A 56375-nucleotide genomic window follows, 5' to 3' on the forward strand; every position below is an offset into this window, starting at 1 on the left:
CTTCCGGGTGTACGCGAGGATTCCCATGGACACTCTGGCGGGGCTGTCGCGGCTCCCCGACGCCGGCGGGCACCACCCGGTGGCCGACGCGCAGCCACAGGGGCGGGCGTGAACACGCAGGATCGGTGGGTGGAGCAGGTGGAGCAGGCAACACGTCCGGTACGGGTGCTGCTTGTCGACGACCAGCCGCTGCTGCGGACCGGGTTCCGGATGGTGCTGGGCGCCGAGGACGACGTCGACGTGGTCGGCGAGGCCGGCGACGGCGCCGAGGGGGTCGAGCTGTCCCGCCGGCTGCTGCCCGACGTGGTGCTGATGGACATCCGGATGCCGCGGATGGACGGGGTGGCCGCGACCCGGGCGATCGTGCAGGCCAAGCTGCCGGTCCGGGTGCTGATCCTGACCACCTTCGACCTGGACGAGTACGTGGTGGGTGCGCTGCGCGCCGGGGCCAGCGGCTTCCTCGCCAAGGACGTACCGGCGGAGGATCTGGTCACCGCGATCCACACCGTGGCGGCCGGCGAGGCGGTGGTCGCGCCGCGCATCCTGCGCCGGCTGCTGGACCAGTTCGGTACCTTCCTGCCCGATCCGGACGCGGCTCCCCCGGCGCGCATCGACGTGCTGACCGAGCGGGAGCGCGAGGTGTTGGTGTGGGTGGCCCGCGGGCTGTCCAACGCGGAGATCGCCCGGCAGCTGTCGGTGTCGGAGACCACGGTCAAGACGCATGTCGGGCATCTGCTGACGAAACTGGACCTGCGCGACCGCGTGCAGGCGGTCGTCCTCGCGTACGAGACGGGTCTGGTCCGGCCCGGCAGCTGACGCCACCCCCGCCCGGGCGAGGCGGGTCTCCTGCCTGAGGAGGAGTCGGGGTCGTTCCCCGATTCGGTCTACGGGTCGCGCCGGATGAGACGCCGGGGCCCGCTTCCCCCGGTGGATGGAGTCGACGACAGTCCCCACGTACGACGCATCCCGCCGTCACGGCCCGTAGCGTCGAGGGCAGGTTGGCGGGGTCGGCCCGCCGAATCGGTGATGGGGGAGGATCGTGGCGACATCGGTCACCACGGCGACGGGCGTCGCGGCCCGAGCGGTGGACGTGTGGAAGCTGTACGGCACCGGCGAGGCCCAGATCGCGGCGCTGCGCAACATCAACGTCGAGTTCGAGCGGGGGCGCTACACCGCGATCATGGGGCCGTCCGGTTCCGGCAAGTCGACGCTGATGCACTGCCTCGCCGGCCTGGACTCGACCAGCCGGGGCGCGGTGTACATCGGCGAGACCGAGGTGACGCGGCTCGGCGACAAGGGGCTGACCGAGCTGCGGCGCGACAAGGTCGGCTTCATCTTCCAGCAGTTCAACCTGCTGCCGACGCTCACGGCGCAGGAGAACATCCTGCTGCCGCTGTCGATCGCCGGCCGCAAGCCGGACCAGGGCTGGTTCGACACGATCGTGGACACGGTCGGCCTGCGGGACCGGCTGGGGCACCGGCCGACGCAGATGTCCGGCGGCCAGCAGCAGCGGGTGGCGTGCGCGCGGGCGCTGGTGTCGCGGCCCGAGGTGGTGTTCGCCGACGAGCCGACCGGAAACCTGGACTCCCGGTCCGGCCAGGAGGTGCTGGGGTTCCTGCGCGACTCGGTGCGCCAGTTCGGCCAGACCATCGTGATGGTCACGCACGACCCGAACGCCGCCTCGTACGCCGACCGGGTGGTGTTCCTCGCCGACGGCGCCATCGTGGACGAGCTGCACGACCCGAACGCGGACGCGGTGCTGGAGAAGATGAAGAACCTGGACAAGGTCGGCGAGCACCCGCGGGGTGACGCCTGATGTTCCGGGCGGTGCTCAAGAGCCTGCTCGCCCGCAAGATCCGACTCGTGCTGTCGGGCCTCGCGGTCGTGCTGGGCGTGATGTTCGTGGCCGGCTCGCTGGTGCTGACCACCTCGCTGGGCGACTCGTTCAGCAACCTGTTCGCCACCGCGTACCAGAACACCGACGTGCAGGTGGCGCCGAAGCCGGCACCGGGGCAGAACGCCGACTCCGGGCCGTCGGCGGCGCGCGGCGCGACCGTACCCGAGTCGGTGGTGCGCACCGTGCGCGGCATCGACGGGGTCAGGGCCGCGCACGGCGAGGTGATGACCAACGGCACCGTACCGCTGGGCTCGGACGGCAAGGCGATCCCGTCGACCACCGGCCAGCAGTACGGCGGGAACTGGAGCGGGTCCGACAGCGTGGTGCAGCTGCGCTCCGGGCACGGGCCGCGGGCGCCGGACGAGGTCGTGATCAACGCCGGGCTGGCCAAGACCGGCGACTTCGCCGTCGGCGACCCGATCAGGGCGATCATCAACGGCAAGACCCACACGTTCCGGGTGGCCGGCATCTACGGCTACTCGGGCAACCGGGACTCGCTCGGCGGCGAGACGAGCATCCAGTTCACCACCGCCACCGCGCAGCGGCTGCTGCTCGGCCGTACCGGGGTGTACAGCGACGTGACCGTCACCGCGGCCTCGGGCGTGTCGCAGCAGACCCTCGCCGATCGGATCGGCAGCCGGCTCGGCGACGGCTACAAGGTGCAGACCGGAGCGGAGCTGACGAAGAAGACCACGGACTCGTTGAAGGAAGGGCTGAAGTTCCTCAACTACATCCTGCTCGGCTTCGCCGGTGTCGCGCTGTTCGTCGGGGCGTTCCTGATTCTCAACACGTTCTCGATCATCGTCGCGCAGCGCACCCGGGAGCTCGCCCTGATGCGGGCGCTGGGGGCCAGCCGGCGGCAGATGATCGGCTCGGTGTTGCTGGAGGCGGTGGTCATCGGCATCCTCGCCGGCGCCCTGGGCCTGCTCGCCGGCATCGGCGTCGGCGCCGCCCTCGGGTACGTGTTCACCCACGTCGGCGGCGGCAACCTGCAGCTGTCGATCGGGGTACCGGCCAGTGCGGTCGTCGCGTCGTTCGCGGTGGGCATCGTGATCACGGTGGTGGCGGCGCTGTTCCCGTCGCTGCGGGCGTCCCGGATCCCGCCGGTCGCGGCGATGCGGGACGCGGCGACGCCGGACCGGCCGCTGACCCGGATCAGCATCGCCGGTGGCGTGGTGTTCGTCGGCGGCGCGGTGGTGCTCGGGTTCGGCCTGTTCGGTTCGCTGTCGGGGACCGCGACGCTGTGGGCGATCCTGGCCGGCGTGCTGATCGCGTTCATCGGGGTGGCGCTGCTGACCCCGCTGATCGCCCGGCCGGTGGTCGGCGCGATCGGCCGGCTCATGTCGTTCAGTACGGCCGGCAAGCTGGGCCGGCGCAACTCGGCGCGCAACCCGCGGCGTACCGCGGTCACCGCGGCGGCGCTGATGGTCGGCATCGCGCTGATCACCGGTGTGTCCACGGTGCTGTCGTCGGTGCAGACCAGCATCGACAGGCTGGCCAACGAGCAGATCAAGGCCGATCTGATCGTCTCCGGTCAGCAGACCTCCGAGGTACCGCCGAGCTTCGACACGGCGCTGCTGGGCCGGATGCGCGGCATCTCCGGGGTGTCCTCGGTCGCCGGCATCTACCGCACCAGCGCGCAGGTCGACGGCAGGAACACCGCGGTGGCCGCCACCGACGACGTGCCGGCGCTGGAAAAGTCGCTGAGCATCCAGCGCTCCGCCGGCTCGATCTCGGGGCTGGGCGACCACCAGGCGCTGGTGGACAGCAAGACCGCCAAGTCCGACCACCTGAAGGTCGGCGACACGGTACGGGTGAAGCTGCCGCGCGGCGGCGGCACCTACACGGTGTCCGGGATCTACTCGTCCCGCGAGGGCGGCATGTCCGGCTGGCTGTTGCCACACGCCGCGGTGGCCGGGTTCGGCCTCACCAACCCGACCTCGGCGTACGTCACGGTGTCCGGCTCCGGTTCCACCGCGTCGGTGAAGAAGCAGGTCGACGCGCTGCTCGCGGACAACCCGCTGATCACCGTGGCCGACCGCAGCGACTACGTGCACCAGCAGACGTCGACGTTCGACACGGTGCAGACGATGATCCAGATCCTGCTGACGCTCGCGATCATCATCGCCGCGCTGGGCGTGGTCAACACGCTGGCGCTGTCGGTGATCGAGCGGACCCGGGAGCTGGGACTGTTGCGGGCCATCGGGATGAAGCGCCGGCAGGTGATGAGCATGATCACCGTCGAGTCGGTCACCATCTCGGTGTTCGGCGCGGTACTGGGGCTCGCGGTCGGCGCCGGGCTGGGCGCGGCGGTCGTCCGCGCCCTGCACGACCAGGGGATCACCCAGCTCAGCTTCTCCTGGGGGCTGATGGTGGCGTACCTGATCCTCGCGGCCGTGATCGGGGTGCTGGCGGCGATCCTGCCGTCGATCCGCGCCGCCCGGCTCAACGTGCTCAACGCCATCGCCTACGAGTAACGACATCACGGTGGGGCGCCGCCGACCGCATGCCGGTCGGCGGCGTCCCACCGGGTGATGCCGGCGCCGCACGGCGGCCATCGCAGCCCGACGGCCGGGGCGGCGGTGGCCGGCGTCGCCTCGCGGCGGTGGCCGGCGTCGCGCGGGCGATACTCGGGGGATGCCGTTTCCCGACGAGACCGCGCCGGTGGCCGTGACCGACTACCGTCCTGAGTGGGCGGACGAGTTCGCGCAGCTGGCGGCGGTGCTGCGCGACGCGATGGGGGCACAGGCGCGCGCGGTCGACCACGTCGGCTCGACCTCGGTACCCGGCCTCGCCGCGAAGGACTGCATCGACGTGCAGATCCGGGTTCCGGCGATCGACGAGCCGCGGCAGGTCGCGCTGCTCGCCGCGATCGGTTTCCGCTGCCGCCCCGAACCGTGGAACCGGGCGGAGATGTCCGGCGGGCGGCTCTGCCGCAAACTCGTGTTCGCTCCGCCGGTCGGTGGTCGACGGTGCAACGTGCACCTGCGTGCCGAGCACGCCCCGAACGCACGCTTCGCGCTGCTGTTCCGCGACTACCTGCGCGCCGACGACGAGGCCCGGCGGCACTGGGCGGCGTTCAAACGCAGGCTCGCGGACAGCGTGCCGGACCTGAACGACTACGGGCAGATCAAGGTGCCGGCGACGGGGATCCTCATGCAGGCAGCCGAACGCTGGGCCGCCGACACCGGTTGGCGCCCCTCCCCCACGGCCTGACGTCGAGTGCCCGCCCGCGAACGGAATCGGGCTGCTACGGTCGCGCGGTGAGCGGGAACGGGCGGCGCCGGCTCGGCGTCATGTACGACCGGGATCGCGCGCCGGAGGGCCTGCCGGCGTTCGCCCGGGCGCTGGAGGAACTGCCGGTCGACGACCTGTGGGTGGTCGAGGACCTGGGCTGGGCCGGCGGCGCCACCTCCGCGGCGATCGCGCTGGGTGCCACCGAACGGCTGCACGTCGGATACGGCATCGCGCCGGCACCGCTGCGCAACCCGGTGCTGCTGGCGATGGAGCTGGCCACCCTGGCCCGGGTGTACCCGGGGCGGCTGACCGCCGGCATCGGCCACGGCGTACCGGGGTGGATGGACCGGGTCGGCGCCGGCACGCCGCACAAGCTGGCGCTGCTGGGCGAGACCATCACCGCGGTCCGCACCCTGCTGCGTGGCGAGGCGCTGACCCTGCACGGCACGGTGATCCACGTCGACGGGGTCACCCTGGTGCATCCGCCGTCCGTGGTGCCGCCGGTGGTCGCCGGCGTCGTCGGGCCGCGCTCGCTGGCGCTGGCCGGCCGGGTCGCCGACGGCACGATCCTGCCCGAAGGCATCGGCCCGCACGGGGTGGCCGCCTCCCGCGCCCGGATCGACGCACCCGGCCCGCACCAGCTGACCGTCTTCACCTACCTGGCGCCCGACCCCGACTCCTTCGCGTTCCGCGCGCTGGTCACCGAGCAGGCGAGCTGGCTCGGCGTGCCGGAACCCGAGCTCTTCGCCGCGGCCGGCTCGCCCGACGTCGCCGCCGATCGGGTCCGCGCACTGTGGGACGCCGGCGTCGACACCGTCGCCGTACGCCCGCTGTCCGCCGACCCGCTCGCCGAGATCGACGCCCTCACCGCCGCCCTGGCCCGCTGACGCGGTCACGGTTGCCGTCTCGGCTCGCCGGCGGCGGCCCGGCAGCCGGTGGAACCGGCGGGCCGGCACCGGCGATCGGCCTCGACCTGCCCCGCGGCCAGCGGAAGTGCCTCGGAACGCCGCGCCGTACCGGCAGTCCCGGTGCGGGGACCGGTGCAGCGCAGTGCGCTGGCCGGCGGCACCGAGAGGTGGTTCGGCGCTCGGATCACAGGGCGGATCCGCCGGTGGCGTCGAGGACCTGCCCGGTCACCCAGCGCGCGTCGTCGCCGACGACGAACGCGACCACGTCGGCGATGTCGTCCGGCTGACCGACCCGGCCGAACGCCGAGAAGTCCGCCGCCCACCGGGCGCGCTCCGGGTCGGCCAGCCAGGGGTTCACGTCGGTCTCGACGATGCCGGGCGACACCGCGTTCACGGTGATGCCGCGAGGCCCGAGCTGCTTGGCAAGGTTGTGGCTGAACGCTTCCACGGCACCCTTCGTCGCCGCGTACCCGATGATGTCGGGCAGCGCGATCCGGGTCACCCCGGACGAGATGTTGACGATCCGACCGCCGTCCCGCAGCCGCGACAGCGCCTGCTGGACCAGGAACATCGGCGCCTTCACGTTGACCGCGAACAGCGTGTCGAAGCCCGCCGGGGTCAGCCCGGCAAGGTCGTCGCTGGTGCCGATCGCCGCGTTGTTGACGAGGATGTCGAGGCCGCCACGCGGGTCGTACTCGGTGATCGCGGTGTCGAAGCCGGCGAGCAGCGTGTCGACGTCACCGGGCACGCCCAGTTCGGCGCGGACGCCGAACGCGACGCCGCCGCGCTCCCGGATCCCGGTCACCACCTCGTGGGCGGCCGTCACACCGCGGTGGTAGTGCACGGCGACGACCGCACCGTCCGCCGCGAGCCGCTCCGCGATGGCTCGCCCGATGCCCCGGCTCGCCCCGGTGACCAACGCGGTCTTCCCGTCCAGTGCGCCCATGGCCGCCCACTCCAATTCTGTAGTGATCACTATGGATGAGTACCGTAGCAGATTTTTTAGCGATCGCTATAGAGTGGATGGATGGCAACGACGCGAGGACGGCCACGCAGCTTCGACCGTGACAGGGCGATCGGGGCAGCCAAGCAGTTGTTCTGGGAGCACGGGTACGAGGCGACCTCCATCGCCGCGCTCACCACGGCGATGGGCATCAAGCCGCCCAGCTTGTACGCCGCCTTCGGCGACAAGCGCGGGTTGTTCGAGGAGGTCGTCGCGGCCTACGGGGCGCACGAGGGCGCGGTCCTGCAGCGCGCGCTCGACTCCGCCGTACCGGTGCGCCCCGCGTTCGGCGCGATGCTGCACGCGCTGGCCGACGCCTACACGACACCCGGCCAACCGCGCGGTTGCCTCGTCATCAACGCCGCGAACTCCTGCGGCCCGGACAACCCGGAGGTGGCCGAGAACCTGCGCCGCCAGCGGTCAGCCAACCTCGACGTGTTCACCGCCCGCTTCGCCGCCGCGGTGCGCCGCGGCGAGCTGCCCGAGGACACCGATCCCGGCGCCCTCGCCGGCTACTTCGCCGCCGTCGTCCAGGGCATGTCACAGCAAGCTCGGGACGGCGCGAGCACCGCCGACCTGCACGCCATCGCTGACCTCGCCCTCACCACCCTCCCCGCCGAGCCGACCCGCTGACCGGCCACCACGATCGACGACCCGGGCGAGCGGCCGGTGCCGCCCTGCCGGCCGGCACGCGGCCGACGAGCCGCGACGCGGACTCGGCAGCCTCGTGCCCGCCCTCGGCACCAGCCCAGCGCGGGCGGCACGACCGCGGTCAGCGCGGGTCGGTGGTAAGGATGGCGCCGACGGCGGTGCGCTGGTAGCGGACGTGGCGGCCGGCACGGTGCGCGGTGACCAGACCGGCGTCGCGCAGTATGGCAAGGTGCGCGGAGACCGACGAGACGGCCAGGCGCAGCCGCTCGGCGAGCGCCGTGGTGGTGGCCGGTTCGGTCAGGGCGGCGAGCACGGCGGCACGGTTCGGACCGAGCAGCCGGGCCAGCGCCGCCGGGGCGGCCGGCCCCGGCCGCCACAGTCCGTCGATGCCGCGGGCCGGGTAGATCACGGTCGGCTGCCACGGCGGGGCGAAGCCGCCGATCGGCTCCGGCCAGCAGAACACGCTCGGCATCAGCAGCAGGCCGCGGCCGGCGAGTTCCTGCCGGCGCGGCGTGCCGTCCGCGGTCAGTACGGTCAGCGTGTCGTCGGCGAACCGCAGCCGGGGATGCAGGTCGGCGAACAGCGCCCGCAGCCCGCCGACCGCGAGGCGCCGCGCCCGGTAGGCGATGTCGGCCTCCAGCAGGGTACGGATCCGGGGCCAGTCCGGGGCGACCAGCGCGTGCCACGCCTGCTCGGTGACCACCGCCAGACGCCGGACCGCGGCGGCCGGGTCGGCGAGCAGCCGCCGCCCGGCCGCGCTCTCCTCGGCGCCCGGCGTGCTGTCCAGCGATCGCCGCAGTTCGGAGCGCGCCAGCTCCACGTCGGTGCGCGCGAGCCGGTCGAGCTCGTCGGCGAACGACGCCACCGTCGTGTACGGGGTCGTCGGCGGCGGGCCGAGGAAGTCCGGCGTGTAGCCGGGATCGGGCATCAGCAGCGACAGCTCGGTGAGGTCGAGGCCGCGGGCCGCGTCCCGGGCCCGCCGCAACCAGGGCAGATGGTAGGCGTGCCGCCGGGCGCGGCGCAGCGTCCGGACGGCCTCGTGCGTCTCGCACAGGGGTGACAGCGCGAACCGGCACCGCGCCAGGTCGTCCGCACCGAACCGGATCCGCAACGGCACGGCGGCTCCCCCCATCTTTCGGCTCCAGCCGAAACAGTAGGTCGCGTCGCCGGCGCCGGGCACGCTGCCCGCCATGTCGTCCGCGCGCAGTGCCGGCTACCGCTCCGTCTTCGCGGTACCGGAGTTCCGAGCGGTGTTCGCCGCGCACGTGCTGTCCATGCTCGGCGAGGTGCTCGCCGAGATCGCCCTGTCGGTCCTGGTGTACCGGCTGACCGGGTCACCGCTGCTCAGCGCGCTGAGCCTGGCCCTCGGACTCCTCCCGTACGCGCTCTGCGGCACCCTGCTGTCCTCGGTCGCCGACCGCTTCCCCACCCGCCGGGTACTGGTCGGCTGCGACCTGCTGTGCGCCGCGGGCGCCGCCGGCCTGGTCGTACCGGGCATGCCGGTCGCCGCGCTGCTGGTAATGCGCTGCCTGCTCGCCGCGGTGGCGCCGGTGTTCACCGGTACCCGGGCGGCGACGCTGACCGACATCCTCGGCACCGGCGACCGGTACGTGCTGGGCCGGTCGGTAATCCGGCTGGTGTCGCAGTCGGCGCAGCTGGCCGGGTTCGGGATCGGCGGGGTGCTGCTGCTCGCGGTGTCGCCGCGCGGGGTCCTCGCGGTCACCACGGCGACCTTCCTCGCCTCCGCACTCGTGCTGCGGCTCGGCACTCGGGCCCGGGCGGCGCGGACGACGGCGGGGCCGCTGCTGGGTTCCTCGCTGGGCGCGGTGCGGTGGCTGCTCGCCGACCGGCGGATCCGCTCGCTGCTGCTTCTCGCCTGGGTACCGCCGATGTTCGTGGTGGTCGGCGAGGCGCTGCTGACCCCGCTCGCCGCCGCCGCGCACGCCTCGTCCGGCTGGCTCGGCCTGCTGATGTGCGGGATGCCGGTCGGCGCGGTGCTGGGCGAGACGCTCGCCGGCTCGCTGCTCGGGGCGCGCGGCCGGGCCCGGTTGATGGCGCCGGCCGCGCTGTGGGCGGCCGTGCCGTCGCTGGCGTACGCGTTCGATCCGCCGCTGTGGGTCTGCCTCGCCTGCCAGGTGGCCACCGGGCTGGCCATCACCTACAGCCTCGGGCTGGACCGCCGGTTCCTCGCCGCGGTACCGGAGTCGTTGCGCGGCAGCGCGCTGACCCTGCTCACCGCCGGCCAGATGACCGCGCAGGGCCTCGCCATGACCGTGGCCGGCGCGGCCGCCGACGTGGTGCCGGTACCGACCGTGATCGCGGCCGGCGGAGTGCTCGGCGTGCTGCTCCTGCCGTTCGTGCTGTGGCAGGTGCACCTTGCCGACCGGGCCGGCACCGGCACACCGGTGCCGCTGGCCGGCCAGGCCTGACGCCGCTCAGCGGGTGGTGGCGAGGCGGCGCAGGTAGTCGACGTCGACCTCGGTGAGGCTGTCGACCAGGGTGACGCCGGCGATGCCGGACAGGTCGACCTCGCTGGGCACGCCGAGGACCACGCAGCCGGCGCCGCGGGCGCTCGCCAGGCCGGTCGGCGAGTCCTCGATCGCCACACAGTGCGCCGGGTCGGCGCCGAGCAGCTGCGCGGCGTGCCGGTACGGCGCCGGGTCCGGCTTGGTCTCGGGGATGTCGTCGCCGCAGACCACCGCGGTGAAGAAGTCGCGGCCGATGGTGGTGAGCGCCTTCTCCACCAGGCGGCGTCGGGTCGCGGTGACCAGCGCCGCCGGTACGCCCGCGTCCCGCACCGCGGTGAGCAGGTCGCGCGCGCCCGGCTTCCAGACCAGGCCCTCCGCGAACAGCTCCCCCATCCGGTCCTCGAGCCAGCCGACGCTGCCGGTGGTGTCGTCCAGCGGCAGGCCGAGGTCCTCGTGCAGGATCACCATCGACCGGCTCATGTTGGTACCGACCATGTCGGCGCGGGCCCGGTCGGACAGCCGGCCGCCGAGCTTGTCGGCCAGTTCGTACAGGGCGATGGTCCACACCTTCTCGCTGTCGACGAGGGTCCCGTCCATGTCGAACAGCACGGCGGCGAGGTCGGTGGTCGTCTGCATGGTGTCGATCCTGCCGGTCGCGGTCGGGCACCGGCGCCCTCCGCCGCGTCCGGGTGGCGCGGCTCACCCCGAACCCAGCGTCCTAGGTAACTGCGCCGCTATTGAAGCCGGGCCGGCGCCGATCGACGTCGCCGGATCAGGTCAGTTGTCGAGGTACAGGCAGAAAGGGTGACCGGCCGGGTCGAGCAGCACGCGCACCGACTCCTGCGGCTGGAAGTCGGCCAGCCGCGCGCCGGAACGTTGCGCCGCCTCCACCGCGACCGGCAGGTCGGACACCTCGAAGTCGAGGTGCAGCATCATCTGCTGGGCGTCGCCGGCGGGCGGCCACACCGGCGGGCGGTACTCCGGCGAGGTCTGGCAGGCCAGGTAGGCCACCCCGTCCGGCGGGCCGACGGTCGCGAACTCCGGCTCCGACGAGGCGACCCGCCAGCCGAGCAGGTCGGCGTAGAAGCGGGCCAACGCCGGGCCGTCCGGCGCGTCGAGCACCACACCCCAGTAGTCGTGCCTGCCCTCCCGCGGCCCGCTGCTCTCCACGCGTCCATCCATCGGGCCATGCGAGGCGGCGTCCCGGGCGAAACCCGGTTGGCGCCCGGCCGGGGGCGTGTTGTGCTGCTGCGATGGACTGGGTGCGCGACTTCTACTCGACCACCGGGCGCTGGTGGGGCCCCGCCATCTCCGGCGTCGGCGACCGGGAACGTGGCCGCGCCGAACTGCTGGCGCAGGTCTGCGGCGCGGGGCCGTACCGGATCCTCGAACTCGGCGCCGGGTTCGGCAACACCGCCGCGGCCCTCGCCGAGCGCGGGCACGAGGTGACCGCGGTGGAGATCAGCGACCGGGCCGAGCAGGCGCAACGGTACGCCGGGCCGCGGCTTCGCGTGCTGCGCGACGACTTCTACACCGTCGAACTGCCCGGCGGCTACGACGTGGTGTGCTACTTCAACGGCTTCGGGATCGGTACCGACGCCGACCAGCGCCGGCTGCTGCGCCGCATCGCCGGCGAATGGCTGCGTCCGGGCGGTACCGCGCTGGTCGACGTGATGAACCCGTTCGTCTGGGCGGGCTGGGCCGGCGACCGGGAACGCCGGGAAGCGGATCCTTCCCGCGGCTACGCGTACACGTTGGAGGAACGCACCGACTTCGACCCGGTGCACAGCCGCTACACCGACACGTGGTGGCAGGCCGACCGGCCGGACGAGGCGATCACCCAGGTCGGCCGGTGCTACAGCCCGGCCGACCTGATCCTGCTGTTGGAGGGCACCGGCCTGGCGCTCGGACAGCTGCGCGTCGACGGCGAGGTGCTGGACCGGCACGCCGACCATGCCGGTCACCCGGCGCTGCTGCGCCGGGCGCACGAGTACCTGGCGGTGCTGCAGCACGGCGGTGGCGCCCCGTGACGGCGCGCCACCGGGCGGTCAGCGGGCGTTGAAGTAGCTGGCCTCGGGGTGGTGGACCACCAGCGCGTCGGTCGACTGCTCCGGGCTGAGCTGGTACTCCTCGGACAGCGAGACGTTGATCCGATCCGGGTCGAGCAGCGAGACCACCTTCGCCCGCTCCTCCAGATCGGGGCAGGCCGAGTAGCCGAACGCGTACCGGCAGCCGCGGAAGTCGGTCTTCAGGATGCCGGCGAGATCGCCCGGGTCGGCGTCGGCGACCGTGGCGCCGCCGGGCAGCACCAGCTCGGTGCGGATCCGGCGGTGCCAGTACTCGGCGAGCGCCTCGGCCAGCTGCACCGACAGCCCGTGCACCTCCAGGTAGTCGCGGTAGGCGTTGTCGGCGAACAGCTTCGCGGTGTAGTCGCTGATCGCCGGACCCACCGTGACCAGCTGGAACGCCACCACGTCCAGCTCGCCGGAGTCCTTCGGGCGGAAGTAGTCGGCGATGCACAGCCGCCGCTCCCGGCGCTGCCGGGGCAGGGTGAACCGGGCCCGCTCGGAGTGCCCGTTCTCGTCCAGCACGACGAGGTCGTTGCCCTCCGAGTAGCACGGGAAGTACCCGTACACCACGGCGGCCTCGATGAGCTTGTCGGTGGCGAGCCGCTCCAGCCAGTACCGCAGCCGGGGGCGGCCCTCGGACTCGGCCAGCTCCTCGTACGACGGGCCGTCACCGCCGCGGGTGGGCTTGAGACCCCACTGGCCGAGGAAGGTGGCCCGCTCGTCCAGCATCGCCGCGTAGTCGCCGAGCGGGATGCCCTTGGCCACCCGGGTGCCGAAGAACGGCGGCCGCGGCACGTCCACGTCGGTCGCGACATCCGAGCGCACCGACGCGTCGTACAGGTCGGGGGCGGTGTCGGCGACCATCGCCTGCTGCCGGGCCCGGCGCTCGCGCCGCTTGGCCAGCTGCGCCTCCCGCTCCGGGTCGATGACCGGCGCACCACCGCGGCGGGCCGCCATCACCTTGTCCATCAACGACAGGCCCTCGAAGGCGTCCTTGGCGTAGTGCACGTCGCCCTCGAACTGGCCGCGCAGGTCGTCCTCGACGTACGCCCGGGTCAGCGCGGCGCCGCCGAGCATCACCGGGAACCGGGAGTGCATCCCGCGGGCCATCATCTCGGCCAGGTTGTCCTTCATCACCACGGTCGACTTGACCAGCAGGCCGGACATCCCGATCACGTCGGCCTGGTGCTGCTCGGCCGCCTCCAGGATCGCCGCGATCGGCTGCTTGATGCCGATGTTGACGACCGTGTAGCCGTTGTTGGACAGGATGATGTCGACCAGGTTCTTGCCGATGTCGTGCACGTCGCCCTTGACGGTGGCCAGCACGATGGTGCCCTTGCCGGAGTCGTCGGTGGCCTCCATGTGCGGCTCCAGGTAGGCCACCGCGGCCTTCATCACCTCGGCCGACTGGAGCACGAACGGCAGCTGCATCTGGCCGGACCCGAACAGGTCGCCGACCACCTTCATCCCGTCCAGCAGGATGTCGTTGACGATGTCGAGCGCCTTGTACCCCTCGGCCAGCGCGGTGGCGAGGTCGTCGTCCAGGCCGTTGCGCTCGCCGTCGATGATGCGCCGCTTGAGCCGCTCGACCAGCGGCAGCGCGGCGAGCTCCTCCGCCCGGCTGGCCCGCGCGGACGCCGCGTCGACGCCCTCGAACATCTCGATCAGCTTCTGCAGCGGGTCGTAACCCTCCCGGCGCCGGTCGTACACCAGGTCGAGGGCGACCTCGCGCTGGTCGTCCGGGATCTTCGACATCGGCAGGATCTTGCTCGCATGCACGATCGCCGAGGACAGCCCGGCCTGCACGCACTCGTGCAAGAACACCGAGTTGAGCACCTGGCGGGCCGCCGGGTTCAGGCCGAACGACACGTTCGACACGCCGAGGGTGAAGTTGACCTCCGGGTACCGCTCGTGGATGCGCCGGATCGCCTCGATGGTCTCCAGCGCGTCGCGCCGGGTCTCCTCCTGCCCGGTGGACACCGGGAAGGTCAGGCAGTCGACCAGGATGTCCGCGGTGGACAGGCCCCAGTTGCCGGTCAGGTCCTCGATCAGGCGGACCGCGACGCGCTCCTTCCACTCCGCGGTACGCGCCTGGCCCTCCTCGTCGATGGTCAGCGCGACGACCGCGGCGCCGTGCTCGCGGATGATCGGCATGGCCCGGGCGAACCGGGACTCCGGCCCGTCGCCGTCCTCGTAGTTGACCGAGTTGACCACGCACCGGCCGCCGAGCGTCTCCAGCCCGGCCTCGATCACCGCCGGCTCGGTCGAGTCGAGCATGATCGGCAGCGTGCTCGCGGTGGCGAACCGGCCGGCGATCTCGCGCATGTCCACGCTGCCGTCCCGGCCGACGTAGTCGATGCACAGGTCGAGCAGGTGCGAACCGGACCGGGCCTGGTCCCGGGCGATCTCCACGCAGCCGGCGAAGTCGCCGGCGAGCATCTTGTCCCGGAACACCTTCGAGCCGTTGGCGTTGGTGCGCTCGGCGATCATCAGCACGCCGGCGTCCTGCCGGAACGGCACGTGGTGGTACATCGAGGAGACGCCGGGCTCGGTGCTCGGCGTCCGCGGCGTCGGGGTGAGGCCGTCGACCCGCTCGGCCACCCGGGCGAGGTGCTCCGGGGTGGTGCCGCAGCAGCCGCCGACCAGCGACGCGCCGTAGTCGGAGACGAACTCGTGCAGCGCCTCGGCCAGCTCGTCCGGGGTCAGCGGGTAGCGCGCGCCGTCCGGGGTCAGCTCCGGCAGGCCGGCGTTGGGCATCACCGACAGCCGCACCCGGGCATGCTGGGACAGGTAGCGCAGGTGCTCGGCCATCTCGGCCGGGCCGGTCGCGCAGTTGAGGCCGATGAAGTCGACGCCCAGCGGCTCCAGCGCGGTCAGCGCCGCGCCGATCTCGCTGCCGACCAGCATGGTGCCGGTCGTCTCGACCGTGACGTGGCAGATCAGCGGCACCGTGACGCCGGCCGCGGCCATCGCACGCTTGGCCCCGATCACCGCGGACTTGGCCTGCAGCAGGTCCTGGCAGGTCTCCACGATCAGCGCGTCCGCGCCGCCGGTGATCAGGCCGGAGGCGGCCTGCTGGTACGAGTCGCGCAGGGTGGCGAACGGCGCGTGGCCCAGCGTGGGCAGCTTGGTGCCGGGCCCCATCGAGCCGAGCACGAACCGGGGTCGGTCGGGGCTGGACCAGCCGTCGGCGACATCGCGCGCCAGCCGGGCGCCGGCCTCGGCGAGCTCCGCGGTGCGCTCGACGATGCCGTACTCGCCGAGGTTGCCGAAGTTCGCGCCGAACGTGTTCGTCTCGACGCAGTCGGAGCCGGCCGCGAAGTACGCGTCGTGGATGCCGCGCACCACCTCGGGCCTGGTCACGTTGAGGATCTCGTTGCAGCCCTCGTGGCCCTGGAAGTCGTCCAGGGTGGGGTCGGCGGCCTGCAGCATGGTGCCCATCCCGCCGTCGGCGAGCAGCACCCGGTCACGGACGATGTCCAACAGCTTCGCGTTTGCCACCCGCCAAGGCTAGCCGCGCGCCGGCCACCTCGCTCGACCGGCACTCCCCGGCCGCCACTGGGTGGACGCCGGCGCGACACCCGCCGGACACCTACATCGTTCCGTTGCGTGAATAATCCGTTTCGTCCCGATATCGGCGTGTCGTCGGAGCGCCCGCCGGCCGTGTCGGTGGCTCGACGTAGGCTGGCCGCGTGACCGAGTTCGACGGACTTCCCGTGCTGCGCTCCCCCGTGTTGATCGCCTCGTTCGAGGGCTGGAACGATGCCGCCGACGCCGCGACCGCGGTGGTCGACCACCTGCGCACGGCGTGGCAGGCGCGCCCGATCGACCAGATCGACCCGGAGAGCTACTACGACTTCCAGGTCACCCGGCCGACGGTGACGATGTCCGAAACCGGCCCGGACGTGATCGAGTGGCCGACCAGCCGGTTCTACCTGTGCCACCTGCCCGAGGCCGAGCACGACGTGGTGCTGCTGCGCGGCATCGAGCCGAACATGCGGTGGAAGAGCTTCTGCGACGACATCCTCGACGTCTGCCACCGGCTGGAGATCGACCAGGTGGTGCTGCTCGGCGCGCTGCTCGCCGACGTGCCGTTCAGCCAGCCGCTGCCGATCACCGGCAGCACCCAGGACCCGGAGCTGATGCGCCGGCTCGCGCTCGCCCCCACCAAGTACGAGGGGCCGACCGGCGTGGTCGGGGTGCTGCACGAGGCGGCCGAGCACGCCGAGCTGGACGTGATCTCGTTCTGGGCGCACGTGCCGCACTACGTCAGCCAGCCGCCGTGCCCGAAGGCCACCCTCGCGCTGCTGCACCGGGTCGAGGAGGTGCTCGACCTGCCGGTGCCGACCGGCAACCTGGAGGCCGACGCCGCCGACTGGGAGGAGCAGGTGCGCGAGCTGGTCGCCTCCGACTCCGAGATCGCCGAGTACGTGCAGTCGCTGGAGCAGCGCGACGACGAGCCGGGGCTGGAGCCGCTGTCCGGCGACGAGATCGCCAAGGAGTTCGAGAAGTACCTGCGACGGCGCGGCGGCGGGCCGGCCGCCCGCTGAACCGTCCTCGCCCCCCGCCCCGGCGTCGATCCGTCGACGCCGGGGCGTTGCGCGTCCGGCGGCCGTCCCGGTGGCTGTGCCGGCGCGGCCACGTCGCTGGTCGGTCCGCGCCGGCACGCCGGTAGCGGAGGCGGACGCTGCCACGTCGGTCGTCGGTCGTCGGGTCCGGCGACACGGCTCCGATCGCCGGGCCTGGCGACACGGCTCCGGTCGTCGGGCCCGACGACGCGCCTCCGGTCGCCGGGGCCTGGCGACGCTGCGGCGGGGCGCGACGATCGGGCGGTGACCCGTGGCGCGGCGGGTACGCCATCCTAGGAAGCTAGGGCTTATGCTGACCCGCAAGCGACGCGAGGAGGCGAGCCGTGACGATCAACCCCGGTACGGCGGAGGCACCCAGCCGGCAGATCGCCGAACACCTGCGGGCGGCGATCCGGTCCGGTTCGCTGCAGCCCGGCGACCGGCTGCCGTCGATCCCGTCGCTGTCGGCCAGCTACGGGGTGGCCCGGCAGACCGTGCAGCGCGCGTTCGACCAGCTGCGGGTCGAGGGGCTGGTGCTCACCAAGCCCGGCTCCGGCACGTTCGTGCGCGGCAGCCGGCGGCAGATGCACCGGCTGTCCCGCTCCCGGTACGGGCGGGCCCGCGGCTACCACCGCGACATGCCGGTGCGGTACCGGCAGCGGCTCATCTCGGCCGGTACCGAGGCCTGCCCCGACGACGTGGCGCGGGCGTTCGGCGTCGAGGTCGGCACCCCGCTCGTGTTGCGCCGGCACGTGCTCTACCTGGGCGACCAGCCGGCGGAGGTCGGGGCGAGCTGGCTGCGGCCGACCGACGTCGCCGGCAGCGGGCTGGACACCCTGGACGCGCCGCGCGGCCCGCTCTACCTGGCGGTCGAGGAAGCCACCGGGCGGCGCTACACGAAGGCGAGCGACCACATCACCGCCCGGCAGCCGACCCGTACCGAGGCCGAGCTGCTGCAGATCCGGCCGGACACGCCGGTGCTCGCGCTGCTGCACGTGGCCCGGGACGAGCACGGCGACGTGCTGGAGGTCAGCCAGGCCACCTGGCCGGGGCCGGGCACCATGCTGGTCGACGAGTACCCGGTGCCGCAGGGCCCGGAGCGGCCCGACCCGCGCGAGGACGACGGCGGCTTCGACATCGTCCTGGCCTGACGCACCGCCCGCCCGTACCGGCCGGTCGCGATCGTCGGCGCCAGACCCCCGCCGCACCGCCCGCCCGTACCGGCCGGTCCCGACCGGTCACGATCGTCGGCGCCGGGAGCCGCCGCGGCGACCGCCCGTACCGGTGGGTACCGGGCGTCCGCGCGAGGGCCCGGCCGGGCGACGGCGTCCCGAACGCGCGGGCCACGGTCGGGTACGGGGGCGCCGCCGGCGCGGGACCGATTCTGGTTGTGGTGCCGCCGGGGCGTCCCTATGGTCGGGCGGTGCTTGCCGTCAGCCGGAGCGTCCCCACGCCCGACGCGGTCGCCCGCCTGGTGGCCGACGCGTACCGGATCGCCGTGACCGACTGCGTGCTGCTGCGGTCGCTGGTCAACGACGTCTACCTGGTGCACGCCGACTCCGGCCGCGCGGTGCTCAAGCTGTACGCGGCCGATCACCGCACACCGGCCGAGGTGGCGTGGGAGGCGCGGCTCGCCGAACACCTCGCCGACGCCGGCGCCGGCGTGCCGCGACCCCGGCGTACCGCCGCCGGCGACCCGGTCGGTACCGCCAGCGCGCCGGAGGGCGACCGCGCGTACCTGCTGTGGGAGTACGTCCCGGGGGTCGCGCCGGCGCCGGAGGCCGCGCTGTACCGCCGGTTCGGCGCGCTGGTGGCCGGCTGGCACGCGGCGGCCGATCGGTTCGCCGGGCCCGCCCGGTACGACCGGCGCGGCCACGACGACACCACCCGCGCGGTACTCGCCGCGTTGGCCGACCGGCCGGCGGACCGGGCCCTGGTCGCCTCGCTCGGGTCCGCCGCCGGCACCGCGCTGCGGCGGTACGGGCCGGCGCTCGACCACGGCATCTGCCACGGCGACGTCACCCTGGACAACCTGCTGGCCGGCCCGGACGGCCTGTACCTGCACGACCTCGACCTCGCCGGCCACCGGCCGCGCGCCAGCGACCTCACCGGCGTCGCGGGGACCCGGTACTTCGACGACTTCGCCGCCGGCTACCGGCAGGTGCGGCCGCTTCGCGACGCCGATCTCGCCGCCCTTCCCTGGTGCCGGGTGGTGGCACTGGTGGCGAACCTGCACTTCCACCTCGTCGCCAAGCCGCGGCTGTGCGGTACCGACTCGGTTCGCGAGGGCTGGGCGGACCGGACGCTCGCCGAGCTGCGCCGCCTCGCCGCCGAGCTGCGCTGAGGGCCCCTGCCGCGCGGCTGCGCAGACCTCGGCGCGCGGCGGTCGGGGCGGCGGCACCGGCGCCGGGCGAGCGCGCGGCCGGCACCATGGTCGACGGCGGAGCCCTCCGCCGCGTCGAGCCGGCCCGAGCAGAAACGAGACCCCGCATGAGCAGCAGTACCCACGTCGTCCTCGGTGGCAACGGCGTCGTCGGCCGCGAGACGGCCCGCGCGTTGCTCGACCGCGGGCTGGACACCGCGTCCGTCGGCCGCCGACCGGCCGCCGTCGACGGCGTGCGGTCGATCCGCGCCGACCTGCTCGACGCCGACGCCGTCAAGAGTGCCGTCGCCGGCGCCGACGTCGCCTACCTCACCGCCGGGCTGCCGTACTCCGCGCGGATCTGGGCCGAGCAGTGGCCGGTGATCGTGGGCAACGCCGTCGCCGCGGCACTCGCGCACGGCACCCACCTGGTGTACTTCGACAACGTCTACGCCTACGGCCGGGTCGACGGCCCGATGACCGAGCAGACGCCGGTCCGCCCCACCAGCCGCAAGGGCCGGGTACGGGCCGCAGCCATCGACCTGCTCGACCGGGCCGCGGCCGAGCAGGGGCTGGTGCACACCGTGGGGCGCAGCGCCGACTTCTACGGCATCGGCGCGACCACCAGCGTGTTCAACACCTACGCGCTGGACCGGATCGCCGCGGGCCGGCCCGGCAGCTGGCTGTTCGACGGCGACCAGCCGCACTCGATGACCTACACCCCCGACATCGGCGCCGCCCTCGCGATCCTCGGCACCGACCCCGCGGCCCGCGGCCGGACCTGGCACCTGCCGACCGCGCCCGCACTGACCGGCCGGCGGTACCTGGAGCTCGCCGGCGGGTCCGGCCGCACCATGGGAACCGGCACGATCCGGCTCGGCGCGCTGTTCAACAGCGGTGCCCGGGAGACGCTGGAGATGGGCTACCAGTACACCGCGCCGTACCTGTTCGACTCGACCGCGTTCGAGACGACGTTCGGGCTGGCGCCGACCTCCTCGGCCGACGGCATCGCCGCCTCGCTCGCCGCCGCCCGGGCGAACCGGTGACCAGCGCCGCCGACGGCCGGCACGGAGAGGCAGGCGCCGCCCGGCGCACGGCGGCCACCCCCGGTGGGACTCAGCGGCGGCGGCCGTCGGTGGGCGTGGCGCCGTCGGCGGGGCTCAGAGGCGGTGGCCGTCGGTGGGCGGGGCGCCGTCGGCGGGGCTCAGAGGCGGACGCCGAGCAGGGCGTCGGCGGCGTCCGCGACCAGCGCCGGCGCCGCGGTGTCGGTACCCTCGCCACGACACCAGTCGTCGACCGCGGCGAGCGCGCCCGGGGTGTCCAGGTCGTCGGCCACCCGCTCGCGCAGCCGCGCCACCAGCGCGGCGCCGTCCGGGCCGGCCGGCCGCGCCACCCCGGCCCGCCAGGCGGCGAGCCGCTCGCGGGCGGCGTCGAGCTGCTGCTCGGTCCACTCCCGGTCGGCCCGGTAGTGCCCGGACAGCAGGCTGAGCCGGATCGCCGCCGGCTCCTCGCCGCGGGCCAGCAACGTCGAGACCAGCACCAGGTTGCCCTTGGACTTGGACATCTTCTCGCCCTGCCAGCCGATCATCCCGGCGTGCACGTAGTGCTCGGCGAACGGCCACGCCTCGGTCAGCGTCTCCGCGTGCGCGGCGGACATCTCGTGGTGCGGGAAGATCAGGTCGTTGCCGCCGCCCTGCACGTCGATCCGGTTGCCCAGCCGCTGCAGCGCGATCACCGCGCACTCGATGTGCCAGCCCGGCCGGCCGGCGCCGAGCTCGGACTCCCAGCTCGGCTCGCCGTCCCGGGCGGTGCGCCACAGCAGCGGGTCGAGCGGGTCGCGCTTGCCCGGCCGCTCCGGGTCACCGCCGCGCTCCGCGGACAGCGCGAGCATCGTCTCCCGGTCGTAGTTCGACTCGTACCCGAAGCGCTTCGCCGCGGCCACGTCGAAGTAGACGTCGCCGGTCCCGTCGTCGATCCGGTACGCGGCGTCGTCGGCGAGCAGCCGGCCGACCAGCTCGGCGATGCGCGGGATCGACTCGACCGCACCGACGTAGTGGTCCGGCGGCAGCACCCGCAGCGCGGCCATGTCGGTGCGGAACAGCTCGGTCTCCCGCTCCGCCAGCGCCACCCAGTCGATGCCGTCCCGCTCGGCCCGCTCCAGCAGCGGGTCGTCCACGTCGGTGACGTTCTGCACGTACCGCACCGGATGGCCGTCGTCCCGCCAGGCGCGGTTGATCAGGTCGAACGCGATCATCGTGGCGGCGTGACCCAGATGGGTCGCGTCGTACGGCGTGATGCCGCACACGTAGATCCGGCCCGCGTCGGTCGGCACGGCCGGGCGCACCGACCGGCTCGCCGTGTCGTACAGCCGCAGTTGGGTTCCGGAGCCGGGAAGACGGGGCAGCTCGGGCGCCGACCAGGTATCCATACCCGCCAGCGTAACGACAGCCACCGATGCCTACCCGGTACCGGGTGGGGGTGAGCGTCGGCACACTCCGGACGGTTCGGCGGCGTCGATGGGAAACAATCTTGCCGAACGCAGGGAGGGTGGTACACCGATGGCCGAGATCGCCGAGCTGGCACGCTTCGTGGCGCTGCCGCCGGAGCGGACCGACTGGCTGACCGAACTGGCCGCGGCGACCGGCCCGGACCTGCCGCTGCCGGACGAGGCGGCGGCCCGGCGGCTGCTCACGCTGCTGGACATCCCGGCCGGCGACCACGCCGAGGCGCTCGCCGCCGCGCCGCATCCGGACCGCGACCCGCAGCTGTGGTGGCTGCTGCAGCACGGTCGGCGGCTGCTCGGCCAGCGGCTCGGCGACCAGAGCCCGCTCGCGAGCTGGCCGGAGCTGCCGGAACGGCTCGGCGCGGCCGGTCGCTGGTTCTACCTGTGGACGTTCCTCGCCGCCACGCCGCGCCTGCTGGCCTACCACGAACGGCACGGGGTCGATGCCAGCGTGACCGCGGCGACGCTGGCCGACCTCGGCTCGAAGGCGGTACTGCGCCGGCGCACCCGGGGCGCCGCCGGGCTGGACAAGCAGGACTGGTTCACGCTGCACTACCGCGGCCTGCTGTACGCGCTGGGTCGGTTGCAGTTCAACGTGTCCCGGATCCGCGACGAGGCCGTCACGCTCGCCCCCGGCACGCCCTGCCTGGGTACCCACATCCCGGAGACCGGGCCGATGACGCCGGCCGACTGCGACGCGTCGTTCGCCGCGGCACCCGACTTCTTCGCCGCGCACTTCGGCACCCGGTACCCGGTCGCCACCTGCACCTCGTGGCTGCTGGACGACCAGCTCGCCGACTACCTGCCGGCCGGCTCGAACATCCTGCGCTTCCAGCGCCGGTTCCGGCTGGTCGACGACGGGTTCGCGGACGGGCTGAACGGCGACGCGAACGTGCTGGAGTTCGTGTTCCGCCGGATCGGCGCCGACCTCGACGAGCTGCCTCGGGACACCACCCTGCAGCGCGCGGTCGTCGACCACCTGCGGGCCGGCCGGCACTGGCGAGTCCGCACCGGATACCTGCACCTCGAGGCGAGCTGAACCCGGACGGCAAGCGGACCCGTCAGGCGAGGGACCGATCGAACCTTTGCACGAAGCGGGAGGTGAACAGGTCCGCTCCCTTGCGCTGGATCACGGTCGCGAGGGGCGCCGCCGCTGCGCCACCGTCGGGGGTCGGCAGCTGGCCCACGCCACCACTGGTGCCCAGCGGAAGCAGGATCCGGGGCACCGACCCCGGCTGGTACGAGGAACGGGGCCGGCCACCCGCCAGCTGTGCCCGGATGTTCTCGACGACGACCAGGGCCTGCGTCTGCGCGTGGGAGGCCATTTTGGCGTCGGCAAGGTCTGCGATGTCGCCGACAGCGTAGGCGTGGTCGTGGCCGACCACGTTGAGGTGCTCGTCGACCGGCACGGCTGCCCCGTCGGTGAGCTGGACCAGGTTGCCGTCGGCGAGGTAGCTGGTGTTGAGGTGCACGCCGAAGCTGCGAAACCAGATGTCCGCGGTGATCTTCTCGCCGCCGACGGTGGACACGACGAAGGTGCCCGCCGTACCGTCCGCGGTGGGCGGCAGGCTCGTCAGGTACGTCCCGGTTCGTAGGTCGATCCCCAGCTCGTCGAGCTGGCGCCGCAGTGCCCGGCGTACCTCGGGGAGGAAGCCGGGCAGCACCTCGGCTGCCTGGTCGAGGATCACCAGACGTTTGTGCGCCCAGACCTCGCGGACCTCCCCCGCCAGCTCCAACCCGACCGGGCCCGCGCCGAGGATCAGCACGCGCTCGGCCCGGGCGAGTTGGTCGTGGGTGGCACGCAGCTCGCTCAGTGCCTGCGCAGCGCTCGTGGCCATCCGCCGGGGCCGCGCCGGATACGGGTAGCTCGATCCCGTCGCCAGAACCAGGTAGTCGGCGTCGATCCGGCCGCCGCCAGCCAGCATGACGCCTGCCGGATCGACCGACGATGCCCGGTCCCGGATGACCTGGCCGTGTTCGAGCAGCGTCCGGTACGGAAAGAACACCTGGGGCGCCCAGTCGGGTCGGGCCAGTGCCCGCAACGAGCCCGCCACGTTGACGAACGCGTCCCGAGGATCGACGAGCACCACCCGTGCTTCATGATCGAGTTCTGTGGCGATCAGTGTCCCGGCGTACCCGCCTCCGACGACTGCAACAACCTTTCGCATTTCCGTCACTTTCCCCTCCACCCCGACTCAAAGTTGACGTGACAACTCTAGGATCGAAGAGTTGATTCGTCAACTTGGGGTCGGTAGCATCGCGGCATGGCCCGATCGACACCGCTGTCCCCCGCCGAATGGCAGTTCTGGGACACCTGGATGACCGCACAACGCCTGCTGTCCGGGGAGGTCGACCGCACCCTGCAGCGCGACTTCGGGATTTCGAAGGCCGAGTTCAGCGTCCTCGTGTCGGTGCACCGAGCCTCGGACGATCAGCTGCGGGTGACCGAGCTCGCCGACTCACTCGGCTGGGAGAAGAGCCGGGTCGCCCACCAACTGACCCGGATGGAGCAGCGCGGGCTGCTCGCTCGCACCGAGTCCGGCGCTGCCGGCCGCCGGACCGGCATCACGCTGACACAGGCGGGCCGGGACGTGGTGCAACGCGCGATCGATGGCCATTCCGACACCATCCGTCGCCTCGGCCTCGACCCGCTCACGCCCGACCAGGCCGCAGCAATCCGCGCCTGGAGCCAGCAGCTGATCGACCGTCTCGACCCGCCCCGCCGGTCCACACCGCCGCCGGCCGAGCCGGAGCCGGATCGGTTTCGCCCCGCGGGTCCCACCGGCGCACGGTGAGCCGGCGATCGACTCCGGCTCGACCACCGTCGCTCAGACCGGGGGCCAGGGCAGGGCGGGCCAGTCCTCGCCGGGCAGCGGGAACCGGCCGGCGGCCAGCAGCTGATCGACCCGGACCCGGGTGGCCCGCACCTCGATGCGGGTCAGGTGCTCGGCCAACTCGTCGCCGAGCTCGGCGGTCAGCGCGTCGCGCAGCTCGCGCAGGGTGTCGGTGACGCCGGCGGGCAGCGGCTCGCCGGCCCAGCCCCACAGCACGGTGCGCAGCTTGTCCTCGGCGTGGAAACACACGCCGTGGTCCACGCCGTACAGCCGGCCGTCGGTACCGGGGAGCACGTGCCCGCCCTTGCGGTCGGCGTTGTTCACCACCACGTCGAACACCGCCATCCGGGCCAGCCGGTCGTCCGGCGCGTGCGCCAGCACGTACGGCTCGCCGGCCTCGCCGCGGGCCGCCGCGATCGGCCGCCACCCGTCCGGCACCGCGTCGGCCGGGACGAACCCGACCGGGTCGGCCTCGTCGTCGGTGTCGATCCACAGCTGGCAGGCGCCCGGGCCGAACGGGCCGTCCCGCAGCACCGTCGGCGGCACCACCCCCCAGCCGGTCGCCGCCGACACGAGGTAGGCGCCGACCTCGCGACCGGCGAGCGTGCCGTCCGGGAAGTCCCACAGCGGACGCTCGCCGCGCACCGGCTTGTACACGCACCGGGCGCGCACGTCGTCGAGCGTGATCACCGCCCGCATGCTGGCGTTGGAGGAGCCGGGCAGCAACCCCTCCGGCTCGATCGAACCGTGCCGCAGCAGCCGCTGCGCCGCCGCGTCGTCCAGCCTCGGAGTACGGACCGGGTCGGCCACCGGATCGCTCACCGGCACCGCCGCCGGCCCGGCGCGGTGGCGCGCCGGCATCGTTCCGGTGCGGGAGCGCACCGTGCCATCCCGACCTCCCCAGTCAGCTCGCCCGCGTGCTGCCATTGTGCCGCGCGGCGGTCGGGCGAACCACGGGCGCGGACGGGGTCACTCGCCGCTCGGAACCATCCGGTGGTAGCCGTTCTGCCGCGGGCACAGGTGCCCGTCCGGGTCGAGCGGCAGGCCGCACAGCGGGCACGGCGGCCGTCCGGCGGACACCACCCGGCGGGCCCGTTCGATGAACGCCCGCACCTGCCGCGGGCCGAGCCGCACCCGCAGCAGGTCACGGGTCTCGTCGTCGAGATCCGAGCCGGCCGGCTCGTCGTCCTCCTCGGTCGGCAGCTCGCCTTCCGCGCCGGCGGCGACCGCCTCGATCAGCACCGTGTTGTCGTCGGAGTCCCAGGCGAGGCCGAGCGTGCCGACCCGGAACTCCTCGTCGAGCGGGGTGTCCAGCGGCTCGTTGTCGGTGGGCAGCGGATCGGGCGAGTCGGGAATGTCGGCGTCGAACCGACGGGCCGCCTCGGCCAGCAACTCCTCCAGCTTGTCGGCGAGCAGCGTGACCTGGATCTTCTCCAGGGCGACGCTGATCACCCGGCCGCCCCCGCGGGCCTGCAGGAAGAACGTCCGGTCACCGGGCTCGCCGACCGTGCCGGCGACGAACCGCTCCGGTGGCTCGAAGTCATAGACCTGGCGTGACATCCTTCGACCCTATCCGCCCGGTGCCGCGACCGCCCGCGCGCGCCCACCGGCGTGCCGCACCCGGCCCACCCCGTACCGGCCGGCGAGGTCATGGTCAGACCGCGCCGCCGCCGACCGTCGCGTCGGAACTCGGCTTGCGCCGCCGCCGCTTCTTCGTCACCAGCCCGGACAGGTCACTGCCGAGATCGTTGAGGTGCACCACGAACGGCCGCAGCGGCGTGTACCGGATCACCGTCACCGAGCACGGCGAGGCGGTGATCCGCTGGAACTGGTCGAGGTGCAGGCCGAGCGCGTCGGCGGCGATGGCCTTGATCACATCGCCGTGGCTGCAGGCGAGCCAGAGCGCGTCCGGCCCGTACTCGGCGGTGATCCGGCCGTCCCACTCGCGCACCGCGGCGACCGCGCGGGCCGAGGTCGCCGCGAGCGGCTCACCGCCGGGGAACACCGCCGCGGACGGGTGGGCCTGGACGACCTTCCACATCGGCTCCTTGGCCAGCTGCTTGAGCGGCCGGCCCTCCCAGTCGCCGTACCGGCATTCGCCGATCCGGTCGTCGGTGACCGGGGCCAGGTCGGTGCGGTCGCCCAGCACCACGTCCAGCGTCTCGCGGCAGCGCTGCAGCGGACTGCTGAGCACCGCCCGCCAGGGCAGCGCGCCGAGCCGGGCGGCCGCCGCGGCGGCCTGCGAGCGACCGGTGTCGTCCAGGCCGACGCCCGGGGTCCAGCCGGCCAGCACCCCGTCGGCGTTGGCGGTGGTGCGACCGTGCCGCAGCAGTACCAGGATCGCCATGGCGCAACCCTAACCGCCGTCCTCGACCGCCCCCACGGCGTGCTCGACCACGGCGTCCCGCGCCAGGCCACCGGGTCGCGGACCCACCCCGGGCCGCGGGGTTCGGGCCGCGGGGCTCGGTACGGGCCCCGACGTCAGGCGCCCACGCCGGCGCGGTCCAGCGCCTCGGCCAGTACCCGCAGGGTGCGGATCGCGTGGTCCAGGATCTGCGCCGGCTCGGTGACCCCGGCCGGCGGGTACGGTGCGACCGTCAGGGTGGTGACCCCGGCCTCGGCGTACGCGACGAGCCGGTCGGCGATGCGCTCCGGGGTGCCGAGCAGCGAGGTGCGGTCGATGAACTCGAACGGCACCGCGGCCATCGCCTCGCGGTGCTTCTTCGCCAGGAACAGGTCCTGGACCTGCGCCGCGGCCTGCTCGTAGCCCATCCGTACCGCGAGGCGGTTGTAGAAGTTCTGCTCGCGCGAGCCCATCCCGCCGACGTAGAGAGCGGCGTACCCGCGGATCGGCTCGGCGCAGGCCTGCTCGTCGTCGCCGACCACGACCGGAACCGTGGGCACCACGTCGAAGCCGTCGAGGGTCCTGCCGATCCTGGCGCGGCCGGCCTCGACGTGCCTGAGCTGCTCGGCGGCGAACTCCGGGGCGAGGAACACGGCCAGCCACCCGTCCACCAGTTCGCCGGCGAGCTCCAGGTTGCGGGGACCGACGGCGGCGAGGTACATCGGGATCTCGCGGGTCGGGTGCACGGTCAGCCGCAGCGCCTTGCCCGGCCCGTCCGGCAGCGGCAGCTGGTAGAACTGCCCGTCGTAGGCGACCGGCTTGCGGTGCAGCGCCAGCCGGACGATGTCGACGTACTCCCGGGTGCGGGCCAGCGGCTTGGCGAACCGGACGCCGTGCCAGCCCTCGGAGACCTGCGGGCCGGAGACGCCGAGGCCGAGCCGGAACCGGCCGTTCGAGATGCCGTCGATGGTGGCGGCGGTCATCGCGGTCATCGCCGGGGAGCGGGCCGGGATCTGCATGATCGCGCTGCCCAGGTCGATGCGCTCGGTCTGGCCGGCGAGCCAGGCGAGCATCGTCGGCGAGTCCGACCCGTACGCCTCGGCCGCCCAGAGCACCGAGTAGCCCAGCCGGTCGGCCTCCTGCGCCAGGGCCAGGTGGGCGCGCGGGTCGTTGCCGGCACCCCAGTACCCGAGGTTGAGTCCGAGCCGCATCCCCATCCGTGCCTCCGATCACCGACATGCCCGACATTACCGACAGGCCGCGCGAGCGTACGCCGGCCGGCGGCTCCTGAGCGTGCAGGGTACTGGCGAGCGCGCGGCGGGTCGCCGCCGGTGGGTGGATGCGCGCCGGTACCGTCCGCTGCATGGAGCAGCGCGCGCTCGGCCGCACCGGCCTGCGGGTGTCCCGGGTGGGGCTGGGCACCATGACCTGGGGACGCGACACCGACCCGGACGACGCCGCGGCCCAGCTCAAGTCGTTCGTCGACGCCGGCGGCACGCTGATCGACACCGCCGACGTGTACGCCGACGGGGACGCCGAGCAGATCGTCGGCAACCTGCTCGACGCCCTGGTCCCCCGCTCCGAGCTGGTCATCGCGACCAAGGCCGGGCTGCGGCCGAGCACCAACCGGCGGCGCGACTCCAGCCGGGTGCACCTGCTGCGCACCCTGGACGCCTCGCTGGCCCGGCTCGGCACCGACTACGTCGACCTGTGGCAGCTGCACGGCTACGACCCGCTCACGCCGATGGAGGAGACGCTCGCGACGCTGGACCACGCGGTGTCCTCCGGCCGGGTCCGCTACGTGGGCATCTCCAACTTCTCCGGCTGGCAGACGGCGAAGTCGGCCACCTGGCAGCGGGCCTGGCCGGGGCGTACCCCGCTGGTGTCCGCGCAGGTGGAGTACTCGCTGGTGGAGCGCAGTGCCGAGCGCGAGGTGGTGCCGGCCTGCCAGGACCTCGGCATCGGCATCCTGCCCTGGTCTCCGCTCGGCCGCGGCGTGCTGACCGGCAAGTACCGGCACGGCACCCCGGCCGACTCGCGGGCCGCCTCGCCCCAGTTCGACCGGTTCGTGGAGCGCTACCTGGACGACACGTCGGCCGGCATCGTCGAGGCGGTCGCCACCGCCGCCGACGGGCTCGGCGTGTCCCCCCTCGCGGTGTCCCTCGCCTGGGTACGCGACCAGCCCGGTGTCGTCGCCCCGATCGTCGGCGCCCGTACCGTCGGGCAGCTGCTCGGCTCGCTGCAGGCCGAGGCGCTCACCCTGCCGCCGGAGATCCAGTACGCGCTGGACGACGTCTCCTCCCCCGCCCTGGGCGGCATCGGGCCGGGGTGAGCACCAGATGACGCTGGACTGGCGATCCGGTGACGCCATTGGGCAGGATCGGGGGGTGCCATCCGACTACGAGTACGTTCCGCTCCGGATCCCGCCGGACGTGGACCGGCTCACCGCGGCCGTCCGACTCGCCATCCAGGCCGAGTTCGGCGGCTGGGAGCTGGCCACCGTCCGGCTGTTCCGCGACGGCAGTCGCCAGGTGATGCTGCGCCGGCGGCGCAGACAGGCCGAGCCCCCGCTGCCCGGCCTCTCCTACTGAAGCGGCCACCGTCCAGCGGCGACCCGCGACGGGGCCGCCGCCGGCTCAGCGTGGTTCGGGTGATTCCTCCACGTACTCGTCGAACCGGAACAGCGGCAGCTCGGCCGCGTCGGCCACGAACGGGTCGTCCTCGTCCTCGTCGTCGGATTCCGCCGCACCGGGCGGCAGCTGACTGACCGTGACCACGCCGCGCAGCGGCTCCAGTTCCGGCACGTCCAGCGAACCGAGCGCGCCGTCGCCGGACTGCATCAGCTCCGCCACCGCCGCCCCGACGGTGTCGATCGGCTCGGCCGTGCTCTCCGCGTGCGGCGCCGCCCGGCGGATCGTCTCCGCGGCGCGCAGCAGCGCGGCCACGCTGGGTACGGTGAAGTCGCGGCGCTGCCGGACCGAGATGGTGACCTGCTGGTCGGTCTCGGCGTCGGGCGCCGGCGCCCACTGTCGGTCCGCCTCGGTCGGGTCGATCGGCTCCAGGTCCCACGGCGTGACCTCACCGAACGTGTCGAGCAGCAGTTCGTCGTAGCCGAACGAGGCGTTGTTGAGCGCCACGTAGCTGCGCCACACCGCCTCGTCGTCCGAGCGCCCGCCGGCGGCGCGGACCGCGGCGAGATGCGCCCGCGCGGCCTCGACCACCTGGTCCAGCGCGGCTTCGAGATCGGGGTCGGTCATCGACTCCTCCGATGGGTGCGGTCGGCGGCGGCCCGGCCGGCCGCCGCCGCGGGCTCAGCAGTGGGCGAAGAAGCGGTCCAGGACCCGGACGCCGAACCGCAGCGCGTCGACCGGGACCCGCTCGTCGACACCGTGGAACAGGCCGGTGAAGTCCAGGTCGGCGGGCAGCTTCAGCGGCGCGAACCCGAAGTGCCGGATGCCCAGCCGGCCCAGCGCCTTGCCGTCGGTCCCACCGAACATCATGTACGGCACCGGCCGGGCGCCGGCGTCGTGGTGCCGCAGCGACTCGGCCATCGCGTCCACCAGCGGCCCGTTGAAGTCGGTCTCCAGCGCCGGCTGGTGCTGCTCGTAGGCGATCTCGACGTCGGCGCCGGCCAGCCGCTGAATCTCGGCGAGGAAGCCGTCCTCGTGCCCGGGCAGCGCCCGGCCGTCGACGGTCGCGTGCGCCTCGCCGGGCACCACGTTCGTCTTGTACCCGGCCGACAGCATCGTCGGGTTGGCGGTGTTGCGCACGGTGGCACCGATCGCCCGGGCCATCGGCCCGAGCTTGGCGATCACCTGCTCCGGCCGCTCCGGATCCAGCTCCACCCCGTACGCGTCGGACACCTCGTCGAGGAACCGGCGCACCGTCGGGGTCAGCTCCACCGGGAACTCGTGCGCGCTGATCCGGGCCACCGCCCGGCACATCGCGGCGACCGCGTTGTCGTGGTGCACCATCGAGCCGTGCCCGGGCGCGCCGCGGGCCGTCAGCCGCATCCAGTTGAGGCCCTTCTCGGCCGTCTGGATCAGGTAGAGCCGCAGGTCGTCGGAGACCGAGACCGAGTAGCCGCCGACCTCGCCGATCGCCTCGGTGACGCCCTCGAACAGTTCGGCGTGGTGCTCGATCACGTGGTGCGCGCCGTAGGTGGAGCCGGCCTCCTCGTCGGCGAAGAACGCCAGCACCAGGTCGCGCGGCGGCACCGAACCGGTACGCCGCCACTGGCGGACCAGCGCCAGCACCATCGCGTCGAAGTCCTTCATGTCGACCGCGCCGCGGCCCCACACGTACCCGTCGCGCACCTCGCCGGAGAACGGGTGCACCTGCCACTCGGCCGGGTCGGCCGGCACCACGTCGAGGTGGCCGTGCACCAGGAGCGGCGACCGGGACGGGTCGGCACCGGGGATGCGGGCCACCAGCGACGCGCGGCCCGGCGCGCTCTCGGTCAGGAACGAGTCGATGCCCACCTCGGCCAGCTGCGCCGCCACGTACTCGGCCGCCGCCCGCTCGCCGACGCTGGTGTCGTTGTCGCCGGTGTTGGTGCTGTCGATGCGCAGCAACTCCTGGCAGATCCGCACCACCTCGTCGGTCGCGGCGGGCGGGTTCGGCCCGGAATCGGTCGTGGTCATGCGCCCACCCGGCCGGTGTCTCGCTCGTTCATCCGCCCTTCATACCAGCACTGGTGGAACGGGCGGGGACACGGCCCGGCCCGGTCCTGCGGCCGGCCGCGCGGCCGTGGTGCGGGTCATGCCGGCGCCACCGCCGACGACGGCCCGGTGGCCGCGGGACGGCCGTATCGTTGCTGGTGGCGTATCGGCGCGGGGCGCGCCGGCGGCGGGGAGGGCCAGGGAGATGATCGATCGCCGAGCGGCGAAACCGGTGCTGCTGACCGTGGACGACGATCCGGGCGTGTCCCGGGCGGTGGCCCGCGACCTGCGCCGGCGGTACGGCGAGGACTTCCGGGTGGTCCGGGCCGATTCCGGCCGGGACGCGCTCGACGCGTTGCGGGAGCTCAAGCTGCGCGGCGAGCCGGTCGCCGCGATGCTCGCCGACTACCGGATGCCGGAAATGACCGGCATCGACTTCCTGGAGCAGGCGATGGACCTGTTCCCCCGGGCGCGCCGGGCGCTGCTAACCGCGTACGCGGACACCGACGCGGCGATCCAGGCGATCAACGTGGTCGACGTCGACCACTACCTGCTCAAGCCGTGGGACCCGCCGGAGGAGAAGCTGTACCCGGTGGTCGACGCGCTGATCGAGATGTGGCGGGCCACCGGCGAGACGCCGGTCGACGAGGTCAAGGTCGTCGGGCACCGGTGGTCGGCGCCGTCGTTCGCCGCGCGCGAGTTCCTCGCCCGCAACACCGTGCCGTACCGGTGGTTCAGCGTGGACGAACCGGAGGGCCAGCGGCTGCTGTCCGCGGCCGGCGCCACCGCCGACGACATCCCGGTGGTGATCACCCCGGACGGCGGCGTGCTGCGGGCCCCCGGCGAGGTCGAGCTCGCCGGGGCGGTCGGGCTGTCCACCGCACCGTCCGCCGACTTCTACGACCTGGTCGTGATCGGCGCCGGGCCGGCCGGGCTCGGTGCGGCGGTCTACGGCGCCTCCGAGGGGCTGCGTACCGTGCTGGTCGAGCGGGAGGCGACCGGCGGGCAGGCCGGGCAGAGCTCCCGGATCGAGAACTACCTCGGCTTCCCGGACGGCGTCTCCGGCTCCCAGCTGACCGACCGGGCCCGCCGCCAGGCGGTCAAGTTCGGCACCGAGGTGCTCGCCGCCCGTGACGTGGTGGCGCTGGAGGCACGCGGCTCGGCCCGGGTGGTCCGGTTCGGCGACGGTACCGAGGTCGCCGCGCACGCGGTCATCCTCGCCACCGGCGTCGCCTACCGCACGCTCGACGCGGACGGCTCCGAGCGGCTCACCGGCCGCGGCGTCTACTACGGCTCGGCGAACACCGAGGCCCCGTCCTGTGCCGGCCAACCGGTGTACGTCGTGGGCGGCGCCAACTCCGCCGGCCAGGCCGCGGTGTTCTTCTCCCGGCACGCCCGCTCGGTGACGATCCTGGTCCGCGGCGAGTCGTTGAAGCGCTCGATGTCGCACTACCTGATCGAACAGATCGAGGCGATCGAGTCCATCACCGTGCGGCCCAACACCGTCGTCGACGAGGTGGTCGGCGACGACCACCTGGTCCGGCTGCGGCTGCGCGACCGGCTCACCGACACCGTCGACGAGGTCGACTCCAACCACCTGTTCGTGTTCATCGGCGCCCGGCCGCACACCGACTGGCTCGACGGCGTCGTGGAACGCGACCCGCTGGGCTTCGTCCGTACCGGGCCCGACCTGGTGGTCAGCGGGGAACGGCCGGCCGGCTGGACGCTGGACCGGGACCCCTACTACCTGGAGTCGAGCCTGCCGGGCGTGTTCGTCGCCGGCGACGTGCGGTCCGAGTCGGTGAAGCGGGTCGCCGCCGCCGTCGGTGAGGGCGCGATGGCCGTCACCCTGGTGCACCGGTACCTGGAGGACCAGTGACCGGGCGGCGAGACAGGACGCCGATGAGCGAGCGCCAGCGAGCGCGACAGCATCGTGCCTCGTGGTGCCTCATGGCCGTTCCGACGAAGGAGGAACGGCCATGAGCATCGATCGGTCCCAGCTGGCGGGGATGGCGCTGTTCGAGCACCTCACCGACGAACAGACGGAGTGGATCGCCGAGCACGCCGACGAGGTGGCGGTGCCGGCCGGCGAGATGCTGCTGCGCGAGGGTGAGCCCGCCCGCTGCTTCTACGTGCTGCGCTCCGGCACCCTGTCGCTGTTTCGCACCGTGCGCGGCGACGAGGTGGAGCTCAACCGCACCGATCACGTCGGGGCGTACTGCGGTGCGGTGCGGTTCTACTTCGGCGACCAGATCGAGCAGTCGTACGACTCGGCCGTACGCGCGGTGACCGACTGCGTGTTCTACGCGCTGCCGGCGGACGAGTTCAACGCCGCGTTCGGCCGGTGGTTCCCGATGGCGGTGCACCTGCTGCAGGGCATGTTCGCCGGCAAGCGCAACACCGAGACGCTGGTGACCCAGCGGGAACGGCTGCTCGCGCTGGGCAAGCTGACCGCCGGGCTCACCCACGAGCTGAACAACCCGGCCGCCGCCGCGGTACGGGCCACCGACGCGCTGCGCGAGCGGGTCGCCGGGATGCGGCACAAGCTGTCCCTGCTCGCCGCCGGTGACCTGCACGTCCAGCAGCTCAAGCACCTCACCGGGGTGCAGGAGGAGTTCGTCGCCCGCGTCGCGAAGGCGCCGGCGCTGACCGCGCTGGAGACCAGCGACCGCGAGGACGCGATCACCGACTGGCTGGACGAGCACGACGTCGCCCGCGGCTGGGAGATGGCGCCGGTGCTGACCGCGGCCGGCATCACCGTGGACGACCTGGACCTGCTGGCGGCCAGTACCGAGCCGGAGTTCCTGGAGCCGGCGCTGCGCTGGCTCGGGTACTCGGTGGAGACCGAGACGCTGATGAACGAGATCCAGCAGGCGGTCGTCCGCATCTCGGCGCTGGTCGGCTCGGCCAAGCAGTACTCCCAGCTCGACCGGGCGCCGCACCGCGACGTCGACCTGACCGAGGGGCTCGACTCGACGCTGGTGATGCTGGCGGTCAAGCTCGGCGAGCACGTCACCGTGGTCAAGGAGTACGACCCGACGCTGCCGCCGGTGCCCGCCTACGCCGCCGAGCTCAACCAGGTGTGGACCAACATCATCGACAACGCGGTCGACGCGATGGACGGCGCCGGCACCCTGACCATCCGGACCCGGCGGGAGGGCGACCGCGCGGTCGTCGAGATCGGCGACACCGGGCCGGGCATCCCGGCGGCGCTGCAGCAGCAGATCTTCGAGCCGTTCTTCACCACCAAGCCGATCGGCCAGGGCACCGGCCTCGGGCTGGACGTCAGCTGGCGGATCGTGGTCAAGCGGCACGGCGGCGACCTGCGGGTGACCTCCACACCCGGCGACACCCGGTTCCGGATCAGCCTCCCGCTGTCCGCACCGACCGGTCAGCCCTGAACCGACCAGTCAGCACTGAACCGACCGGTCAGCACTGAACCGACCGGCCGGCACTGGTCGGCGCACGCCGACGCTGCGGAGGTCGGCCGGCCGGGACGGCTACTGCTCCTGCGGCAGCACGACGAGCCGCCGGCCCCGCAGGTCGGTGCGCTGCCAGGCGGCCCCGACATCGCGCAGCGGCACCGTCGCCAGCCCGACGGTCAGTTCCCCGGCCCGGACCCAGGACAGCACCTGCTCGTACACCGCGGGGAAGCTCTCGGCGTCGAGCCCGGTGGCCGCGCCGACGATCTCCAGCCCGGAGGTGCGCAGGCTGGCGGCGGGCACGGTGGTCTCGGCACCGGCGACCTCGCCGATCTGGACCAGCCGGGTCCGCCGGCCGAGCGCGAACGTGTCCGGGACCAGCGCGCGCAGCAACACGTCGGTGGGCCGGCCCCACAGGTAGTCCGCGATCACGTGGTAGCCGTCGCCCGCCGCGTCCCGGTACGCCCGCAGCAGGTCGTCGTCGGGCACCGCGGTGTTGATCACCGTGTCGGCGCCGAGCTCGCGCAACTCGCGGAGCTGGTCGTCGTCGCGCCCGGTGACCACGACGCGGCCGGCACCGAGCAGCCGGGCGATCTTGACGGTGAGCCGGCCGGCCACCCCGGTCCCGCCCTGGACGAGCACGGTCTGGCCGGGTTCGAGCTCACCGGCCGCGCGGATCGACATCGCGGTGACGGCCGAGCTGAGCACCGACAGCACGGTCGGGTCGATCCCGGCCGGAATCGGACGGGTCAGCCCCGGGTCGACCGCGCACAGCTCGGCGAGCGCGCCGTACGGCGGGCGGACGTTGCCGAAGGTCACCAGCGTGCCGTCCGGCAGCTCACCGACGCCGTCGAACGTCGGGATCATCGGTAGTGCGGCGAGGTAGCGGGCGGCGGTGTAGTGCTCGCCGGCCACGATCGCCCGGTCGACGTTCTCGACCGCGACCGCCCGGACCCGGAGCAGGACCTCGCCGTCCTGCGGCACCGGGTCCGGGAAGTCCTCGTACCGGGGGACGCCGCCGACCTCGTGCACCACCGCGGCCTTCATCGCAGCTCCTGGCCGAAGAGGGCGGCGATGCTCCGCTGCCAGGCCACGAGCACCCGGGGCGGCCGGGCCGGCGAGTGGTGGTGCGTGCGGCGCTCGGTGGTCGTGCTGTGCCCGCGACCGTGGCGGGTCGCGCCCTGGTGCCCGGCCGCCCGCTCGCGGTGCGCGGGAACGCCGGGGACGCGATGGGTCGCCCCGTGCAGGGTGCCGAGCAGGGTCCGTCCGTCGGGCATGGTGGCCACTCCCCTTCACTGTCTCTATCGGTGATAGACGGACTCTATCACCGATAGAGAGCGGTTCTCAATCACTGATAGAGTGGCCGCGGGGTGAGGCCGGTGGCGTTGGACAGGCGGCAGATCGTGGCCGAGGCCGTCGCGCTGCTCGACGCGGACGGGCTAGACGGCGTGACGCTGCGCAAGCTCGCGGCCCGGCTCGGCGTGCAGCAGCCCACCCTCTACTGGTACCTGCCGAACAAGGCGGCGCTGATCACCGCGGTCGCCGACGCCGTCCTCGAGCAGCAGTTCGCCGAGCTGACGCCGCCGCCACCGGAAGAGTGCTGGCAGGAGTGGCTGGCCGGGCTGGCGCAACGGCTGCGCCAGGCGCTGCTGGCCCATCCGGACGGTGCCCGACTCGTCTCGATCTCGCAGCTCTCCCTGCGGATGGCCGCGATCTCCGAGCTCGCGATCAGCACCCTGGTGGCCCGGGACGTGCCGCTGCGCCAGGCCCGGCTGATCGTGCTGACCGTGGAGCACTTCACGGTCGGTCACGTGCTGGAGGAACAGACCGGGCGGCCGGCGGCGACCTCCGCGCCGGACTTCGACCTCGAGGCGTTCACCCGGACCCACCCGACGGTCGTCGCCGGAATCACCGAGTACTTCCAGGACGATCGCACCGCCGACGACCTGTTCCGCGACTGCCTGGACGTGATCATCCGCGGCGCCGCGACGACCGCCGGCCACACCCGCTGACCGAGCGCCGCGCGCCACCGGAAGGTTCCACGGTTCGAACGCATGGCCACCCCGGACCGTGGGTACTTCCAGGAGAGCGTCTCGGCGGTGCACCCGACCGGCGACGGCCGGCACCGCCCCGACCGGTCGACGACACCGTGGACGGGCGTCATGGAGTTGAGCATCAGCATCGCGGTCGGTGTGGTCAGCATCGTGCTCGGCGTGGTCATCCGGATCCTGGTACCGCGCCCCCGGGTGGCGGAGTGCGCGGTCACCGCGTTCGTCGCGCTGGTCGGCGGCGAACTCGGCGTGCTGATCGGCGCGCAGACCGGAATCAGCCAGTACCAGTGGATCGTCGGCATCGTGCTCGGTGCCGTGTCCGCGGGAGTCACGGCGATCCTGTTGTCGCTGCGGCGCACTCCGTATCCGCCGCACCACGCGCCGCCGCACCCGATGGAGGGGCACGAGTACCACCACGGGCGGCCGGGCACCTGATCCTCGGCGAGCCCGGCGGCGGACCTGGCGGCAGGCTCGGCGCGGCATGATCGCGGCCGGCCGGATGGGTGGATTCGGGTCGCGATCATCACCCCATCGAGCCGGGCGGCGGGGCCGCCGGGCCGGTGTATGGTGCCCGGGACGGCCGCCGAGGTGGCCGTCACCCGCACTCGTGACACGGGGTGCCCCACGGCCGGGGCTGAGATCACACCCGTCGAACCTGATCTAGTTTGTACTAGCGAAGGGATGTCGCGCATGTCGCGCACGCCTGCCGACCTGCTCCGTGCCAGCCGCGACGCGCTGGCCACCGTCCGGACCTCAGCACCGTTGGTGCAGTGCATCACCAACTCCGTGGTCGTCAACACCACCGCGAACGCGTTGCTCGCGCTCGGCGCCGCACCGGCGATGGTCGACATCCCCGAGGAGGCCGGCGGGTTCGCCGCCGCCGCCTCGGGCCTGCTGGTCAACCTCGGTACGCCGGGGGCCGAGCACCGGGCCGCGATGCGCGCCGCGGTGGCCGGTGCCACCGACGCGGGCACCCCGTGGGTGCTGGACCCGGTCGCCGTGGGCACCCTGCCGGTACGCACCGAGCTGGCCGCCACGCTGTGCGCCGCCGGCCCGGACGTGGTGCGGGGCAACGCATCCGAGATCCTCGCGGTCGCCGGCGCGGGCACTGGCGGGCGCGGCGTCGACGCCACCGACGATGCCGAGTCGGCCGCCGCGACCGCAGCCGCACTGGCACGGCGGACCGGTGGGGTGGTCGCCGTCTCCGGACCGGTGGACGTGATCACCGACGGCCGCGACACCGTCCGGGTGCGCAACGGGCACCCGCACCTGACCCGGATGACCGGTGGCGGTTGCGCACTGGGCGCGGTCATCGCCGCCTTCGCCGCGACCGGGCCGGACCGGTTGGCGAGCACGGTGGCCGCGGTGCTGACCTACACGGTGGCCGCCGAGCTCGCCGCCGACCACGCGAACGGACCGGGCAGCTTCGCACCCGCGTTCCTGGACGCGCTGTCCACCGTGGACGGTGCGGCGCTCGAGTCGCGGGCGGTACTGGCATGAGCGACGCGACGCCTCCCGACCTGTCGATCTACCTCATCGCCGACGTGCCGAGCTGTCTCTCCGCCGGCCGGACGGTCGAGGAGACCGTGGCCGCCGCCGCTCGCGGCGGCGTGAGTGCGGTGCAGTTGCGGGACAAGCACGCCCGCGGTGGGGAGCTGCTCGACACCGTGGCCCGGGTGGCGCGGGCGCTGCCACCGCACGTCCCGCTGATCGTCAACGACCGGGTCGACGTCTACCTCGCCGCGCGGCTGGCCGGCATCCGGGTCGCCGGTGTCCACATCGGACAGTCCGACCTGCCGGTGCCCGCCACCCGGACGCTGATCGGCCCGGACGCGCTGCTGGGACTCAGCGCGTCCACCGCCGACCAGCTCGCCGCGGCGAACCGCGCACCGGTGGACTACGTCGGCATCGGCGCGCTGCACGCCACCGGCACCAAGCAGGACGCGCCACCGCCGTTGGGCACCGACGGGTTCCGCCGGCTGGTCCCGCGGTGCCGGCGGCCGGTGGTGGCGATCGGCGGCATCTCGGTCGACGATCTGCCGGCGCTGCGCGCCGCCGGCGCGGCGGGGGCGGCCGTCGCCGCCGCGGTCTGCCGCGCGACGGACCCGCGCGCCGCGGCGAGCCGGCTGGCCGCGGCCTGGCGGGAGGCGGCATGATCCCGCGGGTGCTGTCGATCGCCGGCACCGACCCCACCGGCGGCGCCGGCATCCAGGCCGATCTGAAGAGCATCGCCGCGACCGGCGGGTACGGCATGGCGGTGGTGACCGCGCTGGTCGCGCAGAACACCAGGGGTGTGCGTGGCGTGCACGTCCCGCCGGCCGGTTTCCTGGCCGACCAGCTGGCCGCGGTCAGCGACGACGTCGAGATCGACGCGGTCAAGATCGGGATGCTCGCCGACGCCACCGTCGCCGGGGTCGTGTCGGACTGGCTGCGCCGCTGCCGGCCGCCGGTCGTGGTGCTGGACCCGGTGATGGTGGCCACCAGCGGCGACCGGTTGCTCGATCCCGACGCCGAGCGGGCGCTGCGGGAGCTGATCGGGCACGCCGACCTGATCACCCCGAACATCCCCGAGCTGGCCGTACTCGCCGGTGCTTCGCCGGCGAGCGACTGGGCCGGCGCCGTGGCGCAGGCCCTGGCCGTGTCCCGCCGGTACCGGGTGCTCGTCCTCGCCAAGGGCGGGCACCTGGCCGGCGGCCCGGTGCGCGACGCGCTGGTCGACGCCGCCGGCGGACAGGCCGTCGTGGAGTTCCGGGGTGAGCGGCTGGAGACCCACAACACGCACGGCACCGGCTGTTCGCTGTCCTCGGCGGTGGCGACGCTGCGGGTACGGCTCGGCGACTGGGCACCGGCCGTCGCGGCGGCCCGGGACTGGCTGGCCGAGTCGATCGCCGCCGGCGCCGAACTCGGCGTCGGCGGCGGCAACGGTCCGGTGCACCACCTCGCCGGGCTCTGGTCCCGCGGCGGCCTGCGCACCCGGCCCCGCCCGGCCAGGTTGGCCGAGCGCTGGTGGCAGCAGGTTGCCGAGCTGCGGCGCGACATCGAGGCACTGCCTTTCGTACGGGGGCTCGCCGAGGGCGACCTCGACCGAGCCGCGTTCGAGTGGTACCTGGCCCAGGACTCCTGCTACTTGCGGGACTACTCGCGCGCGCTGGCCGCGGCGAGCACGCTGGCGACCGAGCCGTCGGCGCAGCGGTTCTGGGCGGACTGCGCGCAGGGCGCGCTGGTCGAGGAACAGCGGCTGCACCGCGCGCTGCTGGGTGACCGACCGCGGCCGCCGGCCGCACCGAGCACGACGCGCTACGTCGACCACCTACTCGCCACCGCGGCACGCGGCGACTACCGGGTGTTGATCGCGGCGCTGTTGCCGTGTTTCTGGCTCTACCAGAATCTCGGCAGCCGACTGGCCGCCCGGAGCGATGCCGCCCATCCCTACCGGGCGTGGCTGGACGCCTACGGCGACGCCGAGTTCGCGGCCCAGAACGAGCGGGCCATCGATCTCGTCACCACCGCGGCGGTCGAGGCCGACGAGCCGACCAGGGACCGGATGTGGCGGGCGTTCCGCGCCTCCTGCGAGCACGAGGCGGCGTTCTTCGCCGCCCCGCTGGCCGCCCGGCCGGCCGGCTGAGTCGCCCCGGGCGGCCCTGAGCCGCTCGGGCGGCCCGCCGGGCCCGGTCGGGCGCCGGCTCACCGCCGCTCGTGCACGCCGCGGGCGGTGCGCAGCAACTCGGCCACGCCGTACCGCTCGGGGTCGATCCGGACCGAGACCGCGACACCCGGCCGGACCAGCCAGAACACCCGGTCGTCGGTGCGCAGGCCGGGGTGGTGGCCGATCGTCACCCGGGTCAGCCGCCAGTCGGGGCCCTGCTCCAGGTAGTCGGTCAGGTAGCCGCGCAGCGCGGCCAGGCTGGTCAGCCGGTCACCGCGCAGCGTCTCGACGGTGAGGTCGACCCGCCAGCCGTCGCCGTGCCGGCTCTCCCAGTCACGGGAACAGAAGGCGACCTCGTCCCACTCGTACGCGAAGTCCGACGGGGTCCCGAGGCCCGCCGGCAGGTGGGTCAGGCGGAAGCCGTCGAGCACCGGCGCCGGATGCGCGGCGACCGGGCGGGACGGCGCGGCCGCGGTGTCCCGGACGCCGGACCCGGCCGGTCCGGCGTGCGCCGGCAGGGCCGGGGCGACCGCGCACACCGCGCCGACGGCCAGGCCGGCGATCGACAGGCGCCGGGCGCGGCGGGAGAGCTGCAGCGACATGACTGCTCCGTTTCGTTCGTGGCGGGACCCGCACGGCGGGTCGGACGGCATCCATCGTCGATCCCGGACGGCTGGGATCGGCTGTGCCGCAACGGATCTGTGCACAACCGGCACCCCTGTGGACAACCTTGCCGATTCCCGCGAGGCGTGCTATGCGCCCGCCCGCGGCGCGACGAAGTTGGTGGAAAATTACGAGATTCCGGTTAACAAGGGCAGCGAGCTACATCCACCGCGAGATACCGTGAGAGCCCCATTTCGGCTCAGCGACAAGGGGTTCCGTCATGGCATTCCGGAGAAGACTCGTGGCGCTCGCCGCCACCGGAGCGGTGCTGCTGGCCGGCGCGGCCCTCACCGCCACCACGTCCACCGTCGCCTCCGCGGCGAGTGGCCCCACCACGTTGCCGACCAGCCAGTTCACGCTGACCTCCGACTACCACCAGTACGACACCCTCGACTCGGCGCTGGTGAGCAAGCTCGGCACCGCGTCGGTCGACACGGTGATGAAGAACGCCAACCACACCCGCACCGGCATCACCGACTCGCTGGGCATCGCCGGCTACCAGACCGGGTTCAAGTTCGACTCCGGCGACAACTCCGACTGCACCAACTACCCGCAGGGCATCACCACCAGCCGGGACGCCGTCGGCACCGCGAACAGCGGCAACTACGACGGCCACCAGCTGATCGCGGTGAGCTGGTACACCAAGGCGGGTTGCGACGGGGCGCAGTCGCGCAGCCGGATCACGCTGGTCGACTGGGACGCCACCTGGCCCAACACGTACCGCAAGATCCTGCTGGTGGAGCCGACCGGCACGGCCACCACGCCGAACTTCAAGGACATCCCGATCCACGCCGGCGGCGTCTCGTGGTACGGCGACTACCTCTACGTCGCCGACACCGGGCACGGCATGCGGGTTTTCAACATGAAGAAGATCCTCAAGACCGACACCAGCGGCAGCTCCAGCGCCATCGGCCGGCAGTCCGACGGCACCTACCACGCGCACAACTACGCCTACGTGCTTCCGCAGGTCGGCACGATCACCTCGCACACCACCTCGGGCACCTCCGTGGTGTGGTCGACGATCTCGCTGGACCGGGTGAGCTCCTCGATCGTGATGACCGAGTACACCTGCGCCAGCTGCACGAACTACCCGCAGCGGGCGCCGCGGGCGCTGCGGTTCCCGTTCGCGTCCGGCGCCACCACCTTCGCCGCGACCACCACGGCGAGCGAGGCGCTGCAACTGCCCTGGTACAACCTGAACGGGGTCGGCTCGCACAACGGACGCTGGTGGTTCAACTCCTCGGGTGCGAAGAAGCTGTACTACTGGACCCCGTCGACCGGCTCGCACACGTACAGCTGGGTCGGTGGCGGCGAGAGCCTCAGCTACTGGGAGGACGCGTCCGGCCCGGACCTGCTGTGGTCGCTGCAGGAGCCCAGCGGCCACCGCAACGTCTTCGCGGTCACCCAGTCCACCTACGGGCCCTGACCGGGCCCCCCGGACGGGGCCCTGACCAGGGTCCCCGGACGCCGGGGGACCTCGTGATCGGGCCGGACCGGCAGACCGGTCCGGCCCGGTGTTTCACTGGAGGTCCAGTCGTCGTGAGGGGGCCGATGTCGGACAGCGAGCCGGACGCCGGGCAGATCGTCACCGCGGAACGCATCGTCGCCGGGGACGGGACCGAGCCGGAGGCGTTCGTCGTGGTCGGCGAGTGGATCCGGCAGACCGGTCCGGTCGCGGCGCTGCGGGCGGCGTGGCCGGGCGCCACGCTGGTCGACCTCGGCGCGGTCACCCTGGTACCGGGGTTCAACGACGCGCACAGCCATCCGACCGTGTGCGCCGAGCAGCTGCTGCAGCTCGACCTCTCCCCGCAGCGGGTACCGGACCGGGCGTCGATGCTGGCCGCGCTCGCGCAGCGGGCCGCCGGCACCCCGCCCGGCGAGTGGATCGTGGGCTGCGGGGTCGACCCGGCGCGCAGCCTCGGCGGCGTGCCGCTGACCGCCGACGAGCTGGACACCGCGTGCCCGCACCAGCCCGTGCTGGTGGTCGACGTGACGCTGCACGCCGGTGTGCTGAACAGCGCCGGCCTAGCGCTCGCCGGGTACCGGGGGGTCGACGACGCGCCGGGCGGCGGCGAGCTGGGGCACGACGCGGCGGGGCGGTTGACCGGGGTGCTGGTCGACCAGGCGCTCTACGACGTGGCGTTCCCGGCGTTCACCCGACGGGCCACGATCGTGCCGCGGCCGGACCGGGCGGCGGCGCAGCGGGCGTTCGTGCGGTTCGCCGGCCGGCTGCACGCGGCCGGCATCACCTCGGTGGGCGATGCGATGGTCGGCCCCGAGTCGTGGGCGACGCTGGCCGGGCTGGCCGCGGCCGGCGAGCTGCCGCTGCGGGTCAACGCGCTGGTCGGCTACGAGCACTGGGAGTCGTTCCGGGCGCTGGAGCTGCCGGCACCGGTACCGACCGACCGGCTGCGGGTCGGCGGGGTGAAGGCGTTCGCGGACGGCGCGGTCAACGGCGGCGTCGCCTGGACCAAGCAGCCGGTACCGGCGGCGGAGGCGCCGGGCCAGCCGCGGATGTCGCCCGCCCAGCTGCGGCAGGTGGTCGCCGACGTGCACGAGCACGACGGCACGATCGCGGTGCACGCCAACGGCGACCGGGCGATCGCCGAGGTCCTGGCGGCGATCGACGCGGCGCAGCAGCGCCGACCGCGGCCACAGGTACGGCATCGCGTCGAGCACGTCGCGATCGTCGACGACGAGATCGTCGCGGCGATGCGGGCGCTGCGGGTGGTCGCTGTGCCGTTCGGGCAGTACCCGGCGGCGCACGGGGACAAGCTGCGCCGGTTCTACGACGCCGACCGGATCGAGCGGATGTTCGCGCACCGCACGCTGCTCGCCGCGGGCGTCCCGGTGGCCGGCTCCTCCGACCACCCGTGCGGGCCGTACGAGCCGCTGTTCGCGCTGCAGAGCCTGGTCACCCGGCGGGACCGCAACGGCGCACCGTTCGGCGACCGCCAGGCGATCACGGCCACCCAGGCGCTCGCCGTCTACACCACCGGCTCGGCGTACGCGTCCGGTGAGGAGGCGACCAAGGGCCGGATCGCGGCCGGACAGATCGCCGACTTCGTCGCGCTCGCCGACGATCCCCGCACCGTGGCGGCGGACCGGATCGCCGGCATCGAGGTGGTCGGTACCTGGCTCGGCGGTACCCGGGTCCACCCGGCGCCGGCCGGCCCGGGAGGGGTCCCGCCCGCGGGCGGGTAGACCTGTGCCGGCCGGGGCCGCCCAGGACGGCGCCGGTCGCGGCACGCACCCGACACCACCGCGGGGCCCGCGAGGCGAAGGGACAGCCATGGCCGACGAGTTCATCCCGCACTACCTGCCGTCGAGCACGCCGAGCCTGGCCCGGGGCGTACCGCCGGCGCCGGCCGGGACGCTGTTCGTACTGTCCGAGCAGGGCGGGTACGCGATGCCGCCGCGCCGGTTCACGCTGCTGTTCGGCCGCGGCAGCGAGGACGGCGACGTGCACGTCCCGGTCGGTACCGACGACCCCTACATCAGCCGCTGCCACGGCCGGCTGATGTGCGACGGCGAACGGTGGTGGCTGCGCAACGCCGGCCGGCTGCCGATCCGGCTACCCGCCGACGCGCTGCTGCTGTCCGGTCAGGAGATGCCGGTGGCGCCGGGATACCTGCCGCTGCTGATCGGCCGCGGCAAGCGGTCGCACCTGGTGGAGCTGCGGCTGGTGGGCCGCGGGCCGGCCGACACCCGCGGCGCGCCGGGCGCCTCGACCCGGGCCGATCCGAACGCCTACCCGCTGGACGACACCGAACGGGTGCTGCTCGCCTCGCTCGCCCAGCGGTACCTGCGGGGCGAGCCGCACGCGGCGCCGGTGGCCTGGAAGCAGGTGGTCGACGACCTGAACATGCTGGCGCTGCCGCGCGGCAACGGGCAGCCGTGGAACGAACGGGCGGTCGCGAACGCGGTGGCCCGCATCCGGGCCAGCATCCCGGACCTGCCGTCGCCGGACGAGCTGGGCGTACCGCTGGGCAACGCGGTCAACGCGACCCTGATCCAGGCGTTGCTGCGTTCGGCCACCCTGACCCCGGCCGATCTCGCCCGGCTGGACGGCCCGGACGGTTGATCGCCGGAGCCGGGCCGGCCGGGCCCGGACGGGCGGTCGACAGCGCGGGTCAGCGGGGGCCGGCGTCGAACCGCCACCAGTCCAGCAGCACGTCCGGGCTGGTGGCCCCGAACGACAGGGTGAGGATCTCCAGGTGATCGTCGGTCCAGGCGAGCGTGTAGCTGCCGGCGTGCCGGGCGCAGCCGAGCCGGCCCCGGGCTCCGTCGTTGCGGTACGGCGCGTCGCCGTGGAAGTCGGCCGGCGAGTCGGTGCAGCGCGGCCCGCTGATCCCGACGTTCGCCGCGTACGCGGCGTTCATCGAGGCCGCGTCGTCGAACTGGTAGTAGAACACGATGCTGGTACCGCGGGTCGGGCCGCAGACCACCGCGGTCACCGTCGCGTCGCCCACGTTCGAGGTGATCTGGTCGTGCGGCGGGCGCATGCAGTCCACCCGGGACGCGGCCGGTACGTGCCGCAGCAGCGCGCGTTCGGCCGCGGTCGGGAACACCGGGTCGGCGTGCGCGTTCACCGCGGCGGCGATCTTCGCGGTCGGCGCGGCGAACCCGTAGTAGCCGCGCCACCAGCGGGCCAGCTCGCCGGGCTTGGTCCCGGTCGCGGTGGCGAGCAGGCGCAGCGGCTCGACGCTCCAGGTCAGCACGGGGGCGTCGTGCTCACCGCGGTGGCACAGCAACTGGCCGACCGGCACGCTGCGCAGGTCCAGCGACCGCACGCCGAGGAACCCGGGCGCCGCGCCGTCGCTGCAGTCGACGCCGCTGGGCGCCCGCACCGCCGTGGACCGGCGGTGCACCGCCGCGGTCAGCGCCGCGTCGCTGCCGAACTGGTAGTACGACACCGAGCTCGCGCCGTCGCCGGGCGGGTCGCAGGTGACGGCGGCGGTGAGCCCGGGCAGGTCGTCGACGCTGCCGGCGGCGGCGCGGCGGCAGCCGGACAGCGCGACCAGGCCGGTCAGCGCGCGTTCCGCCGCGGTCGGGTAGGCGGCCAGCCGGACCCAGCCCGACCACGCCGCGCCGAGCGCACCGGCGTTGCCGCCGACGACCGTACCGACGGTGCGGGCATCGATGTCGGTCCAGGTCAGCGTCGTCTCCCCGTACCCGGTGGCGCACAGCACCCGACCGATGCCGGCGCCGGTGGCCGGGTAGCGGTGCTCGCCGTCGGTACCGGCGGGGCAGTCCCCGCTGCCGCTGGGCACCCGGGCCGCCCGGACCGCCGACCGGTAGGCGGCATCCAGCGCGGGCTTGCCGTCGTACAGCCCGAACCGGACCGTGCGGGTACCGGTGCGGCAGGTCAGCGCGGTGTCCGCGGCGGCGAACCGGCCGGTCGGCGCGGCGAGACGACAGTCGGCCCGCAGCGCGGTGGGGATCCGCGCCAGCGCGGCGCCGTCCGGGCGGTCACCGACCCGCGGCCCCAGCCCGTACCAGACGCCCAGGCCGGCCACGCCGACCAGCGCCACCGCGAGCAGCCCGGCGACGACGCGATGGCGTCGCGCCAGCCGGCCGAGCCGGCGGACCGGGACCGAGCCACCGGCCCGGCGGACCGGGACCGAGCCACCGAGCCGGCGGACCGGGACCGAGGCACCGAGCCGGCGCGCCGCGACCCGTCCACCGCGGGCGGCGCGGCCGGCGCCGCCCGGAACCGGCGGCCCGGCGGTGCCGGCCGCCGCCGCCCGCAACGCGGTGACGAACTCGCCGCAGCTCGGGTACCGCTGCGCCGGATCCCGCGCCATCGCCCGGGCCACGACCTCGTCCAGTCCCGGCGGCAGACCGGCGACCCGCGCCGAGACGGGCGGTGGATCGGTGCTCAGCTGGCTGGCCCGGACCGCGTGCGTGTCGGACGACTCGAACGGCGGGGTGCCGGCCAGGCACGCGTAGACCACGGCACCGAGCGAGTACACGTCGCCGCGCCGGCCGGCGACCGGGTCCGGCGCGGAGAACCCGGGGGTGCCGAACGGCGCGCTGCCGGGCACGGTCAGCTGCTCGCCGGCGATCTTCGCGATGCCGAAGTCGCACAGGTAGGCATGGTCGGTGCCGCCGGCGAGCAGCACGTTGCGCGGCTTGACGTCCCGGTGCACCACGCCCGCCTCGTGCGCGTAGTCCAGCGCGGAGGCCAGCTGGGCGGCCAGGTGCAGGGTGCGGTCCAGCCCGAGCGGGCCGTCGGTGTCCAGCCTGGTCTGCAGGTCCGGCCCACCCGGGCCGTCGCCCGGCACGTACGGCATGACGAGGTAGCCGGGGCGCTCGGTGGGACCGGCGTCGGCGAGCAGCGGGATGATGTTCGGGTGCGTCAGCCGGGCCGCCACCGCCACCTCGCGGGCGAACCGGGCCGGGTCGGCGCCGTCGGCCGGGATCTTCACCGCGACCAGCCGGTCGTGCAGACCGGTGTCGCGGGCCAGGTAGACCTCGCTCATCGCGGTCTGCGCCAGCCGCCGCACGATCCGGTACCGCGGGATCGCCCGGGCCACGTCGGCGGCGTCGGGGAACGGCGGAACGGTCGGATCCACCACAGCCTCCTGCCACCACCCACCGCACCGGCGCCGGCGGGACCCGCCGCGCCACCCTCATCGGTACCACGAATTCAACCAGAACCGCCGCTTCGGGCGGCTCGCACCTCGGAGGTAGCAATGCCCCGTCCGGTACTCCCCCTGCTGGTCGCGGCCGCCGTTGCGGTCTCGGTCGCCGGTTGCGGCGGCTCCGGCGACGACACCGCCACCGGCGCCGGCAGCCACCGGCCGGCCGCGCCGGCCGCCTCGGCCACGAGCCCCAGCGCGCCGAGCCCGAGTCCGAGCCGGACCGGCCCGACGCTGCCGGCCGCCGCCGACGGTACCGACATCCACGCCTGCTACGACGGGCGGTGCGAGGTCCGGGTCCGCGCGCCGCAGCGCATCCCGCTGTCGCCGAAGACCGGTTTCGCCAAGCTGACCGTCACCTCCATCACCGCGCAGGGCATGCGGGTCGACACGGTCGGCACCAACGGCAGCACCGGTCAGGCGACGGTGTCCGCGCAGGGCGGCGGGTACGCGATCGCCACCCTGAACGGGCTGGAGATCGCCACCCTCGGGGTGCTCGACGGCGTCGCGGTCATCCGCCTGTCCCCCGCCGGCTGAGCCCGGCCGTACCGTCCCGAGCCGCCGGTCCGGCCCGGGTGCGGAGCGACCGTCCCGGCCCGGACGCCGGCCGGGACGGGACGCTCAGGAGGCGGCGTTGAGCAGGTCGAGGGCGCTGTGCTGGCAGCCGTGGCCGGTGGGGCCGCGGCCGTCGCCGGCCCAGTGCGGGCCGTACAGATCCAGCGGGTCGCGGTCGTTCGCGTAGGCGGTGTCGGCCTGCCGGTGCAGGTAGCCGGCGTACGGGTGGTCGGACAGCACGGAGTCGAGCAGGCCGAGCCCCCGCACGTACGCACCCTTGAACGACGGCCCGTCGCCGGCGCAGCTGTCCGCCTCGTTCGGATCGCGCAGCGTGCCACCGGGGTTCAGCGTGGTGGAGCCGGTCGAGGCGTCGGCGAGGGTACGGGCGGTGTCCAGCACGGCGCCGTCGCCCGTGGCCCGGTACAGCTCCGCCAGCCCGCCGAGGATCACCCCCTGGTTGTACGTGTACGTCGGGTGCCCGTCGTTGTGGCAGCCACTGTCGAGCCCGTCGTTGACCAGGTGCGACGAGTTGATCATGCCGGTGCCCTGGAACCAGGCCCACTCCTGTCGCGCCCGCGCCAGGTAGGTCGTGTCGCCGCCGATCCGGTTGTGCAGCGCGGCGTTGAGCTCCAGGTACAGCTCGTTGGCGATGGCGTTCTTGTAGCCGGTGTTGCCGGTGTTCCACAGCACGCCGCCGCCGCACAGGTCGGTCCAGTAGCGGGCCATGTCGTCGGCGTCGGCCCGCGCCGTGGTCAGGTAGCGGGCGTCGCCGGTCAGGTCGTACGCGTCCAGCCAGGCGAGGCCCCACCAGCCGGTGTCGTCCACGTAGTCGTTGGTGAAGTCGCCGCCCTGCGCGGTGCGGTTCTTGTCGTAGGTCGTCGAGATCGCGTACTCGTAGCTGGGCATGCCGCTGGTGCGCGCGTTGTCGATGATCGCGGTCAGCGCGTTGGCGGAGGTCCACCAGCCGTTGCCGCCGAACAGCCCGGTGTCCCGGTCGTACATCATCATCAGGCCGGTGGCCGCCGCGGTGCTGCGGCTCCACGCGTTCCAGGTCGACCGGGCCCAGGGGGTGCAGGCGATCGCGGTCGAGCCGGCGGCCTGGCCGCAGGCGCGCAGCGCGCCGACCCCGGCGTCGTTCCAGTCGTCCACGTTGTACATCAGGGTGCGCCAGCCGCTCGAACCGCTCGGCGTGGACGTGTCGCCGAGCTTGCTGCCGGTCGACCAGCTCTGCCCGCCGTCGTACGAGCGGTCCAGCCACACCTCGTCGCCGCCGGTGCCGCCGTCGATCGACGCCCAGCCCATCGCGTCGGTGTCGTCGACGTGCAGCCGGATCGTCCGGCCCGACAGGCTGGCCTGCACCGGTACCCGCTCCGCCGGCGCGAGCGCCGGATCCCTTCCGTCGCAGTAGGTGTTGCACACCGACTGGTTCGCGGCCGCCGCCGGCCCGGCCGCCGGTACCAGCACCAGCGCCGCACCGCAGACCACCGCCGCCCCGGCCCGACACCACATCCGACGCAGGTTCATCGCGACCTCCCGTACCGTCGCCGCCGGGTGAGGGGGCCCGGCGTCTCGTATCGGCCAGTCTGCCCCGAATTCGGCGCGGGCCAAGGTTCGAGGACGGTAAAGCGTGGCTCGACTCGGCCACGAGCGCGGCGCGGCGCTTGACCCGGATATCCGCCGAGAGTTTGCTGACGGCGTCTGTTCGGTTCCCGTGCCCTCAAGGAGGCACCGTATGGGAAGAACCGTGCGGCCCGGGCGGCTGATCGTCGGCTCGCTCGTCGCCACCACCGCCCTCGGGCTCACCGTCCTGTCCGCCCCGGCCTTCGCCGGCGGCCGGCACCAGATCGCCGACAGCACCCCCCGGTGGCTGCCGCACGCGCACGCCGTCGGCGACACCGCCGCGGCCAGCCGGGTCGACTTCGGCGTCCTGCTGCACATGCGCGACCACACCGGCGCCGTCGACACGCTGCGCGACGTGTCCGACCCGACCAGCGCGCACTACGGCGACTGGTTGTCCTCGGCGCGGTTCCGCTCCCGGTACGCGCCGGCCGCCGCCGACGTGTCCGCGGTGCGCAGCTGGCTGTCCGGGCAGGGGTTCCGGGTCGGTGACTCGCTCGGCGGCGGCATGTACGTCGAGGCCAGCGGTACCGCGAAGCAGGTCGAGCACGCGTTCGCGACCACCCTCAAGACCTACTCGTACCGCGGGATGAAGGTGCGCTCCAACGACGGCGCGCTGTCGTTCCCGGCCGGTACCCCGGCGCAGGTCACCCGCTCGGTGGCCGGCGTGCTCGGCGTCGACCAGGGCTCCCAGCTGCACAAGCCGGCGGACGAGGCGCCCGGCCCGCCGACCGGCTCGCGCTACGGCGTGAACGTCAAGCCCTGCTCGGCCTACTTCGGTCAGCAGACCGCGACCGACAAGCCGGCCGCGTACGGGAAGAAGCAGCCGTACGCGTCCTGCGGCTACGGGCCCCAGCAGTTGCAGTCCGCGTACGGGGAGAGCGCGCTGCTGCGCGCCGGCATCACCGGCCGCGGGGTCACCGTGGCGATCACCGACGCGTACGCGGCGCCGACCATCTACGCCGACGCCCAGCAGTACAACAGGGTGCACCACCAGCCCGGGTTCCGGCCCGGCCAGTTCCGGCAGATCACGCCGGGGCCGGACGGCTACGACATGATCGACGAGTGCGGCGGCAACGGCTGGTACGGCGAGGAGACCCTCGACGTCGAGGCGGTGCACGCGATGGCGCCCGGCGCGAACATCGTGTACGTCGGCGCCAAGGACTGCTCGTCCGGGCTGGACGACGCGTGGGCGAAGACGATCGACGACCACGTCGCCGACGTCGTCACCAACTCGTGGACCGACGGTACCGACGACGTGTCGGTGCTCGGCCAGGACTACGTCGACTTCTACGACCAGTTCTCGCTGGAGGCGGCGCTGACCGGGATCACCGTCAACTTCTCCTCCGGTGACGACGGCGACCACACGGCCGGCGGTACCGACCTGGGCGCGAAGACGGTGGAGTTCCCGGCCGACGAGCCGTACGTGACCGCCGTCGGCGGCACCAGCATCGGCATCGACGCGCACGGCCGACGCGTCTTCGAGCACGGCTGGCAGACCTCGTACGCCGACCTCGCGGACGGTTCCTGGGGCGCGCTGCCCGGGCCGTACTCCTCCGGCGGTGGCGGCGGCACCAGCGTGCTGTTCGACCAGCCGTTCTACCAGCAGGGACGGGTGCCCGGCTCGATCTCGCAGACCAACGGCGGCGCGCCGATGCGCGCGGTGCCGGACATCTCGATGGTGGGCGACCCGAACACCGGCATGGTGGTCGGCGAGACGCAGGTGTTCCCGGACGGCACCTACTTCGACCAGTACCGGATCGGCGGTACCAGCCTGTCCTCGCCGCTGCTCGCCGGCGTGGTCGCGATGGCCGACCAGCTGACGCACCGCTCCCTCGGGTTCGTCAACCCGGCCTACTACCGGCTGCTGCGCACGCCGGCGCTCTACGACGTGACCGCGCCGCGCGCCCCGCTCGCCGAGGTGCGCACCAACCTGGTCAACGGCGTGGACGCCACCGACGGCAAGAGCTACCAGCTGCAGACGATCGACGTGCAGACCAGCACCATCCACAGCACCCCCGGGTACGACGCCGAGACCGGTGTCGGTACCCCGCGTGGCCCGCTGTTCTTCGCCGGCCTCGCCGTCACCTCGCACCACTGACCGGGTTCCGGGTGGCCGTCCCGGCGGCCACCCGGATCACCGGTGACCGGGTGCCCGGTCCGCCCGTTCCGATGGGCACCCGCCTGCCGATTCGGGGATCGCTACGCTCGGAGCAGGCAGCCGGGCAGCCGGCGCGGAGCGCGCCGCCGGGCCGGCCGAGGGGGTGAGCGACCGGTGCGGTTGTGGTCGCTGCATCCGCGCTACCTGGACCGGCAGGGCCTGGTCGCCTGCTGGCGGGAGGCGCTGCTCGCGCAGCGGGTCCTGGTGCGTCCCGGCCGCGGCTACACCAACCACCCGCAGCTGCACCGGTTCCGGGCCCAGCCCGAGCCGGTGGCGGCGATCGGCCGGTACCTGGCCGGGCTCGCCGACGAGGCGGACCAGCGCGGCTACCGCTTCGACCGGGGCCGGATCGAGCAGCGCCCCGGCACCGTGGCACGGATCCCGGTGACCCGCGGCCAGCTCGACCACGAGCGCCGGCACCTCGCCGCCAAGCTCGCCGACCGCAACCCGGACCGGGCCGTACTGCTGCCGGCGGTGCCGTCGCCGCACCCGTCGTTCGTGGTGGTGGCCGGCCCGGTCGAGGACTGGGAACGCACCCCGCGGTAGCACCGGCGGCCCGTGCGGACGCGCCGTAGGATCGGCGGCGATGGAGGATCCTTCGCCGTTCACCGAGACCACCGGTACCGCGCGGTTCGCCGCGTACCGCGAGCTGACGGCCGCCGGGCCGGTGCGCCAGGTGACGCTGTTCACCGGCGTCCGCGTCTGGGTCGTCGCCGGGTACGACGAGGCCCGCGCGCTGCTCACCCACCCCGGCGTGGTCAGATCCACCGACGAGGTGCCGCACCGCGACGTGCTGCCCGCCGAGCTGGCCGCCGCGATGAACACGCATCTGTTGTCCGCCAACCCACCCGAGCACACCCGGCTGCGGGCGCTGGTGTCGGCCGGCTTCACCCGCCGCCGCGTCGCGGAACTGGAACCGCGCATCACCCGGTTGGCCGGCGGGTTCGCCGACGCGATGGCCGCCGCGGCCACCGGCCCGGACAGCGCCCCCGGCACCGGGAGCGCGCCTCCCGGCGGCACCGCGGAGTCCAGCGCGCCGGTCGATCTGGTCGCCCGGTACGCCAATCCGTTGCCGGTGGCGGTGATCGCCGAGCTGGTCGGGGTGCCGGCGACCGACCGGGACGCGTTCCGGCACTGGTCCTCGATCGTCAGCTACGGCGCCGTGTACCCGGCCGACGTCTGGGTCGGTGCGACCCGGGAGATGGTCGACTACCTGCGCGGGCTGATCGCCGCGAAGCAGGCACGGCCGGCCGACGACCTGCTGTCCGCACTGCTCGCGGTGCGCGCCGAGAGCGGCGACCGGCTGTCGGTGGACGAGCTGACCTCGATGGTGTTCCTGCTGCTCGCCGCCGGGCACGAGACGACCGCGCACCTGATCGGGACCGCGACCTACCGGCTGCTCACCGCCCCGGACCGGCTCGCCCTGCTGCGCGCCGAGCCGGACCGGCTGCCCGGCGCGATCGAGGAACTGCTGCGCCTGGACGGCCCGGTGCAGTCCACGATCCCGGCCTGGACCACCACCGAGGTACGGCTGGGCGAGGTCACCATCCCGGCCGGGCAGGTGGTGCTGGCCGCGGTGCTCGCGGCCAACCGCGACCCGCGCCGCTACGCCGAACCCGACCGGCTCGACCTGGACCGGCCGCCGGCCCAGCACCTCGCGTTCGGGCACGGCATCCATCACTGCCTCGGCGCGCCGCTGGCCCGGCTGGAGGCCCGGATCGCGCTGCGTACCCTGCTCGACCGGTTCCCGCGGCTGCGGCTGGCCGACCCCGACACCGAGCCGGAGCGCCATCCCGCTCTGCTGTTCAACGGCCTGCGGGCGCTCCCGGTCCGGCTGCACTGACTCACCGCCCCGACGAGAGCGCCGTTCCGCCGCTGGCGAGGGGCGGTTCGGGCGGCGGTCAGTGGCGTGGGGTGCGGCGGACGGTGAGGCGGCCGGCGAGCTCGTCGACCGGCACCGGTACCCGGGTGGGCCGGATGGCGAGCAACAGCAGCGCGGCGCCCAACCCGCACAGCGTGGCGAGCAGGTGGCCCAGGTCCCAGATCGTGTGGTGCACCAGTACCGGGGTGAGCACCCCGAGCGCGAGCACCACCGCCCCGGCGACGCGCAGCCAGCCGCGCAGTACCAGGACCGCCGCCGCGCAGCAGGCCACCATCACGTAGCTGACGCCGACGTCGGTGGACAGCGCGAGCGAGCGCGGCGCGGCTCCGGTACGGATCGCGTGCAGCTCCACCACCGCGGTCAGCAGCGACCCCAGTACGTGCCCGGCCAGGCCGACGAGCACCAGCCGGGGCGTGCCGTAGCGGCGCTCCGCGTACGCGACGACGACGGCGAACACCGCGAGGTAGCCCACCAGTCCGGCACCGCGGTCCGCGACCCACAGTCCGCTCGCGACCAGCACGCCGACCGGCTTGGCGTGCAGGCCGACCAGGTTGGTCGACTGGATCGTCGTCAACACGGTGATCAGCCGCGGCGGCGCGGCCCGCTGTACCAGCGTGGAGGCGGTGAAGATCGCGCAGTAGGCGAACGTGGCGGGCGCGGTCAGCACCCAGGCGTGCAGCCGGTTGGTCCACCGGCCGAGCCGGCGCACCAGCCGGGCCGCCGGCGCGGCGACCCGGGCGACCGCACGCAGCAGGTACCAGAGGATCGTGACGGCGAGCAGCACCGCGACCGTGATCATCAGCCCAGTGTGGTCGGCGCACCCCCGGCGCGGGCCCGGATTCCGCCCCACAGCGGCCGAGCACGGCCCGCGGTCAGCGGTACCGGCCCGCTGGCCGCGGGCCGGGACCGTGGTCGAGCGTCAGCCGGCGGCCGGCGCGCCCTGGGTCCGGGCGGCTTCCTGGGCCCGCTGCGACACGTCGCGCAGGTGCTGCTCGGCCTCGGTGCTCAGCGAGGTGTGCAGGATCTTGCCGCCGAACTGGTACTGCGCCAGCTCGGTGGCGACCTTGTCGATCGTCACCTGATCGACCAGCACGAACAGCGCCGCGGTACCGGGGCGCAGCTCCGAGCCGACCTTCTTCATGAAGCCGTCGTCGACCCCGACGTCGGTGAACTTGCCGGCGACCGCGCCGCCGGCCGCCCCCAACGCCATGCCCAGGAACGGCGCGAAGAACAGCAGCCCGATCAGGCCGCCCCACAACGCTCCGCCGGCGGCACCGGCGCCGGTCAGGTTGCGGGCCTGGTGCAGCTTGACCTTGCCGTCCGGTTGGGCCTCCACGATGGCCGCGTCCCGGATCGAGATCAGTCCCTGTTTCTGCAGCTCGAACAGCTTCTCGCGGGCCTGCTCGGCTGTGCCCACGTCACGGTAGGCGATCGCCGCCAGATCACTCATTCGTCCCCCCGGATACGTCGTGACCGACGCGGTCGATCCTAGGGCGGCCGGCCGCCCGGCAGATCGATACGCGGAAATCCGTCCGGCGCTTCGGCGGCGGTCGCGGACCGCATGATCGGCGCCGCCTCGGCGCCCGATCGGCAGCGCCTCACGGCTGGAAGCGGTAGCCCATGCCCGGTTCGGTGATCAGGTGCACCGGCCGGCTCGGGTCGGCCTCCAGCTTGCGGCGCAGCTGCGCCAGGTACTGCCGCAGGTACTGGGTCTCGTCCCGGTACGTCGGCCCCCACACCTGCTGCAGCAGCTGGCGCTGGCCGACGAGCTTGCCGGGCGAGCGCAGCAGCACCTCCAGCAGCTGCCACTCGGTCCTGGTCAGGTGCACCGTCCGCGCCGGGTCGTCGGTGCGGTACACCCGCCGCGCGGCCAGGTCGACGGTGTGCGCGCCGATCGGTACCGCCGGGGGCTCGTCGGCCGGGCCGAGCCGCCGGGTCACCGCGCGCAGCCGGGCCACCAGCTCCTCCATGCTGAACGGCTTCGTCACGTAGTCGTCCGCGCCGGCATCCAGCGCCTCCACCTTGTCGATCGCGTCGGACCGGCCGGACAGCACCACGATGGGTACCGGTGTCCAGGTACGCAGGTCGCGGATCAGCTCGGCACCGTCGATGTCGGGCAGCCCGAGATCGAGGACGACCAGGTCGGGATGCTCGTCGGCGGCGGCCCGCTGGGTCTGCGCGCCGTCGGCGGCGGTCACCACCTGGTAGCCGCGGGCGGTCAGGTTGATC

The 56375-nt window shown here is 73.8% G+C and carries 52 protein-coding genes and 1 riboswitch (2 of these 53 only partly in view); of the genes, 31 read left to right on the forward strand and 21 right to left on the reverse strand.

What is annotated here, in order from left to right; all coding sequences use genetic code 11:
• The 6 genes from NUM_RS27230 to NUM_RS27255 all read left to right on the forward strand — a co-directional run.
• On the forward strand, positions 1 to 112 hold the 3' end of the coding sequence (locus tag NUM_RS27230; RefSeq protein WP_225918888.1) for a sensor histidine kinase. It extends 1148 nt beyond the left edge of the window; the window shows 112 of its 1260 coding nt (coding positions 1149-1260); the start codon falls outside the window, past its left edge; it ends in the stop codon at positions 110 to 112.
• Positions 109 to 816 (forward strand): response regulator, encoded by a 708-nt coding sequence (locus NUM_RS27235; protein ID WP_225918889.1) that lies wholly within the window; start codon positions 109 to 111, stop codon positions 814 to 816. Before NUM_RS27230 ends, NUM_RS27235 begins: the two co-directional genes overlap by 4 nt.
• Before the next feature lie 223 nt (positions 817 to 1039).
• Positions 1040 to 1816, forward strand: coding sequence for an ABC transporter ATP-binding protein (locus tag NUM_RS27240; protein ID WP_225918890.1), 777 nt, complete (start codon positions 1040 to 1042; stop codon positions 1814 to 1816).
• Positions 1816 to 4374, forward strand: coding sequence for an ABC transporter permease (locus NUM_RS27245; protein WP_207127788.1), 2559 nt, complete (start codon positions 1816 to 1818; stop codon positions 4372 to 4374). Before NUM_RS27240 ends, NUM_RS27245 begins: the two co-directional genes overlap by 1 nt.
• A gap of 160 nt (positions 4375 to 4534) precedes the next feature.
• Complete coding sequence (locus tag NUM_RS27250) at positions 4535 to 5113, forward strand: GrpB family protein (RefSeq protein ID WP_207127789.1); 579 nt, start codon at positions 4535 to 4537, stop codon at positions 5111 to 5113.
• Positions 5114 to 5160: 47 nt separating this feature from the next.
• Positions 5161 to 6021 carry an LLM class flavin-dependent oxidoreductase gene (locus NUM_RS27255; RefSeq protein ID WP_225918891.1) on the forward strand — a complete coding sequence of 287 codons (861 nt, stop codon included), beginning with the start codon at positions 5161 to 5163 and terminating at the stop codon, positions 6019 to 6021.
• A gap of 205 nt (positions 6022 to 6226) precedes the next feature.
• Here NUM_RS27255 and NUM_RS27260 read toward each other — a convergent pair whose 3' ends face one another.
• A complete protein-coding gene (locus NUM_RS27260; RefSeq protein WP_207127790.1) occupies positions 6227 to 6988 on the reverse strand; it encodes an SDR family oxidoreductase in 762 nt (253 codons plus the stop codon).
• An 81-nt stretch (positions 6989 to 7069) separates the two neighbouring features.
• Here NUM_RS27260 and NUM_RS27265 point away from each other — a divergent pair, with 81 nt between their 5' ends.
• The gene (locus tag NUM_RS27265; protein WP_207127791.1) at positions 7070 to 7678 is read left to right on the forward strand and encodes a TetR/AcrR family transcriptional regulator; all 609 of its coding nucleotides are present in this window, start codon (positions 7070 to 7072) and stop codon (positions 7676 to 7678) included.
• 139 nt (positions 7679 to 7817) lie between these two features.
• Here NUM_RS27265 and NUM_RS27270 read toward each other — a convergent pair whose 3' ends face one another.
• The gene (locus tag NUM_RS27270) at positions 7818 to 8813 is read right to left on the reverse strand and encodes an ArsR/SmtB family transcription factor (RefSeq protein WP_225918892.1); all 996 of its coding nucleotides are present in this window, start codon (positions 8811 to 8813) and stop codon (positions 7818 to 7820) included.
• Positions 8814 to 8886: 73 nt separating this feature from the next.
• Here NUM_RS27270 and NUM_RS27275 point away from each other — a divergent pair, with 73 nt between their 5' ends.
• Positions 8887 to 10125: an MFS transporter gene (locus tag NUM_RS27275; protein ID WP_207127793.1), complete on the forward strand. Its 1239-nt coding sequence runs from the start codon at positions 8887 to 8889 to the stop codon at positions 10123 to 10125.
• 6 nt (positions 10126 to 10131) lie between these two features.
• Here the strand turns inward: NUM_RS27275 and NUM_RS27280 are convergent, their stop codons facing one another.
• Positions 10132 to 10773, reverse strand: coding sequence for an HAD family hydrolase (locus NUM_RS27280; protein WP_207127878.1), 642 nt, complete (start codon positions 10771 to 10773; stop codon positions 10132 to 10134).
• Between the two features lie 168 nt (positions 10774 to 10941).
• The gene (locus NUM_RS27285; RefSeq protein WP_207127794.1) at positions 10942 to 11346 is read right to left on the reverse strand and encodes a VOC family protein; all 405 of its coding nucleotides are present in this window, start codon (positions 11344 to 11346) and stop codon (positions 10942 to 10944) included.
• 71 nt (positions 11347 to 11417) lie between these two features.
• Here NUM_RS27285 and NUM_RS27290 point away from each other — a divergent pair, with 71 nt between their 5' ends.
• Positions 11418 to 12194 carry a class I SAM-dependent methyltransferase gene (locus NUM_RS27290; protein ID WP_207127795.1) on the forward strand — a complete coding sequence of 259 codons (777 nt, stop codon included), beginning with the start codon at positions 11418 to 11420 and terminating at the stop codon, positions 12192 to 12194.
• Between the two features lie 18 nt (positions 12195 to 12212).
• On the opposite strand, the gene metH is transcribed toward NUM_RS27290, so the two are convergent.
• Complete coding sequence (gene metH, locus NUM_RS27295; RefSeq protein WP_207127879.1) at positions 12213 to 15719, reverse strand: methionine synthase; 3507 nt, start codon at positions 15717 to 15719, stop codon at positions 12213 to 12215.
• Positions 15720 to 15925: 206 nt separating this feature from the next.
• Between metH and NUM_RS27300 the strand changes: the two genes are divergently transcribed.
• From NUM_RS27300 to NUM_RS27315, 4 genes are all read left to right on the forward strand, one after another.
• Positions 15926 to 16783 (forward strand): PAC2 family protein, encoded by an 858-nt coding sequence (locus NUM_RS27300; protein ID WP_207127796.1) that lies wholly within the window; start codon positions 15926 to 15928, stop codon positions 16781 to 16783.
• A 362-nt stretch (positions 16784 to 17145) separates the two neighbouring features.
• A complete protein-coding gene (locus tag NUM_RS27305) occupies positions 17146 to 17952 on the forward strand; it encodes a GntR family transcriptional regulator (protein ID WP_207127797.1) in 807 nt (268 codons plus the stop codon).
• Positions 17953 to 18224: 272 nt separating this feature from the next.
• The gene (locus NUM_RS27310) at positions 18225 to 19145 is read left to right on the forward strand and encodes a phosphotransferase enzyme family protein (protein ID WP_207127798.1); all 921 of its coding nucleotides are present in this window, start codon (positions 18225 to 18227) and stop codon (positions 19143 to 19145) included.
• Between the two features lie 146 nt (positions 19146 to 19291).
• Positions 19292 to 20209, forward strand: a complete 918-nt coding sequence (locus tag NUM_RS27315) for an NAD-dependent epimerase/dehydratase family protein (RefSeq protein WP_207127799.1) — start codon at positions 19292 to 19294, stop codon at positions 20207 to 20209.
• 158 nt (positions 20210 to 20367) lie between these two features.
• Here NUM_RS27315 and mshC read toward each other — a convergent pair whose 3' ends face one another.
• Positions 20368 to 21591 (reverse strand): cysteine--1-D-myo-inosityl 2-amino-2-deoxy-alpha-D-glucopyranoside ligase, encoded by a 1224-nt coding sequence (gene mshC / locus NUM_RS27320; protein WP_207127800.1) that lies wholly within the window; start codon positions 21589 to 21591, stop codon positions 20368 to 20370.
• A gap of 130 nt (positions 21592 to 21721) precedes the next feature.
• Here mshC and NUM_RS27325 point away from each other — a divergent pair, with 130 nt between their 5' ends.
• Entirely contained in the window at positions 21722 to 22705 is a 984-nt protein-coding gene (locus NUM_RS27325; RefSeq protein WP_207127801.1) for an acyltransferase domain-containing protein, read from the forward strand.
• Between the two features lie 22 nt (positions 22706 to 22727).
• Here NUM_RS27325 and NUM_RS27330 read toward each other — a convergent pair whose 3' ends face one another.
• Positions 22728 to 23834 (reverse strand): NAD(P)/FAD-dependent oxidoreductase, encoded by a 1107-nt coding sequence (locus NUM_RS27330; protein ID WP_207127802.1) that lies wholly within the window; start codon positions 23832 to 23834, stop codon positions 22728 to 22730.
• Between the two features lie 96 nt (positions 23835 to 23930).
• On the opposite strand from NUM_RS27330, the gene NUM_RS27335 reads away from it, so the two are divergent.
• Positions 23931 to 24461 (forward strand): MarR family winged helix-turn-helix transcriptional regulator, encoded by a 531-nt coding sequence (locus tag NUM_RS27335; RefSeq protein WP_207127803.1) that lies wholly within the window; start codon positions 23931 to 23933, stop codon positions 24459 to 24461.
• A gap of 33 nt (positions 24462 to 24494) precedes the next feature.
• Here the strand turns inward: NUM_RS27335 and NUM_RS27340 are convergent, their stop codons facing one another.
• The 4 genes from NUM_RS27340 to NUM_RS27355 all read right to left on the reverse strand — a co-directional run bounded on the left by NUM_RS27340 (position 24495) and on the right by NUM_RS27355 (position 28055).
• Positions 24495 to 25322 carry an SCO1664 family protein gene (locus NUM_RS27340; RefSeq protein ID WP_225918893.1) on the reverse strand — a complete coding sequence of 276 codons (828 nt, stop codon included), beginning with the start codon at positions 25320 to 25322 and terminating at the stop codon, positions 24495 to 24497.
• Between the two features lie 147 nt (positions 25323 to 25469).
• Positions 25470 to 26060 (reverse strand): DUF3090 domain-containing protein, encoded by a 591-nt coding sequence (locus NUM_RS27345; protein WP_207127804.1) that lies wholly within the window; start codon positions 26058 to 26060, stop codon positions 25470 to 25472.
• Positions 26061 to 26154: 94 nt separating this feature from the next.
• On the reverse strand, positions 26155 to 26847 hold the full coding sequence (locus NUM_RS27350) for a histidine phosphatase family protein (RefSeq protein ID WP_207127805.1): 693 nt from the start codon (positions 26845 to 26847) through the stop codon (positions 26155 to 26157).
• Positions 26848 to 26981: 134 nt separating this feature from the next.
• Positions 26982 to 28055 (reverse strand): LLM class F420-dependent oxidoreductase, encoded by a 1074-nt coding sequence (locus NUM_RS27355; protein ID WP_207127881.1) that lies wholly within the window; start codon positions 28053 to 28055, stop codon positions 26982 to 26984.
• A gap of 152 nt (positions 28056 to 28207) precedes the next feature.
• On the opposite strand from NUM_RS27355, the gene NUM_RS27360 reads away from it, so the two are divergent.
• Together NUM_RS27360 and NUM_RS27365 are read left to right on the forward strand one after the other, a co-directional pair.
• Complete coding sequence (locus NUM_RS27360; protein WP_207127806.1) at positions 28208 to 29176, forward strand: aldo/keto reductase; 969 nt, start codon at positions 28208 to 28210, stop codon at positions 29174 to 29176.
• Between the two features lie 55 nt (positions 29177 to 29231).
• Positions 29232 to 29435: a DUF5703 family protein gene (locus tag NUM_RS27365; protein WP_225918894.1), complete on the forward strand. Its 204-nt coding sequence runs from the start codon at positions 29232 to 29234 to the stop codon at positions 29433 to 29435.
• Positions 29436 to 29480: 45 nt separating this feature from the next.
• On the opposite strand, the gene NUM_RS27370 is transcribed toward NUM_RS27365, so the two are convergent.
• Together NUM_RS27370 and NUM_RS27375 are read right to left on the reverse strand one after the other, a co-directional pair.
• Entirely contained in the window at positions 29481 to 30101 is a 621-nt protein-coding gene (locus tag NUM_RS27370; protein ID WP_207127808.1) for a hypothetical protein, read from the reverse strand.
• Positions 30102 to 30155: 54 nt separating this feature from the next.
• A complete protein-coding gene (locus tag NUM_RS27375) occupies positions 30156 to 31487 on the reverse strand; it encodes a M20/M25/M40 family metallo-hydrolase (RefSeq protein WP_207127809.1) in 1332 nt (443 codons plus the stop codon).
• Positions 31488 to 31710: 223 nt separating this feature from the next.
• Between NUM_RS27375 and NUM_RS27380 the strand changes: the two genes are divergently transcribed.
• Complete coding sequence (locus NUM_RS27380; protein WP_207127810.1) at positions 31711 to 33384, forward strand: NAD(P)/FAD-dependent oxidoreductase; 1674 nt, start codon at positions 31711 to 31713, stop codon at positions 33382 to 33384.
• Between the two features lie 100 nt (positions 33385 to 33484).
• Positions 33485 to 34906 carry an ATP-binding protein gene (locus NUM_RS27385; protein WP_207127811.1) on the forward strand — a complete coding sequence of 474 codons (1422 nt, stop codon included), beginning with the start codon at positions 33485 to 33487 and terminating at the stop codon, positions 34904 to 34906.
• 99 nt (positions 34907 to 35005) lie between these two features.
• Here the strand turns inward: NUM_RS27385 and NUM_RS27390 are convergent, their stop codons facing one another.
• Both NUM_RS27390 and NUM_RS27395 read right to left on the reverse strand, forming a co-directional pair.
• Positions 35006 to 35974, reverse strand: coding sequence for a quinone oxidoreductase family protein (locus tag NUM_RS27390; RefSeq protein ID WP_207127812.1), 969 nt, complete (start codon positions 35972 to 35974; stop codon positions 35006 to 35008).
• Positions 35971 to 36204: a hypothetical protein gene (locus NUM_RS27395; RefSeq protein ID WP_207127813.1), complete on the reverse strand. Its 234-nt coding sequence runs from the start codon at positions 36202 to 36204 to the stop codon at positions 35971 to 35973. The genes NUM_RS27390 and NUM_RS27395 overlap by 4 nt, the downstream gene beginning before the upstream one ends.
• A 102-nt stretch (positions 36205 to 36306) precedes the next feature.
• Here NUM_RS27395 and NUM_RS27400 point away from each other — a divergent pair, with 102 nt between their 5' ends.
• From NUM_RS27400 to NUM_RS27420, 5 genes are all read left to right on the forward strand, one after another.
• Positions 36307 to 36939 (forward strand): TetR/AcrR family transcriptional regulator C-terminal domain-containing protein, encoded by a 633-nt coding sequence (locus NUM_RS27400; protein WP_207127814.1) that lies wholly within the window; start codon positions 36307 to 36309, stop codon positions 36937 to 36939.
• A gap of 42 nt (positions 36940 to 36981) precedes the next feature.
• Entirely contained in the window at positions 36982 to 37413 is a 432-nt protein-coding gene (locus NUM_RS27405) for a hypothetical protein (RefSeq protein ID WP_207127815.1), read from the forward strand.
• Between the two features lie 168 nt (positions 37414 to 37581).
• A riboswitch (TPP riboswitch) is annotated at positions 37582 to 37677 on the forward strand.
• A complete protein-coding gene (gene thiM / locus NUM_RS27410; protein WP_207127816.1) occupies positions 37669 to 38478 on the forward strand; it encodes a hydroxyethylthiazole kinase in 810 nt (269 codons plus the stop codon). (Overlaps the previous riboswitch by 9 nt.)
• Positions 38475 to 39134: a thiamine phosphate synthase gene (gene thiE / locus NUM_RS27415; RefSeq protein ID WP_207127817.1), complete on the forward strand. Its 660-nt coding sequence runs from the start codon at positions 38475 to 38477 to the stop codon at positions 39132 to 39134. Before thiM ends, thiE begins: the two co-directional genes overlap by 4 nt.
• The gene (locus NUM_RS27420; protein ID WP_207127818.1) at positions 39131 to 40603 is read left to right on the forward strand and encodes a bifunctional hydroxymethylpyrimidine kinase/phosphomethylpyrimidine kinase; all 1473 of its coding nucleotides are present in this window, start codon (positions 39131 to 39133) and stop codon (positions 40601 to 40603) included. Before thiE ends, NUM_RS27420 begins: the two co-directional genes overlap by 4 nt.
• 59 nt (positions 40604 to 40662) lie before the next feature.
• Here the strand turns inward: NUM_RS27420 and NUM_RS27425 are convergent, their stop codons facing one another.
• The gene (locus tag NUM_RS27425) at positions 40663 to 41226 is read right to left on the reverse strand and encodes a hypothetical protein (RefSeq protein WP_207127819.1); all 564 of its coding nucleotides are present in this window, start codon (positions 41224 to 41226) and stop codon (positions 40663 to 40665) included.
• 281 nt (positions 41227 to 41507) lie between these two features.
• On the opposite strand from NUM_RS27425, the gene NUM_RS27430 reads away from it, so the two are divergent.
• From NUM_RS27430 to NUM_RS27440, 3 genes are all read left to right on the forward strand, one after another.
• Positions 41508 to 42713: a hypothetical protein gene (locus NUM_RS27430; RefSeq protein ID WP_207127820.1), complete on the forward strand. Its 1206-nt coding sequence runs from the start codon at positions 41508 to 41510 to the stop codon at positions 42711 to 42713.
• Positions 42714 to 42838: 125 nt separating this feature from the next.
• Complete coding sequence (locus tag NUM_RS27435; protein WP_207127821.1) at positions 42839 to 44491, forward strand: amidohydrolase; 1653 nt, start codon at positions 42839 to 42841, stop codon at positions 44489 to 44491.
• Between the two features lie 88 nt (positions 44492 to 44579).
• Positions 44580 to 45371 (forward strand): FHA domain-containing protein, encoded by a 792-nt coding sequence (locus tag NUM_RS27440; protein ID WP_207127822.1) that lies wholly within the window; start codon positions 44580 to 44582, stop codon positions 45369 to 45371.
• Between the two features lie 49 nt (positions 45372 to 45420).
• Here NUM_RS27440 and NUM_RS27445 read toward each other — a convergent pair whose 3' ends face one another.
• A complete protein-coding gene (locus tag NUM_RS27445; protein ID WP_207127823.1) occupies positions 45421 to 47865 on the reverse strand; it encodes a serine/threonine-protein kinase in 2445 nt (814 codons plus the stop codon).
• Positions 47866 to 47985: 120 nt separating this feature from the next.
• Here NUM_RS27445 and NUM_RS27450 point away from each other — a divergent pair, with 120 nt between their 5' ends.
• Positions 47986 to 48468, forward strand: coding sequence for a hypothetical protein (locus tag NUM_RS27450; protein WP_207127824.1), 483 nt, complete (start codon positions 47986 to 47988; stop codon positions 48466 to 48468).
• A gap of 84 nt (positions 48469 to 48552) precedes the next feature.
• Here NUM_RS27450 and NUM_RS27455 read toward each other — a convergent pair whose 3' ends face one another.
• Positions 48553 to 50010, reverse strand: coding sequence for a glycoside hydrolase family 76 protein (locus tag NUM_RS27455; RefSeq protein ID WP_225918895.1), 1458 nt, complete (start codon positions 50008 to 50010; stop codon positions 48553 to 48555).
• 208 nt (positions 50011 to 50218) lie between these two features.
• Between NUM_RS27455 and NUM_RS27460 the strand changes: the two genes are divergently transcribed.
• The 3 genes from NUM_RS27460 to NUM_RS27470 all read left to right on the forward strand — a co-directional run bounded on the left by NUM_RS27460 (position 50219) and on the right by NUM_RS27470 (position 54107).
• A complete protein-coding gene (locus tag NUM_RS27460; RefSeq protein WP_207127825.1) occupies positions 50219 to 52204 on the forward strand; it encodes a S53 family peptidase in 1986 nt (661 codons plus the stop codon).
• A gap of 174 nt (positions 52205 to 52378) precedes the next feature.
• Positions 52379 to 52810: a pyrimidine dimer DNA glycosylase/endonuclease V gene (locus NUM_RS27465; RefSeq protein WP_207127826.1), complete on the forward strand. Its 432-nt coding sequence runs from the start codon at positions 52379 to 52381 to the stop codon at positions 52808 to 52810.
• A 40-nt stretch (positions 52811 to 52850) separates the two neighbouring features.
• Positions 52851 to 54107, forward strand: coding sequence for a cytochrome P450 family protein (locus NUM_RS27470; protein WP_207127827.1), 1257 nt, complete (start codon positions 52851 to 52853; stop codon positions 54105 to 54107).
• A gap of 58 nt (positions 54108 to 54165) precedes the next feature.
• On the opposite strand, the gene NUM_RS27475 is transcribed toward NUM_RS27470, so the two are convergent.
• The 3 genes from NUM_RS27475 to NUM_RS27485 all read right to left on the reverse strand — a co-directional run.
• A complete protein-coding gene (locus tag NUM_RS27475) occupies positions 54166 to 54945 on the reverse strand; it encodes a rhomboid-like protein (RefSeq protein WP_207127828.1) in 780 nt (259 codons plus the stop codon).
• A 120-nt stretch (positions 54946 to 55065) separates the two neighbouring features.
• Positions 55066 to 55596, reverse strand: coding sequence for a DUF1269 domain-containing protein (locus NUM_RS27480; protein WP_207127829.1), 531 nt, complete (start codon positions 55594 to 55596; stop codon positions 55066 to 55068).
• Between the two features lie 148 nt (positions 55597 to 55744).
• Positions 55745 to 56375, reverse strand: partial view of a response regulator gene (locus tag NUM_RS27485; RefSeq protein ID WP_207127830.1) — the 3' portion only. The gene runs 53 nt beyond the window's last position; 631 of the gene's 684 nt are visible here — the last part of the coding sequence; the start codon falls outside the window, past its right edge; the stop codon is at positions 55745 to 55747.

It is taken from the genome of Actinocatenispora comari, assembly GCF_017312725.1.
Classification (GTDB): domain Bacteria; phylum Actinomycetota; class Actinomycetes; order Mycobacteriales; family Micromonosporaceae; genus Actinocatenispora; species Actinocatenispora comari.

What these genes read in the sequence shown, in the direction of transcription:
- mshC (WP_207127800.1), bottom strand. Translation starts at nt 21,591, where the DNA reads ATGGATACCTGGTCGGCGCCCGAGCTGCCCCGTCTTCCCGGCTCCGGA.
- NUM_RS27250 (WP_207127789.1), top strand. Translation starts at nt 4,535, where the DNA reads ATGCCGTTTCCCGACGAGACCGCGCCGGTGGCCGTGACCGACTACCGT.
- NUM_RS27245 (WP_207127788.1), top strand. Translation starts at nt 1,816, where the DNA reads ATGTTCCGGGCGGTGCTCAAGAGCCTGCTCGCCCGCAAGATCCGACTC.
- NUM_RS27395 (WP_207127813.1), bottom strand. Translation starts at nt 36,204, where the DNA reads ATGCCCGACGGACGGACCCTGCTCGGCACCCTGCACGGGGCGACCCAT.
- NUM_RS27350 (WP_207127805.1), bottom strand. Translation starts at nt 26,847, where the DNA reads ATGGCGATCCTGGTACTGCTGCGGCACGGTCGCACCACCGCCAACGCC.
- NUM_RS27450 (WP_207127824.1), top strand. Translation starts at nt 47,986, where the DNA reads ATGCCCCGTCCGGTACTCCCCCTGCTGGTCGCGGCCGCCGTTGCGGTC.
- NUM_RS27275 (WP_207127793.1), top strand. Translation starts at nt 8,887, where the DNA reads ATGTCGTCCGCGCGCAGTGCCGGCTACCGCTCCGTCTTCGCGGTACCG.
- NUM_RS27345 (WP_207127804.1), bottom strand. Translation starts at nt 26,060, where the DNA reads ATGTCACGCCAGGTCTATGACTTCGAGCCACCGGAGCGGTTCGTCGCC.
- NUM_RS27475 (WP_207127828.1), bottom strand. Translation starts at nt 54,945, where the DNA reads ATGATCACGGTCGCGGTGCTGCTCGCCGTCACGATCCTCTGGTACCTG.
- NUM_RS27455 (WP_225918895.1), bottom strand. Translation starts at nt 50,010, where the DNA reads ATGAACCTGCGTCGGATGTGGTGTCGGGCCGGGGCGGCGGTGGTCTGC.
- NUM_RS27265 (WP_207127791.1), top strand. Translation starts at nt 7,070, where the DNA reads ATGGCAACGACGCGAGGACGGCCACGCAGCTTCGACCGTGACAGGGCG.
- NUM_RS27460 (WP_207127825.1), top strand. Translation starts at nt 50,219, where the DNA reads ATGGGAAGAACCGTGCGGCCCGGGCGGCTGATCGTCGGCTCGCTCGTC.
- NUM_RS27360 (WP_207127806.1), top strand. Translation starts at nt 28,208, where the DNA reads ATGGAGCAGCGCGCGCTCGGCCGCACCGGCCTGCGGGTGTCCCGGGTG.
- NUM_RS27405 (WP_207127815.1), top strand. Translation starts at nt 36,982, where the DNA reads ATGGCCACCCCGGACCGTGGGTACTTCCAGGAGAGCGTCTCGGCGGTG.
- NUM_RS27480 (WP_207127829.1), bottom strand. Translation starts at nt 55,596, where the DNA reads ATGAGTGATCTGGCGGCGATCGCCTACCGTGACGTGGGCACAGCCGAG.
- NUM_RS27440 (WP_207127822.1), top strand. Translation starts at nt 44,580, where the DNA reads ATGGCCGACGAGTTCATCCCGCACTACCTGCCGTCGAGCACGCCGAGC.
- NUM_RS27330 (WP_207127802.1), bottom strand. Translation starts at nt 23,834, where the DNA reads ATGCGAAAGGTTGTTGCAGTCGTCGGAGGCGGGTACGCCGGGACACTG.
- NUM_RS27430 (WP_207127820.1), top strand. Translation starts at nt 41,508, where the DNA reads ATGGCATTCCGGAGAAGACTCGTGGCGCTCGCCGCCACCGGAGCGGTG.
- NUM_RS27355 (WP_207127881.1), bottom strand. Translation starts at nt 28,055, where the DNA reads ATGCGGCTCGGACTCAACCTCGGGTACTGGGGTGCCGGCAACGACCCG.
- NUM_RS27435 (WP_207127821.1), top strand. Translation starts at nt 42,839, where the DNA reads ATGTCGGACAGCGAGCCGGACGCCGGGCAGATCGTCACCGCGGAACGC.
- NUM_RS27470 (WP_207127827.1), top strand. Translation starts at nt 52,851, where the DNA reads ATGGAGGATCCTTCGCCGTTCACCGAGACCACCGGTACCGCGCGGTTC.
- NUM_RS27290 (WP_207127795.1), top strand. Translation starts at nt 11,418, where the DNA reads ATGGACTGGGTGCGCGACTTCTACTCGACCACCGGGCGCTGGTGGGGC.
- NUM_RS27335 (WP_207127803.1), top strand. Translation starts at nt 23,931, where the DNA reads ATGGCCCGATCGACACCGCTGTCCCCCGCCGAATGGCAGTTCTGGGAC.
- NUM_RS27380 (WP_207127810.1), top strand. Translation starts at nt 31,711, where the DNA reads ATGATCGATCGCCGAGCGGCGAAACCGGTGCTGCTGACCGTGGACGAC.
- thiM (WP_207127816.1), top strand. Translation starts at nt 37,669, where the DNA reads ATGTCGCGCACGCCTGCCGACCTGCTCCGTGCCAGCCGCGACGCGCTG.
- NUM_RS27285 (WP_207127794.1), bottom strand. Translation starts at nt 11,346, where the DNA reads ATGGATGGACGCGTGGAGAGCAGCGGGCCGCGGGAGGGCAGGCACGAC.
- NUM_RS27315 (WP_207127799.1), top strand. Translation starts at nt 19,292, where the DNA reads ATGAGCAGCAGTACCCACGTCGTCCTCGGTGGCAACGGCGTCGTCGGC.
- NUM_RS27325 (WP_207127801.1), top strand. Translation starts at nt 21,722, where the DNA reads ATGGCCGAGATCGCCGAGCTGGCACGCTTCGTGGCGCTGCCGCCGGAG.
- NUM_RS27390 (WP_207127812.1), bottom strand. Translation starts at nt 35,974, where the DNA reads ATGAAGGCCGCGGTGGTGCACGAGGTCGGCGGCGTCCCCCGGTACGAG.
- NUM_RS27420 (WP_207127818.1), top strand. Translation starts at nt 39,131, where the DNA reads ATGATCCCGCGGGTGCTGTCGATCGCCGGCACCGACCCCACCGGCGGC.
- NUM_RS27425 (WP_207127819.1), bottom strand. Translation starts at nt 41,226, where the DNA reads ATGTCGCTGCAGCTCTCCCGCCGCGCCCGGCGCCTGTCGATCGCCGGC.
- NUM_RS27375 (WP_207127809.1), bottom strand. Translation starts at nt 31,487, where the DNA reads ATGACCACGACCGATTCCGGGCCGAACCCGCCCGCCGCGACCGACGAG.
- thiE (WP_207127817.1), top strand. Translation starts at nt 38,475, where the DNA reads ATGAGCGACGCGACGCCTCCCGACCTGTCGATCTACCTCATCGCCGAC.
- NUM_RS27370 (WP_207127808.1), bottom strand. Translation starts at nt 30,101, where the DNA reads ATGACCGACCCCGATCTCGAAGCCGCGCTGGACCAGGTGGTCGAGGCC.
- NUM_RS27260 (WP_207127790.1), bottom strand. Translation starts at nt 6,988, where the DNA reads ATGGGCGCACTGGACGGGAAGACCGCGTTGGTCACCGGGGCGAGCCGG.
- NUM_RS27385 (WP_207127811.1), top strand. Translation starts at nt 33,485, where the DNA reads ATGAGCATCGATCGGTCCCAGCTGGCGGGGATGGCGCTGTTCGAGCAC.